Source organism: Streptomyces nitrosporeus (genome assembly GCF_008704555.1).
Lineage (GTDB): Bacteria > Actinomycetota > Actinomycetes > Streptomycetales > Streptomycetaceae > Streptomyces > Streptomyces nitrosporeus.
Window position 1 is genome coordinate 2,114,331 of record NZ_CP023702.1, and the last position, 57,671, is coordinate 2,172,001.

42 protein-coding genes (2 of these 42 cut by a window edge) are annotated in these 57,671 nt (G+C 72.3%); 8 read left to right on the top strand and 34 right to left on the bottom strand.

Translation table 11 applies throughout. The annotated features are described in order from the left end of the window. From CP967_RS09150 to CP967_RS09165, 4 genes are all read left to right on the top strand, one after another. Positions 1–584 carry the 3' portion of a chitinase gene (locus CP967_RS09150; protein WP_150487487.1) on the top strand. It extends 559 nt beyond the left edge of the window, so only the last 584 of its 1,143 coding nucleotides appear in the window; the start codon falls outside the window, past its left edge; its stop codon occupies positions 582–584. 438 nt (positions 585–1,022) lie between these two features. After that, positions 1,023–1,601, top strand: a complete 579-nt coding sequence (locus tag CP967_RS09155) for a GNAT family N-acetyltransferase (protein ID WP_150487488.1) — start codon at positions 1,023–1,025, stop codon at positions 1,599–1,601. Further along, positions 1,598–1,909, top strand: a complete 312-nt coding sequence (locus CP967_RS09160) for an NIPSNAP family protein (protein WP_150487489.1) — start codon at positions 1,598–1,600, stop codon at positions 1,907–1,909. Before CP967_RS09155 ends, CP967_RS09160 begins: the two co-directional genes overlap by 4 nt. 188 nt (positions 1,910–2,097) lie before the next feature. Then, on the top strand, positions 2,098–2,682 hold the full coding sequence (locus CP967_RS09165) for an MSMEG_1061 family FMN-dependent PPOX-type flavoprotein (RefSeq protein WP_229888196.1): 585 nt from the start codon (positions 2,098–2,100) through the stop codon (positions 2,680–2,682). Positions 2,683–2,740: 58 nt separating this feature from the next. Here CP967_RS09165 and CP967_RS09170 read toward each other — a convergent pair whose 3' ends face one another. The 18 genes from CP967_RS09170 to CP967_RS09250 all read right to left on the bottom strand — a co-directional run bounded on the left by CP967_RS09170 (position 2,741) and on the right by CP967_RS09250 (position 26,525). Next, complete coding sequence (locus CP967_RS09170) at positions 2,741–4,144, bottom strand: hypothetical protein (RefSeq protein WP_150487490.1); 1,404 nt, start codon at positions 4,142–4,144, stop codon at positions 2,741–2,743. 104 nt (positions 4,145–4,248) lie between these two features. Then, on the bottom strand, positions 4,249–5,667 hold the full coding sequence (locus CP967_RS09175; RefSeq protein WP_150487491.1) for a GH1 family beta-glucosidase: 1,419 nt from the start codon (positions 5,665–5,667) through the stop codon (positions 4,249–4,251). Next, entirely contained in the window at positions 5,664–6,689 is a 1,026-nt protein-coding gene (locus tag CP967_RS09180; RefSeq protein ID WP_150487492.1) for an ABC transporter ATP-binding protein, read from the bottom strand. The genes CP967_RS09175 and CP967_RS09180 overlap by 4 nt, the downstream gene beginning before the upstream one ends. Next, a complete protein-coding gene (locus tag CP967_RS09185; RefSeq protein ID WP_150487493.1) occupies positions 6,686–7,729 on the bottom strand; it encodes an ABC transporter permease in 1,044 nt (347 codons plus the stop codon). Before CP967_RS09185 ends, CP967_RS09180 begins: the two co-directional genes overlap by 4 nt. A gap of 5 nt (positions 7,730–7,734) precedes the next feature. Then, positions 7,735–8,715, bottom strand: a complete 981-nt coding sequence (locus tag CP967_RS09190) for an ABC transporter permease (protein WP_150487494.1) — start codon at positions 8,713–8,715, stop codon at positions 7,735–7,737. Continuing rightward, positions 8,712–9,773 carry an ABC transporter ATP-binding protein gene (locus CP967_RS09195; protein WP_150487495.1) on the bottom strand — a complete coding sequence of 354 codons (1,062 nt, stop codon included), beginning with the start codon at positions 9,771–9,773 and terminating at the stop codon, positions 8,712–8,714. The genes CP967_RS09190 and CP967_RS09195 overlap by 4 nt, the downstream gene beginning before the upstream one ends. A gap of 18 nt (positions 9,774–9,791) precedes the next feature. Further along, positions 9,792–11,477, bottom strand: a complete 1,686-nt coding sequence (locus CP967_RS09200) for an ABC transporter substrate-binding protein (RefSeq protein WP_150487496.1) — start codon at positions 11,475–11,477, stop codon at positions 9,792–9,794. A gap of 252 nt (positions 11,478–11,729) precedes the next feature. After that, positions 11,730–12,704 (bottom strand): LacI family DNA-binding transcriptional regulator, encoded by a 975-nt coding sequence (locus CP967_RS09205; RefSeq protein WP_150487497.1) that lies wholly within the window; start codon positions 12,702–12,704, stop codon positions 11,730–11,732. 526 nt (positions 12,705–13,230) lie between these two features. Next, positions 13,231–14,838, bottom strand: a complete 1,608-nt coding sequence (cimA, locus tag CP967_RS09210; protein ID WP_150487498.1) for a citramalate synthase — start codon at positions 14,836–14,838, stop codon at positions 13,231–13,233. A gap of 381 nt (positions 14,839–15,219) precedes the next feature. Further along, a complete protein-coding gene (locus CP967_RS09215; RefSeq protein ID WP_150487499.1) occupies positions 15,220–16,326 on the bottom strand; it encodes a branched-chain amino acid aminotransferase in 1,107 nt (368 codons plus the stop codon). Positions 16,327–16,595: 269 nt separating this feature from the next. Then, positions 16,596–17,639 (bottom strand): 3-isopropylmalate dehydrogenase, encoded by a 1,044-nt coding sequence (locus CP967_RS09220; protein ID WP_150487500.1) that lies wholly within the window; start codon positions 17,637–17,639, stop codon positions 16,596–16,598. A 77-nt stretch (positions 17,640–17,716) separates the two neighbouring features. After that, a complete protein-coding gene (locus CP967_RS35085; protein ID WP_268253013.1) occupies positions 17,717–17,845 on the bottom strand; it encodes a hypothetical protein in 129 nt (42 codons plus the stop codon). Between the two features lie 498 nt (positions 17,846–18,343). Then, a complete protein-coding gene (locus CP967_RS09225; RefSeq protein WP_150491763.1) occupies positions 18,344–21,106 on the bottom strand; it encodes a DUF5682 family protein in 2,763 nt (920 codons plus the stop codon). Between the two features lie 56 nt (positions 21,107–21,162). Next, on the bottom strand, positions 21,163–22,275 hold the full coding sequence (locus tag CP967_RS09230) for an ATP-binding protein (RefSeq protein WP_150487501.1): 1,113 nt from the start codon (positions 22,273–22,275) through the stop codon (positions 21,163–21,165). A gap of 19 nt (positions 22,276–22,294) precedes the next feature. Further along, positions 22,295–23,860 carry a vWA domain-containing protein gene (locus tag CP967_RS09235; protein WP_150487502.1) on the bottom strand — a complete coding sequence of 522 codons (1,566 nt, stop codon included), beginning with the start codon at positions 23,858–23,860 and terminating at the stop codon, positions 22,295–22,297. Next, positions 23,857–25,248: a hypothetical protein gene (locus CP967_RS09240; protein WP_373300319.1), complete on the bottom strand. Its 1,392-nt coding sequence runs from the start codon at positions 25,246–25,248 to the stop codon at positions 23,857–23,859. Before CP967_RS09240 ends, CP967_RS09235 begins: the two co-directional genes overlap by 4 nt. Beyond that, positions 25,248–25,718, bottom strand: coding sequence for a hypothetical protein (locus CP967_RS09245; RefSeq protein ID WP_150487504.1), 471 nt, complete (start codon positions 25,716–25,718; stop codon positions 25,248–25,250). The genes CP967_RS09240 and CP967_RS09245 overlap by 1 nt, the downstream gene beginning before the upstream one ends. 198 nt (positions 25,719–25,916) lie before the next feature. Further along, positions 25,917–26,525, bottom strand: a complete 609-nt coding sequence (locus CP967_RS09250; protein WP_150487505.1) for a TetR/AcrR family transcriptional regulator — start codon at positions 26,523–26,525, stop codon at positions 25,917–25,919. Between the two features lie 124 nt (positions 26,526–26,649). On the opposite strand from CP967_RS09250, the gene CP967_RS09255 reads away from it, so the two are divergent. Continuing rightward, on the top strand, positions 26,650–28,947 hold the full coding sequence (locus CP967_RS09255; protein WP_150487506.1) for an exo-beta-d-1,3/1,6-glucosidase: 2,298 nt from the start codon (positions 26,650–26,652) through the stop codon (positions 28,945–28,947). A 224-nt stretch (positions 28,948–29,171) separates the two neighbouring features. On the opposite strand, the gene pruA is transcribed toward CP967_RS09255, so the two are convergent. Together pruA and CP967_RS09265 are read right to left on the bottom strand one after the other, a co-directional pair. Further along, positions 29,172–30,803 (bottom strand): L-glutamate gamma-semialdehyde dehydrogenase, encoded by a 1,632-nt coding sequence (gene pruA / locus CP967_RS09260; protein WP_150487507.1) that lies wholly within the window; start codon positions 30,801–30,803, stop codon positions 29,172–29,174. 61 nt (positions 30,804–30,864) lie between these two features. Next, the gene (locus CP967_RS09265) at positions 30,865–31,791 is read right to left on the bottom strand and encodes a proline dehydrogenase family protein (RefSeq protein WP_150487508.1); all 927 of its coding nucleotides are present in this window, start codon (positions 31,789–31,791) and stop codon (positions 30,865–30,867) included. 178 nt (positions 31,792–31,969) lie between these two features. Here CP967_RS09265 and CP967_RS09270 point away from each other — a divergent pair, with 178 nt between their 5' ends. Next, entirely contained in the window at positions 31,970–33,109 is a 1,140-nt protein-coding gene (locus CP967_RS09270; protein WP_150487509.1) for a PucR family transcriptional regulator, read from the top strand. Between the two features lie 35 nt (positions 33,110–33,144). On the opposite strand, the gene serA is transcribed toward CP967_RS09270, so the two are convergent. The 6 genes from serA to CP967_RS09300 all read right to left on the bottom strand — a co-directional run bounded on the left by serA (position 33,145) and on the right by CP967_RS09300 (position 42,846). Continuing rightward, the gene (serA, locus tag CP967_RS09275) at positions 33,145–34,737 is read right to left on the bottom strand and encodes a phosphoglycerate dehydrogenase (RefSeq protein WP_150487510.1); all 1,593 of its coding nucleotides are present in this window, start codon (positions 34,735–34,737) and stop codon (positions 33,145–33,147) included. Positions 34,738–35,024: 287 nt separating this feature from the next. Continuing rightward, a complete protein-coding gene (gene ilvC / locus CP967_RS09280; protein WP_150487511.1) occupies positions 35,025–36,026 on the bottom strand; it encodes a ketol-acid reductoisomerase in 1,002 nt (333 codons plus the stop codon). 111 nt (positions 36,027–36,137) lie between these two features. Then, positions 36,138–36,665 carry an acetolactate synthase small subunit gene (ilvN, locus tag CP967_RS09285; RefSeq protein WP_150487512.1) on the bottom strand — a complete coding sequence of 176 codons (528 nt, stop codon included), beginning with the start codon at positions 36,663–36,665 and terminating at the stop codon, positions 36,138–36,140. A gap of 22 nt (positions 36,666–36,687) precedes the next feature. Continuing rightward, positions 36,688–38,544: an acetolactate synthase large subunit gene (locus CP967_RS09290; protein ID WP_150487513.1), complete on the bottom strand. Its 1,857-nt coding sequence runs from the start codon at positions 38,542–38,544 to the stop codon at positions 36,688–36,690. 216 nt (positions 38,545–38,760) lie between these two features. After that, a complete protein-coding gene (locus CP967_RS09295; RefSeq protein ID WP_150487514.1) occupies positions 38,761–41,586 on the bottom strand; it encodes a putative bifunctional diguanylate cyclase/phosphodiesterase in 2,826 nt (941 codons plus the stop codon). A gap of 285 nt (positions 41,587–41,871) precedes the next feature. Continuing rightward, positions 41,872–42,846, bottom strand: a complete 975-nt coding sequence (locus CP967_RS09300; RefSeq protein WP_150487515.1) for a 2-hydroxyacid dehydrogenase — start codon at positions 42,844–42,846, stop codon at positions 41,872–41,874. Between the two features lie 152 nt (positions 42,847–42,998). Here CP967_RS09300 and CP967_RS09305 point away from each other — a divergent pair, with 152 nt between their 5' ends. Both CP967_RS09305 and CP967_RS09310 read left to right on the top strand, forming a co-directional pair. Next, positions 42,999–43,958, top strand: coding sequence for an aldo/keto reductase (locus tag CP967_RS09305; RefSeq protein ID WP_190174997.1), 960 nt, complete (start codon positions 42,999–43,001; stop codon positions 43,956–43,958). A 183-nt stretch (positions 43,959–44,141) separates the two neighbouring features. Next, the gene (locus tag CP967_RS09310; protein ID WP_150487517.1) at positions 44,142–45,317 is read left to right on the top strand and encodes a PQQ-dependent sugar dehydrogenase; all 1,176 of its coding nucleotides are present in this window, start codon (positions 44,142–44,144) and stop codon (positions 45,315–45,317) included. Positions 45,318–45,376: 59 nt separating this feature from the next. Here CP967_RS09310 and CP967_RS09315 read toward each other — a convergent pair whose 3' ends face one another. The 8 genes from CP967_RS09315 to gatA form a co-directional block, all read right to left on the bottom strand. Then, positions 45,377–48,415: a helix-turn-helix transcriptional regulator gene (locus CP967_RS09315; RefSeq protein ID WP_150491764.1), complete on the bottom strand. Its 3,039-nt coding sequence runs from the start codon at positions 48,413–48,415 to the stop codon at positions 45,377–45,379. A gap of 137 nt (positions 48,416–48,552) precedes the next feature. Next, complete coding sequence (locus CP967_RS09320; protein ID WP_150487518.1) at positions 48,553–48,738, bottom strand: hypothetical protein; 186 nt, start codon at positions 48,736–48,738, stop codon at positions 48,553–48,555. Between the two features lie 164 nt (positions 48,739–48,902). Continuing rightward, complete coding sequence (locus CP967_RS09325) at positions 48,903–49,481, bottom strand: GNAT family N-acetyltransferase (protein WP_150487519.1); 579 nt, start codon at positions 49,479–49,481, stop codon at positions 48,903–48,905. A gap of 45 nt (positions 49,482–49,526) precedes the next feature. Next, positions 49,527–51,743 (bottom strand): MMPL family transporter, encoded by a 2,217-nt coding sequence (locus CP967_RS09330; RefSeq protein ID WP_150487520.1) that lies wholly within the window; start codon positions 51,741–51,743, stop codon positions 49,527–49,529. Positions 51,744–52,021: 278 nt separating this feature from the next. Beyond that, positions 52,022–54,124 carry a phosphocholine-specific phospholipase C gene (locus CP967_RS09335; protein WP_150487521.1) on the bottom strand — a complete coding sequence of 701 codons (2,103 nt, stop codon included), beginning with the start codon at positions 54,122–54,124 and terminating at the stop codon, positions 52,022–52,024. A 513-nt stretch (positions 54,125–54,637) separates the two neighbouring features. Beyond that, positions 54,638–56,146 carry an Asp-tRNA(Asn)/Glu-tRNA(Gln) amidotransferase subunit GatB gene (gene gatB, locus CP967_RS09340; protein ID WP_150487522.1) on the bottom strand — a complete coding sequence of 503 codons (1,509 nt, stop codon included), beginning with the start codon at positions 56,144–56,146 and terminating at the stop codon, positions 54,638–54,640. A gap of 16 nt (positions 56,147–56,162) precedes the next feature. Further along, the gene (locus tag CP967_RS09345) at positions 56,163–56,405 is read right to left on the bottom strand and encodes a hypothetical protein (protein WP_014048483.1); all 243 of its coding nucleotides are present in this window, start codon (positions 56,403–56,405) and stop codon (positions 56,163–56,165) included. Beyond that, on the bottom strand, positions 56,402–57,671 hold the 3' portion of the coding sequence (gene gatA / locus CP967_RS09350) for an Asp-tRNA(Asn)/Glu-tRNA(Gln) amidotransferase subunit GatA (protein ID WP_150487523.1). Its footprint extends 233 nt past the window's final position; 1,270 of the gene's 1,503 nt are visible here — the last part of the coding sequence; the start codon falls outside the window, past its right edge — the gene reads right to left on this strand; its stop codon occupies positions 56,402–56,404. Before gatA ends, CP967_RS09345 begins: the two co-directional genes overlap by 4 nt.

Below are 57,671 nucleotides of genomic sequence, written 5' to 3' on the forward strand. Positions count from 1 at the left end.
ACAACTTCGACGGGATCGACATCGACATCGAGACCGGCCTCGTCGGCAGCGGCAGCATCAGCCAGCTCTCCCCCTCGCAGTCCAACCTGATCCGGATCATCGACGGGGTGCTGGCCGCCATGCCGGCCGGGTTCGGGCTGACCATGGCGCCCGAGACGGCGTACGTCACCGGCGGCAGCATCGTCTACGGCTCCATCTGGGGCGCCTATCTGCCGGTCATCAAGAAGTACGCCGACAACGGCCGGCTGTGGTGGCTGAACATGCAGTACTACAACGGCAGCATGTACGGCTGCTCCGGTGACTCCTACGCGGCCGGCACCGTCCAGGGCTTCACCAAGCAGACCGACTGCCTGAACACCGGTCTCGTGATCCAGGGGACCACCATCAAGGTGCCGTACGACAAGCAGGTCCCGGGTCTGCCCGCCCAGGCGGGCGCCGGGGGCGGCTACATGTCGCCCTCGCTGGTGGCCCAGGCGTGGAACGGCCGCAGCGGGCTCAAGGGCCTGATGACCTGGTCGATCAACTGGGACGGGTCGCGCAACTGGACCTTCGGCGACAACGTCAGGGCGTTGCAGGGGCGTTGACGCCGCGCCTCCTCGCCGGTGTCCTCCCCTCCGCGGTTTCCCGCCACCGGCCTCCCGCCGGCGGCCCCTCGGCCCATGGGCCGAGGGCGTGGGACCACGAGGCGGCCGCCGGAGCCGGACGGACCGGCTCCGGCGGCCTCCGCTCACGGCCTCCCTCTCTCCGCCTTCCCCTCGCGGCCTTTCGCGCGCCGTCTTCCCCTCGCCGTCTTCTCCTCGCGGCCTTCCGCACGCCGTCTTCCCCTCGCGGCCTTCCGCGCGTCCGGCCCGTGCGTTTCCGGCCGGGCCCCGGTCCGGTGTCCCGCCGGGAAGCCCTCCCTCACCCGGCGCTGCGAACCCATCGGTCCGAGGTGCGATTATCCGTGGTTTCACCGGCGAATCCGCGTCAATGCCGGGCTAAGTCCCTGTCGTGGGGCGGAGGACGGCCGTAACGTCTTCGCCATGAGAAGCACGCCCGACGCCGCCACCGCCATCGCCACCGGTCGGCAGGACACCGGTGGCGCCGTCCGGCCGGCCACGGCCGCCGATCTGCCCTCGGTGGCCGCGCTCTGCGCCGCCCACGCGGCCTTCGAGCGGGCCGCGCCACCCGCCGCCGGTCTCGCCGTCCGGCTGGAGCACCACCTGTTCTCCCCCTCGCCACGCGCCTGGTGCCTGGTCGCGGAGGACGGAGGGGAACTGGTCGGGTACGCCACGTACGCGCTGGAGTTCTCGACCTGGTCGGGTGCCGAGTACATCCACCTGGACTGCCTGTTCGTCAGCGCACCGCACCGGGGTTCCGGCTGGGGCGGCAGGCTTTTCCGGGCGGTCCGGGAAGCGGCCGGGGCGGCCGGGGCGCCCCGGATGGAGTGGCAGACGCCGCACTGGAACGAGGACGCCATCCGGTTCTACGACCGCACCGGCGCCGTGAGCGGCCTCAAGGCCCGCTACACACTCGGGCCGGCCGCCCCCGGCGTTCCGGCCGGTCCCACGCTTCCCGGACGGCCGGGGAGCGATCAGGAAGGGAAGCGCGCACGACCATGATCACTGTCCACCTCAGATACGAGATCGACCCGGAGAAACTGGCGGACTTCGAGGAGTACGGCAGGCGCTGGGTCCGGCTCGTCGACCGCTTCGGCGGCAGCCACCACGGGTACTTCCTGCCGAGCGAGGGTGACAGCGACATCGCGTACGCCCTGTTCTCCTTCGAGAGCCTCGCCGCGTACGAGCGGTACCGCACCGACAGCGCGACAGACCCGGAATGCCAAGAAGCGTTCGAGCTCGCCCGTACCACCGGGTGCATCAGACGGTACGAACGGCGTTTCCTCAGGCCGCTGGACGGCGGGCGGTGACCGAGGGGCCGGACACGGGCGCACCGGCGAGCGGCGCCGATGGCGCTCCGGACGGGCGGACGGCCGCCGCCACCCCCGCGCGGGACGCTCCCGGGGCATAAGTAAGGTAAGCCTTACAGCGGCGGGCGGGCGTGGACCGGCCCCAGGCCGGCCACCGGCCGCCGCGCCCCTCAGGTACGGAGAACCCCTTGTCGAACGTCGTGCCCGCGCAGGCGGAAACCCTCGCACCCGCCCCCGCGCGGGACCCGCTGGCCGGGGCCGTGTTCCTGGAATCGGCCGGGCAGCTGCGGGAGATCCTGGGGGTTCCGTGGGACATCGTCATCGACAAGGTCCATGACGAGCTGACCGAGGCCGATCTCGGCCTGCTGGCGCGGGCGCCGTTCTGCGCGGTGTCCACCTCGGACGCCGACGGCAACTGCGACACCTCGCCGCGCGGCGGGGAGCCGGGCTTCACCAGGGTCCTGGACGCCCGGACCCTGGTCCTGCCCGATCTGCCGGGCAACCGGCGCGGCGACAGTTTCCACAACATCCTGGCCAACCCGCACGTCGGGCTGCTGTACCTGATACCCGGCGCGATGACGGTCCTGCGGATCAACGGCCGTGCCCGTGTCCTCACCGACGCGCCGTTCTTCGACGAGATGGCGGTCAAGGGCAGGCGCCCGCACCTCGCGCTGCTCGTGGAGATAGACGAGATCTATCTGCACTGCTCGGCGTCGTTGAAGCGGGCGGGTGTCTGGGCCCCGGAGACGTGGGAGAACGCCGCCGGGGCCTGAGGGACCGGCCGGGGAGGGGCACCCCGGAGCGGGCCCGGCCGTCCGGTCCCGCCGCCGGTCAGAACCCGCCGCCGCCGAAGTCGCCGCCCCCTCCGAAGCCTCCGCCGTCCCCGAATCCCCCGCCGTCGCCGAACCCGCCGCCCCCTCCGAAGCCGGAGGCGTCGAAGTCGGAGCCGGAGACGTCGCCGCCGCTCCAGTCGGCGCCGGAGCCGAAGTCACCGCCGCCGTACTCCGCCGCGTACACCGGGGTGGAGAGCATCGAGCCGAGCATGGTGCCGACCAGCAGGCCGGGCAGGAGGCCGCCGCCGAAGTAGCCGCCGGCCCAGGGGCCGTAGGCGGGGCCCGCCTCCCAGTAGGGGCGGCGGCTGCCGTCGCCGACGTCCACGGTGCGGCTCATGGGGGCCTCGCCCTCGCGCAGCCGGACCTCGTCCGCCGCGCAGACGGGCACCTCGCGGGCGGCGCCGCCCGCCGGTGTCCAGCGGACGTCGGCGACCGAGGGGCCGTGGCGCGGGTCGAAGAAGCAGGGCGGACGGCGGGCGGGCAGTTCGCGGTGCGCGCGCCGGGCGTCCAGGACGGCGAGCGAGAAGCGGCCGTCCTCCAGGGCCTTGGTGACCCCGCGTACGTCGGCGGGGTGCCGGGCGGCGCCCATCTTGGACTTGGCGTCCTCGTAGGCGTCGAGGGCCCGTTCGTAGTCGGCGCGCATCGCGTCGTCGGCACCCGGTTCCGCAGGGTGGAAGTCGAGGCGGTCCAGGGTCTCGCCGTAGGCGGTGATGTCCTCGTCCACGACGACCCGGAGCTTGTCCAGAGCGGCCTGTTCCTCCTCCTCGCGGCGCTTCCGGCTCCGGCGGGCGGCCGTGAGGGCGGCGGCTCCGCCGACGGCGGCGACCCCGCCCAGCACGATCAGCCCGGTCACCGGGGCGCCGCCCGTGCCCGCGCCGTCCGCGCCGGGGGACCAGGAGGTGGGGGCGCTGCCCCGGGCCTGGGTGAGGGCGCTGTCGACGAAGGCGTCGAGCTGGGTGGCGGCGTCGGCGGAGGTACCGGGGGCCTTGACCGCGGTGGTGAGGTTGTCGACCGCGCGGACCGGCATGACCTGCGGGTCCGCTCCGGCGTCGAAGCCGTCGCCGAGGCGGACGGCGTAGACGCCGGTGATACCGGTGTCGGTGCGCAGGTTCTGGAGGAGGCCGTCCGGCGGGTACGCGGAGGTCTCGGGGAGCACGGCCACGAAGACCGGTTTGTCGGCTTCCTCGATCTTGGCCTCCAGGGCGCTCTCCTGTGCTCTGGAGAGCTGGTCCCTGGCCCCCGGGTCCACGAAGACGGGGTCCTCGCGCAGGGCGCGGGCCGCTTCGGCGATCGTGGCGGGGGCGGCCGGTGCGGCCGGTGCGGCCGGTGTCATCGCCAGCACAGCCGCTGTGAGAATCAGCAGCAGGCCGGCCCACAGGGGTGCGAACAGCCTCTTCCGCATACTTCGACGGTAACCCGGACGGGTGACATATGCGTCATCCGTCCGGGTCCGTTCCTGTTTCCCTCCGAGGCGGCGGCGGACAGGAGGGGCAGGGGGCGGGCGGGTCAGCCGGTGCGGGCGTCCCGGGTGAGGCGGATGGTGTCGCGGTACCACTTGGCGCTGTCCTTGAGCGTCCGTTCCTGCGTGTCGTAGTCGACGCGGACGATGCCGAACCGCTTGTCGTAGCCGTAGGCCCACTCGAAGTTGTCCATCAGCGACCAGGCGAAGTAGCCCCGGACGTCGGCGCCCCCGGCGCGGGCGGCGGCGACGGCCGCGATGTGGTCGGCGAGGTAGGCGGTGCGGCCGGCGTCGGGGACCGAGCCGTCGGCGGCGACGGTGTCGTCGAAGGCGGCCCCGTTCTCGGTGACGACGGTCGGCAGCGCGTAGTCCCGCTGGAGCCGCACCAGCAGGCGGGTGAGTTCGCCGGGGGTGATCTCCCAGTCCATGGCGGTACGGGGCAGGTCGCGTTCCACCACGCGGACGGCGGGGAGTCCGTCGGCGTCGGTGGGCGAGCCGTCCTCGGTGACCCCGGAGAACAGCGCGCCCCGGTAGAAGTTGACGCCGAGGACGTCGAGTGGGGTGGCGATGGCCTCCAGGTCGCCGTCCTGGACGGGCAGTCCGATGCCCTGGGCCGCCAGGTCGGCGAGGGTGTCCTCGGGGTAGCGGCCGTGGACGACCGGGTCGAGGTAGAGGCGGGTGCCCATGCCGTCGGCGCGGCGGCACGCCTCGCGGTCCGCCGCGCTGTCCGTCTCCGGGGTGGCGGTGCCGAGGTTGAGGGTGATGCCGAGTTCCAGCGGGTTGCCGTGGGCCAGGGCGGCCCGGCGTATCCGCCGGGCGGCGAGCCCGTGGCCGAGGAGGAGGTGGTGGACGGCGGCCATGGCGTCGCCGAGGTCGGTGCGGCCGGGGGCGTGCGCTCCGTGGGCGTAGCCGAGCATCGCCGAGCACCAGGGCTCGTTGAGCGTGGTCCAGTGCTCGACCCGGTCGCCGAGGGCCTCGTACGCGAGCATCGCGTAGTCGGCGAAGCGCAGGGCGGTGTCGCGGACCGGCCAGCCCCCGGCGTCCTCCAGTTCCTGGGGCAGGTCCCAGTGGTAGAGGGTGATCCAGGGGGTGACCCCCTTGTCCTGGAGTTCGTCGACGAGCCGCTTGTAGAAGTCGAGGCCCTTGGGGTTGGCGGGGCCGCGGCCGCCGGGCTGGATGCGCGGCCAGGCGAGCGAGAAGCGGTAGGTGTCGACGCCGAGGCCGGCGATCAGCTCCACGTCCTGGGGCATCCGGTGGTAGTGGTCGCAGGCCACGTCGCCGTGCTCGCCGTTGTGCACGGCGCCCGGGACCCGGCAGAAGGTGTCCCAGATGGACGGGGTCCTGCCGTCCTCCCGGGCGGCTCCCTCGATCTGGTACGAGGAGGTGGCGACACCCCAGCGGAAACCGGCGGGGAGCCCCTGGACGGCGGCGGGGCGGAGGCTGCTGCGGGGCGTGGCGAAGTTCATGACACTCCAGGGGCGGGAGGGGTGGGGACGGCGGGCCGGGTGTGCAGCCAGCAGGCGACCTCGCGGCCCCGGCCTTCCTCGGGCGCGGTGAGGGCCGGGACCTGTGCCGCGCACGGTCCGAACGCCTTGGCGCAGCGCGGGTGGAAGGCGCAGCCGGCGGGCATCGCGGACAGGTGCGGGGGCGAGCCGGGGATGCCGGTGAGCTCCCGGCGCGGGCCGTGCAGCGCCGGGAAGGAGCGCAGCAGGCCGTCGCTGTAGGGGTGGCGGGGGTCGCGGTAGATCTCGGCGGCGCCCGCCTGTTCCACGATCCGGCCGCCGTACATGATCGCGATCCGGTCGGAGAACTCGACCAGCAGGGAGATGTCATGGGTGATGAACACGACGGAGAAGGACAGCTCCTCCCTCAGTTCGGCCAGCTTGCGCAGGATCTGGCGCTGCATCACGACGTCGAGGGCGGTGGTGGGTTCGTCCATGATGACGATCTCGGGTTCCAGGGCGAGCGCCATCGCGATCATCACGCGCTGGCGCATGCCTCCGGAGAGCTGGTGCGGGTAGGCGGCGAGCCGGTCGGCGGAGATGCCGACGAGGTTCAGCAGTTCCGCGGCCCGCGCGGTCCGTTCGGCGGCCCGCATGCCGGGGCGGTGGGCGGTGAGTACGTCGGTGAGCTGGCTGTGGACGGTGTGCACCGGGTTCAGCGAGTTCATCGCGCCCTGGAAGACGAGGGAGAGTTCCTGCCAGCGGAAGGCGCGCAGTTCCCGCGGTGTCATGGCGAGGAGGTCGACGCTCCCGCCGCCCGGCCGGTGGTAGTGGACGTCTCCCCCGGTGATCACCCCGGGCGGGGGGAGGAGGCGGGTGACGGCGTAGGCGAGGGTGGACTTGCCGGAGCCCGACTCGCCGGCGAGGCCGAGGACTTCGCCGCGGTGCAGGGTGAGGTCGATGTCCCGGAGCGCGCGGACCCCGCTCGCACCGGTGCCGTAGTCGACGTTCAGGCCGCTGATGGTGAGGATCGGCTCGGCGGTCATGCCTGGTGCTCCTTGCCCGGCTCTCCGGGGGCGGTGGGCGCGCCGGTACGGGCCACCGGGGTGAAGGCGGGCGGCTCGGGCCGGTCCTGTCCGCCGGTACGGGCGACGGGGGTGAAGCCGACCCGCATCCTGACCGTGCGGGAGGCGCCGGGCGCGGTGCGCAGGCGCGGGTTGACGAACTCGTCGATGCCGAAGTTGATCAGGGAGAGGGCGGTGCCCAGCAGGGCGATGCAGAGTCCGGCGGGGACGAACCACCACCAGGCGCCCTGGGCCAGGGCCTGGTTGGACTGGGCCCAGAACAGGACGGTGCCCCAGTTCCAGTGGGAGATGTCGGCGACGCCGATGAAGGCGAGGGTGATCTCCGAGAGGATCGCGAAGATGACGGTGCCGACGAAGCCGGAGGCGATGACGGCGGTGAGGTTCGGCATGACCTCGAAGAGGATGATCCGCCAGGTGGACTCGCCGGTGGCGCGGGCGGCCTCCACGTAGTCGCGGCGTCTGAGCGACAGCGTCTGGGCGCGCAGGACACGGGCTCCCCAGGCCCAGGAGGTGAGGGCGATGACGGCGGCGATCAGCAGGTCGCCGGTGTCCTCGACGAAGCTGGCGATGATGATGATCAGCGGCAGGCCGGGGATGACGAGGAAGATGTTGGAGAGCATCGAGAGGACCTCGTCGGCGGCCCCGCCGAGGAATCCGGCGCTGACCCCGATGAGTACGGACAGGGCGGTGGCGAGGACGCCGGCCAGGAATCCGACGACCAGGACCCCGCGGGTGCCGACCAGGATCTGGGAGAGGACGTCCTGCCCGGTCTGGGTCGTGCCGAGCCAGTGGCCGGCGGACGGCGGTCGCAGCAGCTGGTCGCTCATCGCGTCGGGGTCGTAGGGGGCGAGCCAGGGGCCCGCCACGGCGAGGACCACGAAGAACGCGAGGATCAGCAGTCCGGCGCGGGTCTTCCCGCCGCGCAGGAAGCGGAACCCGGCCCGGGTCGCGGCGGGCGCGGGGTCCGCGACGACCGTGTCGGTGGTGGTGGTGACGGCCATAGCTCTCAGGCCTCCTTGCGGGTGCGGGGGTCGAGGAGGGCGTAGGCCATGTCGGCCAGCAGGTTCGCGGCGAGGACGGAGAGCGTGATGATCAGGAAGACGCCCTGCATCAGCGGGTAGTCCTTGGCGCCGACGGCCTGGAAGAGCTGGTAGCCGATGCCCGGGTAGGAGAAGACCATCTCGACCAGCAGGGTGCCGCCGACGATGAAGCCCAGGGAGAGGGCGAAGCCGGAGATGTTGGGCAGGACGGCGTTGCGGGCGGCGTAGGAGAACATCACGCGCCGTTCGGACAGCCCCTTGGCGTGCGCCACCGTGACGTAGTCCTCGGAGGAGACGGTCACCATCATGTTGCGCATGCCGAGGATCCAGCCGGCGACGGCGCTCAGCACGATCGTCACGCCGGGGAGCACCCCGTGGTAGAGCGCGCTGGAGACGAACGGCCAGTCGAAGGCCGGGACCAGGGAGTTGTCGTAGCCTCCGGCGGCCGGGAAGATCTGCCACTCGACCGCGAACAGCGCGATGGCGATGAGGCCGAGCCAGAAGTAGGGGATGGCGGAGATGAAGGTGGTCACGGGCAGCAGTCCGTCGAGCCAGGAGCCGCGCCGCCAGCCGCTGTAGACGCCGATGCCGGTGCCGAGCAGGAAGCTGATCAGGGTGGTGACGCCGACCAGGGCGAGGGTCCAGGGCAGCGACTGGGAGATCACCTCGCCGACCGGTGTCGGGAAGAAGGTGAAGGACAGGCCGAGGTCGCCGTCCAGCAGATGGCACCAGTAGCCGGTGTACTGCTCCCAGAGGGACTGGTTCTCGTCGAGTCCGAACAGCGCCTTCAGGGAGGCGATGGCGCTGGTGTCCAGCTGCCCCTGGTAGCGGCTCATCAGGGCCTCGACCGGGTCGCCGGGCATCAGGCGGGGGATCAGGAAGTTGATGGTGATCGCGGCCCACGCGGTGGCGGCGTAGAAGACGGCGCGCTGGAGGACGTACTTCACTTCGTCTCCTCCTTCGCGGGGGCCGCGGCCGTGTCGTAGAGCCAGCAGGCCGCCCACCGGCCGCCCGCCAGGTCGAAGCGCGGCGGGAGTTCCGTGCGGCAGCGCTCCATGGCCTGGGGGCAGCGGGGGTGGAAGCGGCAGCCCGGGGGCGGGGCGATCAGCGAGGGCGGTTCGCCGCTCCCGGTCTCCTCCCGGGCCTCCTGGCCGGCGATCCGGCCGGGGTCGGGCGCGGAGGCGATCAGCAGCTGGGTGTAGGGGTGCGCGGGGTGCTGGGTGACGCTCTCGCTGTCCCCGCCCTCGACGATCCGGCCGGCGTACATCACCAGGGTGGTGTCGGCGAAGTAGCGGGCGGACGCGATGTCGTGGGTGATGTAGAGGATCGCGAGCCGCAGGCGTTCCTTGAGGTCGCGCAGCAGGTTGAGGACGCCGAGCCGGATCGACACGTCGAGCATCGAGACCGGTTCGTCGGCGAGGAGGACCTGCGGGCCGGCGGCGAGCGCCCGGGCGATCGCGACGCGCTGGCGCTGCCCGCCGGACAGTTCGTGCGGGAACTTCTCCAGGTACTGCCCGGGAGGGGTCAGCTGGACGCGTTCCAGCAGGGCCGCCAGGTTCGCCTCCAGTTCCGTCGCCCCGCTGCCGGCCCGGCCGTGGATCCTCAGGGCCCGGGTCAGGTGGTAGCGCACGGTGTGAACGGGGTTGAGCGAGGCGAAGGGGTCCTGGAAGATCAGCTGGACCTGTCTGACGTAGGCGCGGAAGGACCGGCCGCGTCCGGCCTTCACCGCCGTGCCGCCCAGGCGGATCTCCCCCGCGGTGAGCGGGTACAGCTGGGCGAGCAGCCGTGCGACGGTGGACTTGCCCGAGCCGGACTCCCCCACGAGCGCCGTGACGGTGCCGCGCCGCAGTTCGAGCGAGACGTCGTCGACGGCGTGGACGGTGCGCCGGCGCCGGGCGAGGAGGTCCTTGCCGGTGCGGCGTACGGGGAAGTGCTTGGTGACGGAGCGTGCTTCGAGCACCACGTCGGTGGCGGTCCGCACGTCTTTCGGCTGTTCGGTGGTCATGGCCGGTTCTTCCCGTGCTCACTTCTCGGCGGGCTTCAGGTTCAGCACGACTTCCAGCGCGTCGGGCTGGGTGTGCTGGGGGGCCGCGTAGGGGTTCTCCTCGGTCGGCCAGCCCACCCAGTTCCTGGTGGAGTACTCGGCGCCGATGGGGGCGGCGGCCGTCGGGATGACCGGCGCCTGCTCGACCATGATCTTCTGGAGGGTGTTCATGGCCTCGGTGCGTGTGGCGTCGTCCGTGGCGTCGGCGTACTCCTTGAGCGCGGCGGTGGCCTCGGGGCTCTTGAAGCGGCCGAAGTTGCCGAGCTGGGCGCTCTTGCCGACGGGCTGGAGGATCGCCCCGTCCATGATGTTCTGGTACATGTCGTACGGCGTGGCACCGCTGTTGGTCCAGTGCAGGGTGGCGTCGAAGTTGCCGGTGGCGACGTCGTTGCCCCATGCCTCGGCGGTCTGCGTCTTGACCTTGGCCCCGATGCCGAGCTGCTTGATGTTGTCCTTGATGATGGAGAGCCCGGTGATGTAGTCGTTCCAGCCGGCCGGGTCGGTGAAGGTCAGTTCGACGGGCTTGCCGTCCGGGTCCTTCAGCGTGCCGCCGTCGAGGGTGAACCCGGCGTCCTTCAGGAGCGCCTTGGCGCCGTCCACGTCGGGCTCCGTGGTGGCGCCCTTGTACTCCGGGGCGAGGAAGGGCTCACCGGCGGGCAGCGGGATGCCGGTCGGGTTGGTGATCTCCGGGTAGAGGGTCGCCTGCGCCTGGACGTGGATCGCGTTGCGGTCGACGACCATGGCCATCGCCTTGCGCAGGGCGGGGTTGTCGAGGGGCTTGCGGGCGGTGTTGAACCACAGTCCGTGGATGCCGAGCCCGGAGGGGAACCAGAGCTTGTGGTTCTCCGGGTCCTTGGCGACGTACAGCTGCTTGTAGTCGGGCATGAAGACGAACGACCACTCGACCTTGCCGTTCGCCAGGGCCGTGGTCGCCGCGCTGTTGTCGTTGTACGCGGTGTAGCGCAGCTCCTTGACCTTGGTCTCGCCCTTCCAGTAGGCGGGCGTGGCGGTCAGGGTGGTGGTCTGCGGGGTGAAGGTCTTCAGCTTGTACGGACCGGAGCCGACCGGGGTGCGGTTGGGCCAGGTCTCCGGGTTCTCGACCTTCTCCCAGATGTGCTTGGGCACGATGTACGTCGAGATGATCTTGTTCTGGTTGACGAACTGGGAGTCCTTGAAGGTCAGGACGACCTTCCCGCCCTCGACGGTGATGCCGTCGTAGGGGATGCCGTTGCCGTTGAGCGCGGGGTGCTTCTTCAGCAGCCCGAAGGTGAACGCGACGTCGGCGGCGGTCAGCGGCTTGCCGTCGGCCCACTCGGCCCGCTCGTCCAGCGTGAAGGTGACCTTGGTGAAGTTGGACTCCCAGGTCCAGTCCGTCGCCAGCCACGGGTCCGCCTTGTCGGTGGGGCGGATCTGGTTGGTCATGGCGAGCGGCTCGTAGATCATGACGCGGTAACCGAGGGTGGCGCTCGCCGAGGTGGCGAGGAACGGATTGCTGTTGTTCGTCTGCGGCCCGTCGGGCTTCCCCAGGGTCAGCACGCCGGAGGCACCGGCTCCGCCCTTGTTGCCGCCGGAGTTGGCGGACGAGCAGCCTGCGGCGAGGGCGACCACGGCGGTAGCGGCTGAGAGCGCTCTCAGAGTGTGCCGGCGACGACGGTGTACGGACATGACGGCTCCAGGAGGACTACGGGGCTGACGGGACCGATCTGGGTGGTACCGGGCGGGGCGGCGCGGCCGGGAGGCCGCGCGGGCGTTACGGCCGCGGATCGTGCGCGGATCCGCGGGGGTGCGCGGGGCGGGGGGGCGCGGGCGCCGGCGGATCGGCCGGGGTGCGGGACGGTCCGGCTACGGGGTGGGCGGGACGGGTCGGGTCGGGCTTGCGGAGGGGCGGGCGCGGGCCGTTCCGGACGGCCCCGCCCGCTACGGCGCCGAGCGGCGCACGACCAGTTCGGTGGGCAGCGTCACCGGCCGCCGCGGTGCGGGGGCGCCGCCGAGGTGTCCGAGCAGCAGCCGGGCCGCCGCCTCCCCCATCTGCCGGGTGGGCTGGCGCACGGTGGTCAGCGGCGGTTCGGTGTGTTCGGCCATCGGGATGTCGTCGAAGCCGACCACCGCGACGTCGTCGGGCACCCGGCGCCCGGCGGTGCGCAGGGCCCGCAGGACGCCGGCCGCGGTGACGTCGTTGTGGGCGAAGACCGAGTCGAACTCCACGCCTTCGGCGAGCAGCCCTTCCACGGCCAGCCGCCCGCCGAGCTCGGTGAAGTCACCGTCCACGACCGGCCCTTCGGGCAGCACGGAGCGGAATCCGGCGAGCCGGTCGCGTACGCAGCCGAAATGCCGGGGCCCCGTGACGACGAGCGGACGGGTGCGTCCCGCGGCCCGGAGGTGGCGGGCCGCCGACGCGCCCCCTTCGTGATTGGTGGTCACGACCGAGGGGAAGTCGGGGTGGTGGCCGCGGTCGTCGATGAGCACGATCGGCAGACCGGACCGGTGCAGCGCGGTGAGGCGGTGGAGCGTGTTCTCCGGTTCGATGACGACGAGGCCGTCGAAGGCGCGGGCGGAGACCTGGGTGGTGAAGCGTTCCACCGAATCGGCCCCCCGGTTGCAGGTGAAGAGCAGCAGGCCGTAGTCGGCCGCCTCGACGGTGTCGACCACCCCCTGGAGCAGTTCCCCCATCCACGGCCAGGTGAGCGAGGGCACCAGCATCCCGACCGTGCGGCTGGAGCCGCGGGCCAGTCCGACGGCCCCCGAACTGGGTACGTAACCGAGCTGTGCGATCACTTCACGAACGCGGGCGGCCGTGGAACCGTCCACTTCGCCCTTGAGGTTGACGACCCGTGACACGGTCGTCTTGCTGACGCCCGCCTCACGGGCGACATCGGCGATGGTGACGCGCAACGGGCCTCCGGAGACAGGGGACGGGCAGGGCGGACGCGACCGGCCGGACGGGCCGTCCGGTACCGGTTACGGAACCGGTTCCGTAACCGGTACCGGCGTTGCGGCTGGAGTTAACCGCTCCGGAACAGGGCCGTCAATACTTCACGTCGAGATTGGTCCGTACCCATGTCCGCAGCGGACCCTGAAGCATGCGCGGGTGCGCTTGAGTTCACTGCTTGAACTCACCAGGCTATTGACGTGAGCACGCGAAAAGGGTTCACTCACCAGTCGTGCCACGGCGCTTCCCGCGCTTCCGCCGCTCCCTCCGCGCCGGCCCGGCCCCGCGGGGGCGCGCCGGCCGTCCACGGCTCCGGCCGGTCCCGTCGCCCCGTGCGGCCTGTCCCGTCGCCCTACGCGGACGGTCCCGTCGCCCCACGCGGACGGTCCCGTCGCCCCACGCGGACGGTCCCCGCGTCGTGGGACGCGGGGACCGTCCGCGGCCAGGGGCCGTCTTCCGCACCGCCCGTTCCCGGCGGTGGCGGGCGGGTCAGTCGGTGGGCTCGACGCCGGCCCGCAGCAGGCCGTAGGTGTAGGCGTCCTCCAGGGCCTGCCAGGACGCGGCGATGACGTTCTCGGCCACGCCGACCGTCGCCCACTCACCGGCGCCGTCGCTCGTGGTGACCAGGACGCGGGTGGTGGACTCGGTACCGGTGCGGCCTTCCAGGATGCGGACCTTGTAGTCGGTCAGCTCCAGCTTGGCCAGCTGCGGGTAGATCCGCTCCAGGCCGACGCGGAGCGCCCGGTCCAGGGCGTTGACCGGGCCGTTGCCCTCGGCGGTGGCGACGATCCGCTCGCCCTTGGCCCAGAGCTTCACGGTCGCCTCGTTGGCGTGGGTGCCGTCGGGGCGGTTCTCGACGATGGCCCGCCAGGACTCCACCCGGAAGTAGCGGCGGGGCCTGCCCTCGACCTCGGCGCGCAGCAGCAGTTCGAAGGAGGCGTCGGCGGCCTCGTAGGTGTAGCCCTTGAGTTCGCGTTCCTTGACCCGCTCGACGACGCGCCCGACGAGTGCGCGGTCCCCGCCCAGGTCGATCCCGAGCTCCTTGCCCTTGAGCTCGATCGAGGCGCGGCCCGCCATGTCGGAGACCAGCATCCGCATGGTGTTGCCGACGAGTTCGGGGGCGATGTGCTGGTAGAGGTCGGGGTCGACCTTGATCGCGGAGGCGTGCAGCCCGGCCTTGTGGGCGAAGGCCGACACGCCGACGTAGGGCTGGTGGGTGGAGGGGGTGAGGTTGACGACCTCGGCGATGGCGTGCGAGGTACGCGTCATCTCGGCCAGCGCGCCCTCGGGCAGGACCTTCTTGCCGTACTTGAGTTCCAGGGCGGCGACGACGGGGAACAGGTTGGCGTTGCCGACCCGTTCGCCGTACCCGTTGGCGGTGCACTGGACATGGGTGGCACCGGCGTCCACGGCGGCCAGGGTGTTGGCGACGGCGCAGCCGGTGTCGTCCTGGGCGTGGATGCCGAGGCGGGCGCCGGTGTCGGCCAGGACGGTGGAGACGACGGCCTGCACCTGGGCGGGGAGCATCCCGCCGTTGGTGTCGCAGAGGATGACCACGTCGGCGCCGGACTCGGAGGCGGCGCGTACGACGGCCTTGGCGTATTCGGGGTTGGCGCGGTAGCCGTCGAAGAAGTGCTCGCAGTCGACGAAGACGCGGCGGCCCTGCTCACGGAGGTGGGCGACGGTGTCGCGGACCATCTCGAGGTTCTCCTCGAGGGTGGTGCGCAGGGCGAGTTCCACATGGCGGTCGTGGGACTTGGCGACCAGGGTGATCACCGGGGCACCGGAGTCCAGGAGGGCCTGCACCTGCGGGTCCTCGGCGGCCTTGCCGCCGGCCCGGCGGGTGGCGCCGAACGCGACGAGCTGGGCGTGCTCGAAGGCGATCTCCTGCTGGGCGCGGGCGAAGAACTCGGTGTCGCGGGGGTTGGCGCCGGGCCAGCCACCCTCGATGAAGCCCACGCCGAAGGCGTCCAGATGCCGGGCGATGGTCAGCTTGTCCGCCACCGTCAGGTTGATGCCTTCACGCTGCGCACCGTCGCGCAGGGTGGTGTCGAAGACGTGGAAACTGTCGTCGGTGGCCGTGGCCTTGGTGGTCATGCTGCTCTGACTCCTGTCGGTGAGCGGATCCGGACGAATCGGCTCCACTTGCCCCCATCATCCCGTGTGCCTCGCCCCGGCCGTGGTGGGGGCCGGAAAACGAAAAAACCCCTCGCGGGTGCGAGAGGTCTGCGCGCGGGTCTGGGGCACGGTGGCCGTTCCGTACGTGGTGGTACGGACGGTCACTGCGGACCGGCGCGCCTGCTGCCGATAATCATGGCGGACGAGGACACCCCCGCAGTGTCGCACAGCGGGGTGCCCGTCATCCGCCCTGTCTCAGGATTCGGGCGTGACGTCCGCCGCACCGCCCGCCCCTCCCCTTTCCGTGGCGGAGGCCGCGCCGGGCGTGCGGCGCGGCCTCCGTCACGGGTGCCGGGCGGGTCAGCCGCCGAGCGGGTGCATCCAGCCGTGGGTGTCCTCGACGGTGCCGCGCTGGATGTCGAGGAGGCGTTCGCGCAGCTTGAGGGTGACCTCGCCGGGGGTTCCGTCGCCCTGCTTCCACTCGCCGCCCGCGGACTTCACCGTGCCGACGGGGGTGATGACCGCGGCGGTGCCGCAGGCGAACACCTCGGTGAGCGTGCCGTTCTCGCTGTCGGCGCGCCACTGGTCGATGGAGACGCGGGCCTCCTCGGAGGTGTAGCCGAGGTCCTCGGCGACGGTGAGCAGGGAGTCGCGGGTGACGCCCGCGAGGAGGGAGCCGGTGAGGGAGGGGGTGACGATCTTCTTCCCGCCGTCCTCCTGGTCGTACACGAAGTAGAGGTTCATGCCGCCGAGCTCCTCGACCCACTTGTGCTCGACGGCGTCGAGGTAGGCGACCTGGTCGCAGCCCTTGGCGGCGGCCTCGGCCTGGGCGAGGAGGGAGGCGGCGTAGTTGCCGCCGGTCTTGGCGTCGCCCATGCCGCCGGGGACGGCGCGGACCCGGTCCTCGGAGAGCCAGATCGAGACGGGCTTCACGCCGCCGGGGAAGTAGGCGCCGGCCGGGGAGGCGATGACGAGGAAGAGGTACTCGTTGGCGGGCTTCACCCCCAGGCCGACCTCGGCCGCGATCATGAACGGGCGGAGGTAGAGGGACTCCTCGCCGCCGTGCGCCGGGACCCATGCCTTGTCCTGCTGGACCAGGACGTCACATGCCTCGATGAACGTCTCGACCGGGAGTTCGGGCATGGCGAGCCGGGCGGCGGACCGCTGGAAGCGGGCGGCGTTGGCCTCGGGGCGGAAGGTGGCCACGCTGCCGTCGGGCAGGCGGTATGCCTTGAGGCCCTCGAAGATCTCCTGCGCGTAGTGCAGGGTCATGTTGGCCGGGTCGATCGACAGCGGGCCGTACGGGACGAGCTGGGCGTCGTGCCAGCCCCGGCCCTCGGTCCAGCGGATGGTGACCATGTGGTCGGTGAAGTGCCGGCCGAATCCGGGACTGGCCAGGATCGCGTCACGTTCGGCGTCGGACAGCGGGCTGGAGGAGGGCTTGAGCTCGATCGTGGGCGTCGTCATGAGTGCGTGTCCTTCACCGGTCTTGTGTGTGAGGGACCGCGCTCACGCCCGCTCCCGTCCGCAGTGCGGTACAGGTTCGTAGGACGTCCGAGCTTCACCGCGAGCCACGGCCCCGCGTTCGATTATCGCGCGCGTGGGGCTGTGGACGAAATGGTGCGTTCGCGGTGGCGTGAAACGCGGTCCGGGGGTCGATGGTGGCACCCGGGGACCACGAGGTGAAGCCGCCGGGTGCGGTTGCGACCCGGCGGCTTCGAAGTGGAGGCGTCGGGTCAGCTCGCTACGCGTACCGCGAGCGCGTCGCCGATCTCGTCGGTGCTGCGCGCGGCCTGGCCCTCGCGCTCCGCGAGGTCGGCGGAGACGGCCTCCTCGATGCGCACGGCTTCGGCCTCGTAGCCGAGGTGGCGCAGCAGGAGGGCGACGGAGAGGACCGTGGCGGTCGGGTCGGCCTTGCCCTGGCCCGCGATGTCGGGGGCGGTGCCGTGGACCGGCTCGAACATCGACGGGAAGGCGCCCGTCGGGTTGATGTTGCCGGAGGCGGCCAGGCCGATGCCGCCGGTCACGGCCGCGGCGAGGTCGGTGAGGATGTCACCGAAGAGGTTGTCGGTGACGATGACGTCGAAGCGCTCGGGCTGGGTGACGAAGAAGATCGTCGCGGCGTCGACGTGCAGGTAGTCGGTGGCGACCTCGGGGTACTCGGCCGCGACCTTGTCGAAGATGTTCTTCCACAGGTGGCCCGCGTGCACGAGGACGTTGTTCTTGTGGACCAGCGTCAGCTTCTTGCGGGGGCGGCCCGCGGCACGCGCGAAGGCGTCCCGGACCACGCGCTCGACCCCGTAGGCCGTGTTGACGCTGACCTCGGTGGCGACCTCGTGCTCGGTGCCGGTGCGCAGCGAACCGCCGTTGCCCGTGTAGGGGCCCTCGGTGCCCTCACGCACGACGACGAAGTCGATCTCGGGGCGGCCGGCCAGCGGGGACGCGGTGTTCGGGAAGAGCTTCGACGGGCGGAGGTTCACGTAGTGGTCGAAGGCGAAACGCAGCTTCAGCAGCAGCCCGCGCTCCAGCACGCCCGACGGCACCGACGGGTCGCCGATGGCGCCGAGGAGGATGGCGTCGTGGCCCTTGAGGGCCTCCAGCTCCGCGTCCGGGAGGGTCTCACCGGTGCGGTGCCAGCGCTGGGCACCGAGGTCGTACTCCTTGGTCTCCAGCTTCACATCCTGCGGGAGAACAGCGTTGAGGACCTTGAGGCCCTGGGTGACGACCTCCTGGCCGATACCGTCGCCGGGGATCACTGCGAGATCGATGCTGCGAGACATGGCGTCAGCCTAGCTTCCGTCCCACCCCATGACATCCGCAGTCCATCATGTGGACACCCCGGGGTGGGCCGGCGTCGTCAGTGACCGGTCGATCCACCGTTGTCACGGCGGTCCAGGGCGCGCTGCAGGGCGGCGGCGGCGTTCTTGCGGTCCACGTCGGCGGGGCGGGAGTTGCGGCGGACGCGGCGGACGGTGGTCTGGGTCATGGCGGATCGACTCCTTGGGATCGTGGATCGCTGGATCACGGCGCCGGACCGCGCGCACCGTGATGCCGGGGCACGACGTGACGTCGGAACCGGGGCTTCTGGGGGGCCGGAAGGGCGGGGAGCGGGTGCCGCAGGGGTTACCTGCTTCGGGGCGCCGGGCTCGTTACCGCCGTCGCTGGATCACGCGAATCGTTCGGCTCCTACAAAGTTAGGACAGCGCGGCCCATCTGTCTCCACAGTTACTCGGACTTCCTACTATTTGAGACGGGGACTCCGCCGGGCCTGTACCGCACTGTGGTACGGCGGCCACGGCCGCGGGCCCCCGGGAGGGTGTTCCCGGGGGCCCGCGGGCCGGTCTCCGCACAGCAACCGCACCGCGCCGGACACGGGCCGGGGCGCGGTGCGGCGCGGTGCAGCGCGCTGTGGTGCGGTGCTGCGGTGCTGCGGTGCTGCGGTGCTGCGGTGCCATGCTGTGGTGCTGTGGTGCTGTGCGTACGGTCATCCGTCCGTCAGCAGTGCCTCCAGCGCCCGGGCCGTGTCCGGGTGCCGTCGGAGCAGGGCCGCTCCGGAAGGGCCGGCACCGGCCTGCCGCCATCCGTCCTCGCAGCCGAGGAGTCCCGCCACCGCGTCACAGGTCTCCGGGTGGGCGGCGAGCAGCGCGCAGCCGCCCGTGCCGTCCCCGCCGCCCGCCGCCGGCCGCGCGGCGGGGTCCTCCGGGCGGTCCAGCCACGGCGGCACCCAGGTGTCCAGGGCCGCGAGCCGGCCGGGGAAGATCCGCCCGGCCTCACGGATCAGCAGGGGCGCCAGGTCCCCGCCGTCCTTGCGCAGGGCGGTGATCAGGGTGGGCAGCCAGGGCAGGAGCACCGGGTCCGGGAGCCGCCCGAAGGCGTTGGACACCGCTTCGACCACGAAGTCGGTGAGCTGGGGCACGGGTTCCAGGGCGTGCACGAAGCCGCTGAGGTACTGCGGATAAGCGGCCACCGTCAAGGGGTTGCCCAGCAGTCCGTCGCACCTCGCCCGCAGCCGCTCCCGGGTCAGCCCGCCCAGGTGCGCCTGGGCGGCCCAGAGGAGGGCCTTCTTCGCCGGGTCCTCGGGGTGGGACTGGGCGACGGCCAGTTCCAGCTGGGTCCGGTCGCAGCCCAGCGAGAGGGCCAGGGCCTCCATGCCGAACAGGAAGCCCAGCATCGCCGACACATGGCGCACGGCCGCGTCGTCGTCGGTGAAGGCGGTCGGCAGCAGGGTGCAGTAGTGGGCGTACCCGGCCTTGGTGAATGCCTCGATCCAGGGGGGCAGCACCGGCTCGGCGGTGCGGAAGTACGCCAGCAGGCGGCGCACCCCGCGCAGCACCTCCGGCGCGCCGTCCACGCTGCGTTCGCCGGACAGCACCTCCAGGGCCCGCCCGCCGAGTTCGTCGGCGAGCCGGCGGCTGCCCAGGTACAGGGTGGCGTCCTCGACCGTCGTGAGGACGGTGGCGGCGGTGGCCTTCGGGTCGTAGGCGCGGCGGCGCAGCCGCTGTTCCAGCACCTGCTCGATGCTGACGCCCTCGTAGCCCAGCTCGATGAGGGCCCGCTGGTGGGTGCCGAGCGCGAGGTCCCAGGACTCCTGGATGGACCGCTCCCCCAGCTTCCGCTCCCCCATGACCGTGCGGGCCGCGCCCTCGGGCAGCAGGTGGCGCAGCATCCACAGCACGTCGGAGCAGGCTTCCAGCTCCGGCCGGGCGGCGATGTCCAGCAGGGCGCGCCGCACCCCGCGCTGCTCCAGCTTCAGGCCCAGCGGGGCGAGGCGGTCGTGGACGTCACGGGCGAGCGGCGGCAGCGCGTCGTAACCGACCTGTCCGACGCGGTCGCCGCCCATCATGCTCTCGACCAGGCGGCGTACGTCGCGCCGGCCGGGCACGGTGTCCTTCTCTATGCAGGTGACCGCCGCGTCCTGGAAGTCGTACGGCGTGGGCCTGGCCCGGTCGCGCATCCCGGCGAGCAGGATCGACGTCTCGAACACCGCGATGGCGTCGGCGGTGGAGGCCAGGTAGCCGTTGCGGCGGGCGGCGCGGACGATCTCCACGGACCAGCCGAGCAGTTCGGCCTCGTCCAGCCGGTCCAGGACGGGCGGCTGCCGGAGGAACCCGGTCAGCCTGTCCGAGGGCGGAACGGCCGGTACGGGCGCCGGGGCCGCCGTCTTCTTCGCCGTGGATCTCCGCCGGCCGCCCTGTCCCGCCAGGACGTACGGCTTCACCCCGGTGCGCTTGAGGTTCTTCGCCCACTGCGTGGCGGCGATGGAGACCGACCCGGGGGCGAGGCCGAACTGCGCCTCGATGGCGGCGTGGCTGGACGGGATCAGGCCGTGCAGCCACCTGGTCGCGGTGCGCGGGGAGATCTCGAAGGAGCCGCCGCCCGCCACGCCGAACTCCTCGACGCGGCTGACCGCGTGGAAGGCGCCGCAGACGTAGAGGCAGTCCTCCGGGTCGGTGCCGGTGGCCGCCAGGTGCTCGCGCATCCTGGTCCACATGTAGCGCTCGCGGTCCTCGTCCACCCGCAGCCGGTGCGTGTCGCCGGGGGCCAGGCGGCGGAAGAGGCTGCCGATGAGCAGCATGACCTGGCGGTAGGTGTCGTGGTCGCTGTCGCCGAGCGGCAGTTCGACGTACTGGTGCCACCACTCGGACCAGTGGCGCACCTTGCCGTGGCGCAGCAGGTGCTCCTCCAGTTCGGCGAAGCGGGGGCGCAGGTCACCGATCTCGACGCCGACCGCGTCGCCGTGCAGGGCCGCCTCCTCGTCGGCGGGCCGCGCCTCCCCGCCGGCACCGGGGGCGTCGGGGTCCGGTGCCGGGCGCGCGTCCCACTGGAAGACGTGGTCGGAGGAGCGGTCGACGAGGACCAGCTCCACACCCGGGGTGTCCAGGGCGTAGGCGATCGCCTGGTACTCGGCGGACGCCTCGGTGACCGGCGCGACCACCGACAGCGGCGCCCACTCGGCGGGGAAGCCGTCGATGCCGGTCGCGAAGGACTGCACGGCCACCGGGAGGCGGCAGTTGCGCAGCTCGGTCAGGAGCGGGGCCATGTCCTCGCACAGCTCCAGGTAGACCACCTTCGGCTGCTTCTCCCGCAGTCTGCGTGCCATCGCGATCGCCGAGGCGGGTGAGTGGTGGCAGACCGGGAAGACCTCCAGCGGCTCGGACACCGCGCGGTCGACGTCGGCGACGAGTCCCAGGAGGATCTCCTCCAGGGCGTCGGGCCCGCCGGCGAAGGCCGCGGCGGCCTCCCGCATCTGTGTGCGCAGCGCGGTGAAGGTGCCCTGCGGGGCGCCGCCCCCGGCGGGGGCGTTCACGAGAGGGTGGCGATCGCGTCGCGGCCGCCCTCCAGGAACTCCGGCCAGGAGCCGCCCTCGTCCTTGCTGCGCGGCTCGACCACACCGTGCAGGTACTTGTTGAGGATGGCCAGGTCCTCGGGTTCGCGCCGGGCCAGCGAGCCGACGAGCGAGGAGGCCAGGGTACGGGCGCTCAGGGAGCCCTCCTGGAAGAAGTTGCTGTGCAGGATGGCGTCCTCCAGCACCCCGATCTGCTCGGCGGTGGAGAGGGCGGACTCCAGCTTCTCGTCGTCGCTCGCGGCGGCGGAGGCGGAGGCGCGCAGGTCGGCGAAGCTCTGCAGGAGCACGTCGAGGAGCGTCGGCGGAACGTCCAGGTCGATGTGGTGGCGGCGCAGCAGTTCCCCGGTGCGGAAGCGGACGATCTCCGCCTCGCTCTTCTTGTCGTTCATCACCGGGATGCGGACGAAGTTGAAGCGGCGCTTGAGGGCGGAGGACAGGTCGTTGACGCCCCGGTCGCGGCTGTTGGCGGTGGCGATGACCGAGAAGCCCGGCTTGGCGAACACGATGTTGTCGCTGTCCAGCTCGGGGACCGAGATGTACTTCTCGGAGAGGATCGAGATCAGCGCGTCCTGGACGTCGCTGGTGGAGCGGGTCAGCTCCTCGAAGCGCCCTATCGCGCCGGTCTCCATCGCGGTCATGATCGGCGAGGGGATCATCGACTCCCGCGACTGGCCCTTGGCGATGACCATGGAGACGTTCCACGAGTACTTGATGTGGTCCTCGGTGGTGCCGGCCGTGCCCTGGACCACCAGGGTGGAGTTGCGGCAGATCGCCGTGGACAGCAGCTCGGCCAGCCAGGACTTGCCGGTGCCGGGGTCGCCGATGAGCAGCAGGCCGCGGTCGGAGGCCAGGGTGACGATGGAGCGCTCGACGAAGCTCCGGTCCCCGAACCACTTCTGGGAGATCTCGCGGTCCAGGCCGTCCGCCCGCTCGGAGCCCAGGATGAACAGGCGGACCATCTTCGGGGACAGGCGCCAGGAGAAGGGCTTGGGGTTGTCGTCGATCGACTCCAGCCAGTCCAGTTCCTCGGCGTACTTGATCTCGGCGGGGGCGCGCAGCAGGTCGGACATGTCGTGCCTTTCTGGTGTATCAGGTCAGGAAGTTCTTGAGCTCGTGGACCAGCTTGCGGATGTGGCCGGAGAGGACCGGTGTGCCCTGGTCCTTGAAGCGCTCGCGGAACCACGGGTTGACGACGCCGCGGCCCGAGCTGGTCACCGAGCCGACCGGGATGAACTTGGCGCCCGAGCGGTGGATGGCGGCCATGCTCTCGAAGAGGGGCTCGCTCCGCCATTCGTAGAAGTCGGAGATCCACACCACGACGGTGTTGCGGGGCTCGGCGATCTTCGGCTGGGCCAGCGCCATGGCGACGGTGCCGTCGGTGCCGCCGCCGAGGTTGGTGCGCAGCAGCGTCTCGAAGGGGTCGTGGACCCAGGGGGTGAGGTCGAGCGCCTGGGTGTCGTACGCGACGAGGTGGACGTCGACCTTGGGGAGCCCCGCGAAGATGGAGGCCAGGATGGTGCAGTTGACCATGGAGTCGACCATCGAACCGGACTGGTCCACCACGACGATCAGCCGCTGGGGCGTCGTCCTGCGGGTGGTGTGCCGGTAGTAGAGGCGGTCGACGTAGAGCCGCTCCTCCTCCGGGCTCCAGTTGGTGAGGTTCTTCCAGATCGTGCGGTCGATGTCGAGGTTGCGGAACACCCGCTTGGGCGGGACGGAGCGGTCCAGGGTGCCGGTGGTGGCCTTCTCGACCTGGGTGCGCAGGACTTCGGCGACCTCGTCGACGAAGCGGCGGATCAGCGCCTTCGCGTTGGCCAGGGCGACACCGGAGAGGTTGTTCTTGTCCCGCAGCAACTGCTCGATCAGCGACATGCTCGGGGTGAGCTGTGCGGCCAGGCCCGGGTCGGCCAGCACCTCCCGCAGGTGCATGCGCTTGACGAGATCGGCCTCCAGCGCGCCGAGTTCGGGGCCGATCGCGGGGATCAGCCGGCCGAGGCCGGGGGTGGTGCCGCCCCCGGTGCCGGTGGGGGAGACACCGCCCGGCCCGCCCGCGCGGCGGCCGCCGCGCAGGTCCCCGGGGCTGTGGCCGAGCGCGCGCTCCAGCCATCCGGCGTCGGACTGCCAGCGGGCCAGCTGTCCGGCGGTGACGGTGCCGGTGGCGGGCGCGAAGACGTTGAGCAGCACCTTCGACACGAGTGCCGCGCGCCGTACCTCGGCGGCCCGGTCGCGCGCGTCCCCGGCTCCCGGCCCCGGGGCGGCGGCGGGGTCCGCGGCGGCGGTGGTGCCGGTGCCGGCGGGAACCGTGGCGGCGGTGGCGCCGGTGTCCTGGGCAGTCGTGTCCTGGGCAGTGGTGTGCGTGGTGCCGGGCACCATCAGGCCGTCGAACTCGGTGGCCAGCTCCGGGTGGCGCTGCACGACGGAGTCGACGGACGCCTGCGGGTCCAGCAGGGCGCCCGGCAGCCCGATGTCCTCGACGACCGCCAGGCTCGCGGATTCCAGGGCGGCCTGCTCCTCGGGGTCGAAGAGGCGGGCCAGCAGCCGCCAGTAGAGGACCTGCCTGCGGCTCTCGTCCGGGTCCGGTCCGGCGGCGGGGGCCGTGGCGGCGGGTGCGGCCGGTGCCGGCACGGCGGCCGGCGGGGTGGTGGGCTCCGTCATGTGCGCAGCAGCCTTCCCGCACGTTCCCGCAGCACCGCCACGGCGTCGGTGGCGGCCTTCTCGGCCTTGGCCCCCGCCTTGTCGGTGGTGCCCGCGGCCCATCCCCCGGCGTGCAGGGCGACGGTCTTCCCGCGTACGGTGCGCTCCACGGCCAGCGGCTGCACGAAGAAGCTCCCGGCGTCCCAGCGGAGCAGTCCGACGCAGGCGCAGGACGTCCCGACGGCCTGGGGGGTGAGCGGTCCGGCGACCGGGACGCGGCCGGTGTCGACGGGCAGGGTGTGCCCGGCGACGGTGAACTCCGTCCCCTCCTCCCCGGCCTGTGCGGTGTACCCCTCCAGGAACACCGGCAGGGCGATCCGGGCGGGGTGCCGGTCCAGCGGCGCGGTGACCTGGTCCGTGGCGGCGGGCAGGGCGACCCGGGCCGTGACGAAGGGGTCGGCCGTCCCGCCGGCGCTCGCGTGCGCGTCGTCCCAGAGCAGGTCGCCCTCGGCGGTGACCGGCATCCCGGTGAGCTCCATCGAGCGCCCCTCGCCGACGGCTGTCAGCAGCGACATGTGCGGGCGCAGCAGCTGCCAGACCCCGGCCCCGACGACGCTGTCGGGCTTGGGCACGGAGACGGCCGCCCGCACCAGCCGCGGCGCGGAGCCGTCCGCGGGCTCGAACACCGCATGGACCTGGGCCTGCGCCCCGGTGGCGTACTCGTGCAGGTCGACGCCGAGCGGCAGGAGGCGGCCGGTGGCCGTGCCTTCCGCGGGGGTGTCGGCGGCGCCCGGCACGGTCAGCAGCATCGCGCGGGTCCAGAGGTCGGCCCAGCGGCGCGCCGGTACCCGGTCCAGGGAGGAACCCGGGCAGGACGCGGCGAGTTCGCCCGCGAAACCGTCCAGCAGGGAGGCCTGACGGCGCAGACCGGGCTCGCCCAGCATCGCGGAGACGACCTGCGCGGAGGCGGAGACCGCCTCGTGGTCGATGCCGCGCCAGCCGAGGAGCGCCAGGTCGCGGAGCCAGGCCCGCGCGGCGGCCAGCAGGTTGGGGGTCTGCCGCCGCTCGCCGGGCCGCGGGGCGGGGGCCTCGGCCCGGGGGCGTCCGAGCGCTTCGGCGGCCCGCTCCGCCAGGGCGTCGTGCACGGAGCCGAGGAGCGCGGTGCGGGCGGCGGCGAGGGTGACGAGGTGGTCCTCGTCGGCGGCGCCGGCCGCGGTCCTCTCCGCGGCCTCGGCGGTCCGTGCGGCCAGCGGGGTCCCGGCGACGGCGTGGGCGAGCCCGGTGACACGGGCGGCGGTCTCGGGCCGGGGGCGCAGCAGACCGTCGGTGAGGGCTTCGTCGAAGCCGTCCACGGCGCTCAGCGCCTCGTCGAGTCCGGTGATCTCCTCGGCGAACAGGCCGGCGTGCATCAGGCCACCGCCCTGCTCGGCGGGAACCACTGCATCTCGGGCGACGGCGTGGTGACGGGGGCCAGTTCCAGGTAGGCCAGGTGGCGCAGGAAGCGGCTGAAGACGGAGGCGGCGGCCTTGGCGGAGTCCGGCGCGGGGCGGGTGGCGGCCATCGCGGTGAGGACCGTCTGCGCGGTCCGCTCCCCGTCCGGGAGGTCGGCCTTCAGGTAGCGGGCGACGCGCTCGGTGCCGTACTGGAGGACCGCCTCGGTGACCAGGGCCCGTATGTGGTTGCAGAACGAGCCCCGGGCGCCGCCGCAGGGCCGGTTGTTGTTGGTGCTGCACCCGAAGGCGTACGTGCCGGCGGCGACCGACGAGACGTAGACCCGCTCGATGTCGGAGCCGCTGGACACCACTCCCTGCAGGCGCCCGTCGGCCAGTTCGACGAACGGAACCTTGGCCAGTTTGCGCGGGCGTGCGGGTGGGACCACCCGCGCCGTGCTCGACCTCTCCCAGTCTGACAACGCGCCATCTCCAATGCGCCGAAGGGGGTTTCCGCACCTGATCGGCGGAACACGGATCAACCTAGCGGCGGCCACTGACAACGCCCCGGCGCCCGCCCGGACGGCACCGGCCGGCCCGGGCGCCCGCCCTCTCGGGAGCGCTTCAGCGGGTATGGAGGGGCACGGTCAGCTGGGCCGGAGGGGCACGGTCAGCTGGGCCTGGAGGTGGGAGCGCAGGACCGCGGCCATGTCCGTGGCACCGGGCGTGAGCAGCCATTGCACCTGGAGGCCGTCCATCAGGGCGATCAGCTGCGCCCCGGCGAGGTCCGGGTCGACACCGTCCCGCAGCTCCCCGGCGTCGCGCGCCTGGGCGTAGGCCAGTTGTGCGCCGGAGACCGATTCCGCGTAACGGCGCACGAAGTACGCGTGGGCGGGGTGGTCCGCCGCGGTGGCCTCCGCCGAGACGACGGTGAAGAGTTCGACGATCCCCCGGCGCCCGGCGTTGAGTTCCGCGAGTTCGGTGTATCCGCGCAGCCGGGCGACGCCGGTGGGGCCATCGAGATCCAGCCACGCCCCGTCCACCTCGTCGCGGTGTTCGAGCACCGAGAGCAGCAGTGACTCCTTGGTGGGGAAGTGGTGCAGCAGGCCGGGGTGCGAGATGCCGCAGCGGGCCGCGATCGTCCGCAGCGAGGTCCCCCGGTAGCCGGCTTCACCGAACAGGGTCATGGCCTGGTCGAGTATCTCGCGCCGTCTCGCCCGGCCCTTGGCGTACCCGCGCTGCGCGTCGGCGGCCACTGCGCCTCCCGGTCGGTCGGACCCTCTGCTGTCACCGGCCAGATTCGCACATCGGAAGATACTTACCGGACGGTCGGCATTGACTCTATGGTGAGAGCCGAACCGCGTCGCGAAAGGACCGCCCGTGTCCCCCTCCCCGTCCGTGCCCTATCTCGACCCCGAACTGCCCGTCGCCGAGCGGGTGGAGGATCTGCTCGGCCGTATGACGACGGCCGAGAAGGCCGGTCAGATGCTCCAGTTGCACGCCCAGGGGGGTGTGCGCCATCTCATCGAGGACCTGCACGTCGGGTCGATCCTGCACGCCTCGCCGGAGCGCGTCCTGGAGGCCGCGGCCCTCACGGAGCGGACGCGGCTGCGGATCCCGCTGCTGGTGGCGGAGGACTGCATCCACGGCCACTCCTTCTGGGAGGGCGCCACGATCTACCCCACCCAGCTGGGCATGGCGGCGACCTGGGACCCGGAGCTGGTGGAGCGGATCGCCAGGGCGACGGCCGTCGAGGTCGCGGCCACCGGTGTCCACTGGACCTTCTCGCCGGTCCTGTGCATCACCCGCGACCTGCGCTGGGGGCGGGTCAGCGAGACCTTCGGCGAGGACCCGTTCCTCATCGGGGAGCTGGCCTCGGCGATGGTGCGCGGCTACCAGGGCGAGGGCCTGTCGGACCCGACGGCGATCCTGGCCTGCGCCAAGCACTTCGCGGGGTACTCCGAGACGCAGGGCGGCCGGGACGCCACCGAGGCGGACATCTCGCGGCGCAAGCTGCGGTCCTGGTTCCTGCCGCCCTTCGAGCGGGTCGCCCGTGAGGGCTGCCGCACCTTCATGCTGGGCTACCAGTCGATGGACGGGGTCCCCGTCACCGTCAACGACTGGCTGCTGAACGACGTGCTGCGCGGCGAGTGGGGCTACACCGGCACGCTGGTGACGGACTGGGACAACGTCGGCCGCATGGTGTGGGAGCAGAAGATCTACGCCGACCACACCCAGGCGTCGGCGGCGGCGGTCCGCGCGGGCAACGACATGGTGATGACCACCCCGCAGTTCTTCGAGGGCGCCCAGGACGCGATCGCCCGCGGCCTCCTGGCCGAGGAGGACCTGGACGCCGCGGTACGGCGCGTCCTGACGCTCAAGTTCGAGCTGGGCCTCTTCGAGAACCCCCGCCACCCCGATCCCGTCCGGCAGGCCGCGGTCATCGGCAGCGACGCGCACACGGCGCTGAACCTGGAGGCCGCCCGCCGCTCGCTCGTCCTGCTCACCAACGACGGCACCCTGCCGTTGGCCGGCGGCTTCCGCCCCGGCCCGGACGGCCGTGCCGCGGCCGGGGCGGACCCCGCCCCCCGTACGGTCGCCGTCGTCGGGCCCAACGCCGACGACCCGCACGCCCAGCTCGGTGACTGGGCCGGTGCCTCGGGTCAGGCGGACTGGCTGCCGGACGGGCACCCGCGCGCCCTGGTGCGCACCGTGCTGGACGGGGTGCGCGCGCACGTCCCCGAGGGCTGGGACGTCACGTACGCCCGGGGCGCCGACATCCTGACCACGGGTCCCGACCCGGAGGGGGCGTACTTCCCCGACGGGCAGCCCCGCCCGCACGTGGTCGTCCCCTCCGAGCCGTCGGCGGAGCTGATCGGTGAGGCCGTCGCCGCCGCCGAGGCCGCCGACTACGTGGTCGCGGTGGTCGGCGACCGCATCGAGCTGGTCGGTGAAGGACGTTCCACCGCGACGCTGGAACTCGTGGGCGGCCAGGTGGCCCTGCTGGACGCGCTGGCCGCGACCGGGAAGCCGCTCGTGGTGGTGGTCATCAGCTCCAAGCCGCTGGTGCTGCCGCCGTCGGCGCTCGGCGCGGCGGCGGTCGTGCACGCCTTCAACCCGGGCATGCAGGGCGGCCGGGCCGTCGCCGAACTGCTCCTCGGGCTGGTGGAGCCGTCGGGACGGCTGCCGGTCTCCTTCGCCCGGCACGCGGGCCAGCAGCCGACGTACTACAACCAGATCCGCGGCCAGCACGGCACCCGGTACGCCGATCTCACCCAGCGCCCGGCGTTCGCCTTCGGCGAGGGGCTGAGCTACACCACGGTGGCCTACAGCGGTCTGGAGGTGCTGACGGGGTCCGTCGGCAGGGACGACACGCTGCGGGCGCGCGTCACCGTGACCAACACCGGGGCCCGCCCCGCCCTGGAGACCGTCCAGGTGTACGTCAGCGACACGGTGACGTCCGTGACGTGGGCGGAGAAGGAGCTGAAGGCCTACCGCCGGGTGGAGCTGGCCCCCGGCGAGGCGCGTGAGGTGCCGCTGGAGCTGCCGGTCGCCGACTGCACGCTGGTGGACGCGGCGGGCCGCCGGATCGTGGAGCCGGGCGACTTCGAACTGCTGGTCGGCCCGTCCTCCCGCGACGAGGTGCTGCTGCGGGCGGGCTTCACGGTGAAGGGCTGAGGCCCCACCGGCGCGGACCGGGGGCCCACCGGCGCGGCGGTGCCCACCGCGCGGACCGGGCCCCGCCGCCCGGGGCCGTACCCAGCCGTACGGAGCCGGGGGTTCCTGCCGCGGGAGGCCAAAAGCCCCGGACGTGGAAACCGCCCCCCGGCCGGCTGGGGGGCCGGACGGGAGGCGGGGTACGGGTGGCGGGGCACCGCCCGCGCGGTGGTGCCCCGGGGCAGTCAGCCCTGGTGGGGGTAGGTGTAGTCGGTCGGCGGGACCAGGGTCTCCTTGATGGCCCGGGTCAGCGTCCAGCGCATCAGGTTCTGCGGGGCGCCCGCCTTGTCGTTGGTGCCGGAGCCCCGGCCGCCGCCGAAGGGCTGCTGGCCGACGACGGCGCCGGTCGACTTGTCGTTGATGTAGAAGTTGCCCGCCGCGTAGCGGAGCTTCTCCATCGTGCGGGCGGCGGCAGCGCGGTCGCCCGCGATGACCGAGCCGGTCAGCGCGTAGTCCGTGGCCGACTCCATCTGCTCCAGCATCTCGTCGTACTTCTCGTCCTCGTAGACGTGCACGGCGAGGATCGGGCCGAAGTACTCGGTGGTGAAGATCTCGTTGGCCGGGTCGTCGCAGACCACGACGGTGGGCCGGACGAAGTAGCCGACCGAGTCGTCGTACGTACCGCCGGCGACGACCGTGCAGGACGGGTCGGACTTGGCGCGGTCGATGGCGGCCTTGTTCTTCGCGAAGGACCGCGCGTCGATGACGGCGCCGATGAAGTTCGACAGGTCGGTGACGTCACCCATGGTGATCGAGTCGACCTCGGCCGCGAACTCCTCCTTGAAACCGGAGTTCCAGATGGACGCCGGGATGTAGGCGCGGGAGGAGGCCGAGCACTTCTGGCCCTGGTACTCGAAGGAGCCGCGGGTCAGCGCGGTCTTCAGCACGGCGCGGTCGGCGCTCGGGTGCGCGACGACGAAGTCCTTGCCCCCGGTCTCGCCGACGAGGCGCGGGTAGGTGCGGTACTTCTCGATGTTGTTGCCGACCGTCTTCCACAGGTGCTGGAAGGTGGGCGTGGAGCCGGTGAAGTGGATGCCCGCCAGGTCGCGGTGGTTCAGCGCCACCTCCGAGACGGCGAGACCGTCACCGGTGACCAGGTTGATGACGCCCTTGGGCAGGCCGGCCTCCTCCAGGAGGCTCATCAGCAGCACCGCGGCGTGGGTCTGCGTCGGGGACGGCTTCCACACCACCACGTTGCCCATCAGGGCCGGTGCGGTGGGCAGGTTGGCGGCGATCGCCGAGAAGTTGAACGGCGTGATCGCGTAGACGAAGCCCTCCAGCGGACGGTGGTCCATGCGGTTCCACACGCCCGGGGAGTTGGCCGGGGGCTGCTCGGCGAGGATCTGGCGCGCGTAGTGCACGTTGAAGCGCCAGAAGTCGACCAGCTCGCAGGGGCAGTCGATCTCCGCCTGCTGGGCGGTCTTGGACTGGCCGAGCATGGTGGAGGCGGCGAGCGTCTCGCGCCAGGGGCCCGAGAGCAGTTCGGCGGCGCGCAGGATGATGGCGGCGCGGTCGTCGAAGGACATCGCCCGCCAGGCCGGGGCGGCGGCGAGGGCGGCGTCGATCGCGTCCTGGGCGTCGGCCTCGGTGGCGTTGGCGTAGGTGCCGAGCCGGGCCCGGTGGTTGTGCGGCTGCACGACGTCGAAGCGCTCGCCGCCGCCCATCCGCTTCTCGCCGCCGATGGTCATCGGCAGGTCGACCGGGTTCTGGCCGAGCTCCTTGAGCTTGGCCTCCAGCCGGGCCCGCTCCGGGGAGCCGGGGGCGTAGGTGTGGACCGGCTCGTTGACCGGGGCGGGGACCTGGGTCACAGCGTCCATGGTGCGTGCCTCCTTGGTGGGGATGGGTTCGGTCGGCCGGGCGGGGGAAGGCCCGGACCGGTCAGCCCTTGGTGACGACGGAGCGGGCGAAGAAGAGGAGGTTGGCCGGCTTCTCCGCGAGGCGGCGCATGAAGTAGCCGTACCAGTCGGTGCCGTACGCCGTGTAGACGCGCATCCGGTGGCCTTCCGCCGCGAGCCGGACGTGCTCGTCGCTGCGGATGCCGTACAGCATCTGGAACTCGTACTCGTCCAGTTTGCGCCCTGCCTGGCGGGCGAGCTCCTGGCCGATGGCGATGAGCCGGGGGTCGTGGGAACCGATCATCGGGTAGCCCTCGCCCTGCATCAGGATCCTCAGGACGCGGACGTACGCCTTGTCGATCTCCGCCTTGTCCTGGTACGCGACGGAGGCGGGCTCCTTGTACGCACCCTTCACCAGGCGGACCCGGCTGCCCGCGGCGGCCAGCCGGCGGGCGTCCTCCTCCGTGCGGAAGAGGTAGGACTGGATCACGCAGCCGGTCTGCGGGAAGTCCTTCCGCAGTTCCTCGTGGATGGCGAACATCGAGTCCAGGGTCGTGTGGTCCTCGGCGTCCAGCGTGACCGTGGTGCCGATCTCCGCGGCGGCCTCGACGACCGGGCGGACGTTGGCGAGGGCGAGCTCGTGGCCGCCCTCCAGCGACTGGCCGAACATCGACAGCTTCACGGACATCTCGGCCCGGGTGCCCAGACCGAGTTCCTTCAGGCGGCCGATCAGCTCCAGGTAGGCGTCACGGGCGGCGGCGGCCTGCTCCGGGGTGGTGATGTCCTCGCCCACGACGTCGAGGGTGACCTCCAGGCCCTTGCCGGCCGCGTCCTGGATGACCGGGACGACCTGGTCGACCGTCTCCCCGGCGATGAAGCGGTCGACGACCTGCTTGGTGCCCGGCGCGGCCGAGATGAAACGACGCATCTTGTCGCTGCGTGACGCGGCGAGAATCACGGGACCCAGCACGGGGCACCTCCACGGAAGAACGAACGGCGGCCGGACCGGTACAGATGATGACGGACCGGGACAGCACGGAGAACCACCGTGAAATCTAGGGAACCATCCACCGCCGTGCCATCGACACCTGTCACGCATCTGTGGCCATGGACTCATACAGATGTCTGAAGGGTGCGAGAATGGCGGGGTGAAGGGCGATTACCAGGAGCTGGTCGACGAGATCTCCGCACTGCTCGGAGCCCCGGCGACCCTGGAGGACCGGGATTTCGGCCTGGTCGCCTTCGGGGCCCACGACAGCGACGACGACACGGCCATGGACCCGGTGCGTACACGCTCGATCCTCACCCGGCGCTCCACCCCGGCCGTCCGGGCCTGGTTCGAGGCCTTCGGCATCACCCGGGCGACCGGACCGGTCCGCATCCCGGCGGCCCCGGAGGCCGGGGTGTTCCGGGACCGCCTCTGCCTGCCCGTACGCCATCGGGGTGTCGTCCTCGGATACGTCTGGCTGCTGGACGCGGAGCCGGGGCCCACCGGCGCGCAGCTGGCCGCGGCCATGGAGGTGGCGGCGCGGATCGGGGTGCTGCTCTTCGCCGAGACACGGGCGGGCGCGGATCTGTCCCGCGAGTTCGGCGCGGTGCTCACCACGGGGGCCGGCAGGCAGCGCGAGGCGGCGGTGGCCGCACTGGCCGAGGCGCTCGGCCCGGACGCCGACGGACTGCACACTGTGGTGTGCGTGACCCCGTGGCAGGACGAGACCCCGTCGGTGCGTACGGTGCCGTCGGCGGCGGCCCTGGCCACCGTCCCCGGGACGGGCGCCCCCTCCCTGGCGGCGCTGGTCCGGCTCCGCTCCCCCGACGCCCAGGACCCGGCCACGGCGGCGGCGGACCGGCTGCGCGCCACGGCGGGGCCGGACGCGGCCGCGGGGCTCTCCGACACCCGGCGCGGCCTGTCGGAACTGGCCCGTGCCTGGCACGAGGCCCGCTCGGCCGCCCGTGCCGCGCACGCGGAGTCCCGCTTCGGTCCGCTCGCCCGCTGGTCGGCCATCGGCCCCTACCGGCTGCTGACCGCCCTGCCCGAGGCCCCCGGCACACCGCCGGACCCCACCGCGCGGACGCTGCTGTCCGGCTCGAACACGGAACTGGCCCGCACCGCCGAGGTGTTCCTCGACTGTGCGGGCCAGGCGGGCCGGACGGCGGCGCGGCTGGGCGTCCACCGTCAGACGCTGTACTACCGGCTCAACCGGATCGAGCAGCTCACCGGCCTCGACCTCGACGACGGCGAGGACCGGCTGCTGCTGCACATGACCCTGAAGGCGGCCCGGCTGTAGGGACGGCGCCGGGCGCGCCCGCGGGAGCGCGCGGGTCAGTCCGTGAGGTTGACCGAGCGGGCCGAGGCCGCGCCGATCTCCTCGGCGATCTCGTTCAGCACCGGCTGCGGGATGGTGTCGTCGACGGTCAGGACGACCAGCGCCTCACCGCCCGCGTCCTGGCGGGAGACCTGCATGCCGGCGATGTTCAGACCGGCCTCGCCGAGGATCTTGCCGACCGTGCCGACGACGCCGGGGCGGTCCTCGTAGCGCAGGACGACCATGTGGTCGGCGAGCGCGAGGTCCACGTCGTACTCGCCGATGCCGACGATCTTCTGGAGGTGCTTGGGGCCTGCCAGCGTGCCGGAGACCGCGACCTCCTCGCCGTTCGACAGGGTGCCGCGGACGGTCACCACGTTGCGGTGCTCGGCCGACTCGGAGCTGGTGGTCAGACGGACCTCGACACCGCGCTCCTGGGCGAAGAGCGGGGCGTTGACGTAGGACACGGTCTCGTCCACGACGTCCTCGAAGACGCCCTTGAGCGCGGAGAGTTCGAGCACCTTCACGTCGTGCTGGGTGATCTCGCCGTAGACCTCGACGTCGAGGCGGGCCGCGACCTCGCCGGCCAGCGCCGTGAAGATCCGGCCCAGCTTCTCGGCGAGCGGCAGTCCGGGACGGACGTCCTCGGCGATCACGCCACCCTGGACGTTGACCGCGTCCGGGACGAGTTCACCGGCGAGCGCGAGGCGCACGGACTTGGCGACGGCGATACCGGCCTTCTCCTGGGCCTCGTCGGTGGAGGCGCCCAGGTGCGGGGTGCAGACGACCTGGTCGAACTCGAACAGCGGGGAGTCCGTGCAGGGCTCCTTGGCGTAGACGTCGAGGCCGGCGCCCGCGACGCGGCCCTCCTTGAGCGCGGAGGCCAGGGCCGTCTCGTCGACGATGCCGCCGCGTGCGGCATTGACGATGCGCACCGAGGGCTTCACCTTGTGCAGCGCCTCGTCGCCGATCAGACCGATCGTCTCGGGGGTCTTGGGGAGGTGCACCGTGATGAAGTCGGAGACCTCGAGCAGTTCGTCCAGCGTCAGCAGCTTGACGCCCATCTGCGCGGCGCGCGCGGGCTGCACGAAGGGGTCGTACGCGACGATCTTCATGCCGAAGGCGGACATGCGCTGGGCGACCAGCACGCCGATGCGGCCGAGGCCGACGACGCCCAGGGTCTTCTCGCTGAGCTCGACGCCCGTGTACTTCGAACGCTTCCACTCGCCGTTCTTCAGGGCGGTGTTGGCCTGCGGGATGTGCCGCGCGGTGGCCACCAGCAGGCCGCAGGCCAGCTCGGCGGCGGTGACGATGTTGGACGTCGGGGCGTTGACGACCATCACACCGGCCTTGGTGGCGGCGGAGACGTCGACGTTGTCCAGGCCGACACCGGCGCGGGCCACGACCTTCAGCCGCTTGGCCGCGGCGATGGCCTCGGCGTCCACCTTGGTGGCGGAGCGCACCAGGATCGCGTCGACGTCGGCGATGGCCGGGAGGAGTTCGGCGCGGTCGGCGCCGTTGCAGTGCCGGATCTCGAAATCCGGGCCCAGGGCGTCGACCGTGGCGGGCGACAGCTCTTCGGCGATGAGTACGACAGGTTTCGAGCTCACGTGTGTCCTCACAAGTCCAGTGCGGACGGCCGTCCCGACGGCCGCAGGCGGTGGAGGGGCTAGCCGCGTGGAAGACGCACGACACTGTGGGCCCTGACGCGTGTATGTGTTGAGCAGTGTAGCCATGCGGCCGGGTCAGGTCGGTGCCCCGGGGCGAGGATCACCCGCACGGGGTGAGCGGTATGTACAGGCGTACGGCGCCGGTCCCCCGCCCCGTCCCTCCCGCAGTGACACGGGCGGGCGGCCGCCCGGGGGCGGACCCGTGCGGGCCCGCCCCCGGTGGGGGATCAGGCGTCCTCGTTGTCCACCCAGCTCATGAGCTTGCGCAGCTCCTTGCCGGTGGTCTCCAGCAGGTGGTCGCTGTCGGCCTTCTTGTACTCGTTGTACTTGGGCAGGCCGTTGTGGTACTCGGCCATCCAGTTCTTGGCGAAGGTGCCGTCCTGGATCTCGGCGAGGACCTTCTTCATCTCGGCCTTGGTGGCGTCCGTGATGATGCGCGGGCCGGTGATGTAGTCGCCCCACTCGGCGGTCTCGGAGATGGACCAGCGCATCTTCTCCAGGCCGCCCTCGTACATGAGGTCCACGATGAGCTTCAGCTCGTGCAGGCACTCGAAGTAGGCGATCTCCGGCTGGTAACCGGCCTCGGTCAGCGTCTCGAAGCCGGCCTTGACCAGGGCGGCGGTGCCACCGCAGAGGACGGCCTGCTCGCCGAAGAGGTCGGTCTCGGTCTCCTCGGTGAAGGTCGTCTTGATGACGCCGGCGCGGGTGCCGCCGATGCCCTTCGCGTAGCTGAGGGCGAGCTCCAGGCCCTTGCCCGTGGCGTCCTGCTCGACCGCCACGATGCACGGGACGCCGCGGCCCTCCTCGTACTGGCGGCGGACCAGGTGGCCCGGGCCCTTCGGGGCGACCATGCAGACGTCCACGTCGGCCGGCGGCTTGATGAAGTCGAAGCGGATGTTCAGGCCGTGGCCGAAGAACAGCGCGTCGCCGGCCTTGAGGTTGTCCTTGACCGACTCCTCGTAGACCTGGGCCTGGATCGGGTCCGGGACGAGGATCATGATGACGTCGGCCTCGGCTGCGGCCTCGGACGGGGTCACCACGCGCAGGCCCTGCTCCTCGGCCTTCGCCTTGGACTTGGAGCCCTCGTGCAGACCGACACGGACGTCGACACCCGAGTCACGCAGCGACAGCGCGTGGGCGTGCCCCTGGCTGCCGTAACCGATGACCGCGACCTTGCGGCCCTGGATGATGGACAGGTCGGCATCGTCGTCGTAGAACAGCTCGGCCACTGGGTTCTCTCCTTGGTGTGCGGTGTTGCGTCCCACCGTACGGCGGGGTGCGTCTGGTTCGTGCGCGGGTCTCGCCATGCGAGCGGCGGGGGACCCGTCAGGTTTTCCCGGTCACGCCGTCCGGTCGAGGGCGCGCAGGGACCGGTCGGTGATCGAGCGCGCGCCGCGCCCTATGGCGATGGTGCCGGACTGGACGAGCTCCTTGATGCCGAAGGGTTCGAGCATCTTGAGCATGGCCTCCAGCTTGTCGGCGCCCCCGGTCGCCTCGATCGTGACGGCCTCCGGGGAGACGTCCACGGTCTTGGCGCGGAACAGCTGGACGATCTCGACGATCTGGGAGCGGGTCTCGTTGTCCGCGCGGACCTTCACCAGGACGAGCTCCCGCTGGATCGCGGCGGACGGCTCGAGTTCGACGATCTTCAGGACGTTGACCAGCTTGTTGAGCTGCTTGGTCACCTGCTCCAGGGGCAGGCCCTCGACATTCACGACGATGGTGATGCGGGAGATGTCGGGGTGTTCGGTGGTGCCGACGGCGAGGGAGTCGATGTTGAATCCGCGCCGGGAGAACAGGGCCGTGATCCGGGCGAGGACACCCGGCTTGTTCTCGACCAGGACGGAGAGCGTGTGCTTGGTGGACATGGAGTCGGTCTCTCTCTGTCTCTCAGTCGTCTTCGTTGTCGCCGAAGTCGGGGCGGACACCGCGGGCCGCCATGACCTCGTCGTTGGAGGTGCCGGCGGCGACCATCGGCCAGACCATGGCGTCCTCGTGGACGATGAAGTCGATGACGACGGGGCGGTCGTTGACCGAGTTGGCCTCGGCGATGACCTTGTCCAGGTCGGCCGGGTCCTCGCAGCGGATGGCGTAGCAGCCCATGGCCTCGGACAGCTTGACGAAGTCCGGGACCCGGGTGCCCTTGGCGGGGGTGCCGTCCGCGTCCGCGCCGGAGTGCAGCACGGTGTTGGAGTAGCGCTGGTTGTAGAAGAGGGTCTGCCACTGGCGGACCATCCCGAGCGCGCCGTTGTTGATGACGGCGACCTTGATCGGGATGTTGTTCAGGGCGCAGGTGGTGAGTTCCTGGTTGGTCATCTGGAAGCAGCCGTCGCCGTCGACCGCCCAGACCGTGCGGTCGGGCATGCCGGCCTTGGCGCCCATCGCGGCCGGGACCGCGTAGCCCATCGTCCCGGCGCCGCCGGAGTTCAGCCAGGTGGCGGGCTGCTCGAACTGGATGAAGTGCGAGGCCCACATCTGGTGCTGGCCGACGCCCGCCGTGAAGATCGTCCCTTCGGGGGCGAGCCGGCCGATGCGCTCGATGACCTGCTGCGGGGAGAGGCTGCCGTCCTCGGGCAGGTCGTAACCGAGCGGGTAGGTCTCGCGCCAGCGGTTGAGGTCCTTCCACCAGGCGGTGTAGTCCCCGGTGTGGCCCTCGGTGTGCTCGGCCTGGACGGCCTGGACGAGGTCGGCGATGACTTCGCGGGCGTCACCGACGATCGGGACGTCCGCGGCGCGGTTCTTGCCGATCTCGGCCGGGTCGATGTCGGCGTGGACGATCTTGGCGTACGGGGCGAAGCTGTCCAGCTTGCCGGTGACCCGGTCGTCGAACCTGGCCCCGAGCGCGACGATCAGGTCGGCCTTCTGCAGCGCGGTGACGGCGGTGACCGAGCCGTGCATGCCGGGCATTCCCACGTGCAGCGGGTGGCTGTCGGGGAAGGAGCCGAGCGCCATCAGCGTGGTGGTGACGGGCGCTCCGGTGAGCTCCGCCAGGACCTTCAGCTCGGCGGTGGCGCCGGCCTTGAGGACGCCGCCTCCGACGTACAGCACCGGGCGCTGGGCCTGGGTGATGAGCTTGGCGGCCTCGCGGATCTGCTTGGCGTGCGGCTTGGTGACCGGGCGGTAGCCGGGCAGGTCCATCACCGGGGGCCAGCTGAAGGTGGTCTTCGCCTGGAGCGCGTCCTTGGCGATGTCCACGAGGACCGGTCCGGGGCGGCCGGTGGAGGCGATGTGGAAGGCCTCCGCGATGGTGTGCGGGATGTCCTCGGCGCGGGTGACCAGGAAGTTGTGCTTGGTGATCGGCATGGTGATGCCGCAGATGTCGGCTTCCTGGAAGGCGTCCGTGCCGATGGCGGAGGAGGCCACCTGGCCGGTGATCGCGACCATCGGGACGGAGTCCATCGCCGCGTCGGCGATCGGGGTCACCAGGTTGGTGGCGCCGGGCCCCGAGGTGACCATGCAGACCCCGACCCTGCCGGTGGCCTGCGCGTAACCGGTGGCCGCGTGGCCGGCTCCCTGCTCGTGGCGGACCAGGATGTGACGGACCCGGGTGGAGTCCATCAGCGGGTCGTACGCCGGCAGGATGCAGCCGCCCGGGAGGCCGAATACGGTGTCGGCCCCGACTTCCTCGAGAGAACGGATGAGGGACTGCGCGCCCGTGAGGTACTCGACGGAGGCGGAGGACTGTCCGCCGTTACGGGCCCGCGGCTGCGGGTGCTGGGCCCCGGTGGCCTGCTCGGTCATCGGCATTCTCTTCTCGAAGCTGGGGTTTATGCGGGGTGTTTGCGGTGTTTTGAGTGGTACCGGTGCAACAAAAAACCCCTCGTGCCGTGAGGCAAGCGAGGGGAGCGCGCCGGTGCGGTCCGCAGGATGTCCATGAGTGGTCCTGCTTCAGCCGACGCGCTTTCCAAGTACGAGAATTCGGGTGCGCATGGCAATGACCCTCTCTCCGGGGCGCCCCGGGTGTCAAGTGGGTGGGACGGGAGTCTCATCATGTGAACGGCTCTGGAGCGGGATCCAGCCGGTCGCCGGCACGGGCCGGGCGAGCTGTCCGGCGCCGGACAGGGGGAACCTACCCCGGTCCAGGACCCTCCGCAGCCGGTATTCGTCGACCGGTCCCGAGAAGGCCGCGCCCTGCCCGTGCGTGCACCCCATGGCACGCAGGGCCCGTACCTGGTCCGCCCCGTCGACCCCGTCGGCCACGGACTGCATGCCCAGGTCGCAGGCGATGCGCAGCAGCCCGCCCGTGATCTTGTGCAGCCGCGCGGACTCCACGACCCCCTCCACCAGATCGCGGTCCAGTCTGAGTACGTCGACGGGCAGCCGGCGCAGGGCGTTGACCGCCGCGTATCCGTTGCCGAAGCCGTCGAGTGCGATGCGCACGCCGAGCCTCCGCAGGGCGACCAGCCGTCTCTCCAGGTCGTCCAGGCCGGCCAGCCGCTCGTTGACGGCCACTTCGAGCACCAGGGCGCCCGAGGGCAGCCCGTGCCGGGTGAGCAGCGCCTCGACCGAACCGAAGGGCAGGGTGCGGTCCAGGAGCCGGCTCGCCGACACCCGCACGGCGACCGGGACCGGGTGGCCCGCCCTGGCCCGGTCCGCGGCCCGTTCGACGGCTTCCTCCAGCAGCCAGCCGCCGAGTTCGGCGGCCCGGCCGCTGTCCCCGGACACCCGGAGGAACTCGGCGGGGGTGAACAGGAGGCCCTGGGCGGACCGCCAGCGGGCCTGGGCGGTGACGGCCGCGACCGTGCCGGTGGCCAGATGGACGACGGGCTGGTGCAGCAGGGCGAACTCGCCCTCGCGCAGGGCGGTGCGCAGCCGCGCCGCCAGCTCGGTGCGGCGGACGACCTCGGCCTGCATCTGGGGGGCGTACAGCTCGACCCGGTCCTTGCCGCCCGCCTTGGCGCGGTACATCGCCAGGTCGGCGTTGCGCATGAGGTCCTTGGGGGTGATGCCGGGCTCGGCGAAGGCGACCCCGATGGAGGCGGCGACCCGCACCTCTCCGTCGCCGATGCGGTAGGGCTGGGACAGGGTGAGGCGCAGCCGCTCGGCGATCTCGTGGACCTGGTACTCCCTGGCGTCCTGGTCGCGGGTGCCGTCGCCGGTGATGAGCGCGGCGAACTCGTCGCCGCCCAGGCGCGCGGCGGTGTCCCCGGCGCGTACGGATTCCTGGAGGCGGCGGGCGGCCTGGACGAGGAGTTCGTCGCCCGCCTGGTGGCCGAGGCGGTCGTTGACCGCCTTGAAGCCGTCGAGGTCGATGAAGAGCACGGCGTTGCCCGGGTCCCCGGAGCGCCGGCCGCCCAGCGCCTGGCTGACCCGGGCGGTGAACAGGGCACGGTTGGGCAGGCCGGTGAGCGGGTCGTGCTCGGCGTTGTGGCGCAGCTGCTCCTGCAGCCGGACGCGTTCGGACACGTCCCGGCTGTTGAGGAGCAGGCCGCCTTGGTGGCGGTTGACGGTGGACTCGACGTGCAGCCAGTCGCCGGTGCCGGACCGGAAGCGGCACTCGATCCGGGTGGTGGGCTCCTCACCGGCCGGGACGGCGAGGAATCTGCGCACCTCGTGGAGGACCGGGCCCAGGTCCTCGGGGTGGACGATCGAGGCGAGTTCCGTGCCGACGAGGTCCTCGGCGTCGCGGTCGTAGACGCCGGCGGCGGCCGGGCTGACGTATCTCAGCACTCCGGTGGTGTCGGCGATCATGATGACGTCGCTGGATCCCTGGACCAGGGAGCGGAAGTGGTTCTCCTTCTGGGCGAGTTCCTGGGTGAGCCCGATGTTGTCCAGGAGCATGATCGCCTGCCGGACGACCAGGGCGAGCACGACGGCGCACCCCGTGACGACCACGACACGGTCGGGGCGGCGGCCCTCCACCACGCTGTACAGGATGCCCAGGGTGCAGACGGCCGCGGCCAGGTACGGGGCGAGGGCGGCCAGGGAGCCCGCGATCGGGCGGCTGGCGCCCCACGGTCCCCGGCCCGCCCTGGCGGGGGGCCGCTGTCCCCGGCTCGCCCCCCAGGGGGCGTACGCGAGGATCAGCGAGCCCGCGAACCAGCCCGCGTCCAGCAACTGCCCGGAGTGGTAGGACGAACGCAGCAGCGGCGAGGTGAACAGCGCGTCGCAGACCACGGTCAGGGCGAGTCCGGCGATGGCGGTGTTGACCGCCGAGCGGTTCACGCCGGCCCTGCGGAAGTGCAGGGCCAGCACCATGGAGACCAGCACGATGTCCAGCAGCGGGTAGGCCAGGGCGAGCGCGGCCCTGGCGACGCTGGGCCCGCCCCCGTTGGCCAGATGGGTGGTCTGGGCGAGCGCGAGGCTCCAGGAGAGTGTCAGCAACGAGCCGCCGATGAGCCAGGAGTCGAGCGCCAGGCAGACCCAGCCGGCTCTGTTCACGGGTCTCTTGGCGAGCACGAGCAGTCCGACGATGGCGGGCGGCGCGAAGCAGAGGAAGAAGAGGTCGGCCAGGGAGGGCGAGGGGACGTCGCGGTCGAGCACCACCTCGTACCACCCCCAGACCGCGTTGCCGCCGGCCGCCATCGCGGAGGAGAGCGAGAACAGCAGCCAGGCCGGCCGTAAACGGCTGTCGCTCCTGCGGGAGTAGACGAAGCAGGAGACCGCGGCGAGGGACGCCGCGAAGCTGAGGCCGAAGTCGCCCATGAACAGCGCGAGTCCGGCCGACCCCCAGCCCAGGGCCGCGCCCACCGCGTATCCGGCGCAGACCCCGGCGAGGAGGAGCTGGGAGGGCAGGCCCGACGCGCGGCCGGCCACCGGCCGGCAGAGCAGGGCCGCGAGGCCGCTCACCGGATGACTCCCGGACCCCGGGCCGTCCCCCGGGCCGGCAGGGGCGCCTCCGGCGCCGTCGACCGCCTCCGCCGCCCGTACCGCAGCGTCGGATCACCTCTCCACTGGCCGTGCATCGCCCGTCGCCCCCTCGCGTTCAGCTTCTGCCCGGCGCCGTCCCTTCCACGGCAGCCCCTTGTGGACGATACACCAGAACGGTCACACAGGGCCATAATCTCTCTACGCTCCGTCACCACGCACGGTGCCGGCCGCTCCGGAGCGCGTACGGGCTGTTCCGGGGCGTGTTCAGCCGGTGGTGCGGACGAGGTTGCCGACCGCTTCCCCCGCCGCGAACCGGGTCAGCTGTCCCGACACCAGGCGCTTGGCCCGTGGGAGGAAGGCCGAGGTGCTGCCCCCCACATGAGGGGTGATCAGGACATGGGGAGCGTGCCAGAGCGGGTGGCCCGGGGGCAGGGGTTCCGGGTCGGTGACGTCCAGGGCGGCGCGCAGCCGTCCGGATCCGAGTTCGGCCAGCAGGGCGGCGGTGTCGACGACCGGGCCGCGTGCGACGTTGACGAGCAGGGCGCCGTCCCGCATCGCGGCCAGGAACTCCGCGTCCACCAGCCCTTGTGTGGAGGGTGTCAGCGGGGTGCACAGGATGACGACGTCGGCCTCGGGCAGCAGCGCGGGCAGCTCGCCGAGCGGGTGCACGGGGCCGCGCGCGGTTGTACGGGCGGAGCGCGCGACGCGCACGACCCGCGCGCACTCGAAGGGTTCGAGCCGGTCCTCCACGGCGGCACCGATCGATCCGTAACCGACGATCAGCACGGACTTGTCCGCGAGCGCCGGGTAGAAGCCGGAGCGCCACTCCTCCTCGTCCTGGCCGCGCACGAAGCCGGGAAAGCCGCGCAGCGAGGCGAGGACGAGGGCGAGGGCGAGTTCCGCGGTCGACGCCTCGTGGACCCCCTTGGCGTTGCACAGGCGCACCCCGCCGGGGAGCAGGGGGAGGCCGGGTTCGACGTGGTCGATGCCCGCGGAGAGGGTCTGCACGACCCGGACGGAGCTCATCAGGCCGAGGGGCCGGGTCGCGATCTCGGCGCCCTTCATGTACGGGACCACGTAGAACACGCAGTCGGCGGGGTCGGCGGGGTAGTCCTGCCCGCCGTCCCAGAAGCGGTAGTCGAGGCCCTCGGGGAGTCCCTCGATCTCGTCGGCTCGGAAAGGCATCCACACATCGCCGCCGGTGGCCGGCGACGGGCTCGGAATCGGTGTCGAAGTCATGGTCAGGAGGCTATGCGAAGGGCGGGAGACGGCAGAGGTTACTTTTGGGGTGCGGTACGGGCCGCCGGCGGCGGGACCGGGGTCGTGCGGACACGGCCGGGGAAGGGTACGGGGAGTTGGAGCGCAGGACTATCGGTGCGGCGGGGCTGGCCGTGGGCGCCGTCGGGCTGGGATGCATGCCGATGAGCTGGGCCTACAGCACGTCGCAGCAGCGGGGCGACCGTTCGCTGCGTACGGTGCACGCCGCCCTGGACGCGGGCGTCCGGCTGTTCGACACGGCCGACATGTACGGGCCGTTCACCAACGAGCTGCTGGTCGGGCGGGCCCTGAAGGGGCGCCGTTCCGAGGCATTCCTCTCCACGAAGTGCGGTCTGCTGGTGGGCGATCAGCACATCGTGGCCAACGGCCGCCCGGGGTACGTGCGCCGGGCCTGTGACGCCTCGCTGCGGCGGCTGCAGACCGATGTGATCGATCTCTACCAGCTCCACCGGGCCGATCCGGAGGTGCCGGTGGAGGAGACCTGGGGCGCGATGGCGGACCTGGTGACCGCGGGCAAGGTGCGGGCGCTCGGGCTGTGCGCGGTCGGGGCGCGGGCCGGGCGCCGGCCCGGTTCGCGTACGCACGACGGAACGATCCGGCAGCTGGAGCGGGTGCAGCAGGTGTTCCCGGTGAGCGCGGTGCAGGCCGAACTGTCGGTGTGGTCGCCCGACGCGCTGGACGACCTGGTGCCGTGGTGTGCGGCGCGGGGCGTGGGGGTGCTGGCGGCGATGCCGCTGGGCAGCGGTTATCTGACGGGGACGCTGAAGCCCGGCCAGGGTTTCGAACCGGACGACCCGCGGGCCAGGCACCCGCGTTTCACCGCGGAGATGATGGCGGCGAACCAGCCGGTGGTCGTGGCTCTGCGCCGGGTCGCGGAGCGGCACGGTGCCACACCGGCGCAGGCGGCGCTGGCCTGGGTGCTCGCGCAGGGCCCCCATCTGGTGCCGGTGCCGGGGGCCAAGCAGGAGCGGTGGGCGGTGGAGAACGCGGCCGCCGCCCGGCTGTCGCTCACGGAACGGGACCTGGCGGAGCTGGCGGGCGTGCCCCGGGCCCGCGGGTCGTGGGACTGCTGACCGGACCGGAAGGCGCCGCGGCCCGTTCCGGCGGAACCGAGGCGCTGCGGCCCGTTCCGGCGGAACCGAGGCACCGCGGCCCGTTCCGGCGGAACCTCTGAGAAGCTGTTGTCGCCCGCCGTCGAAAGGATCGGTCCTGTGCGAACGCCCGTGGTACGAACTCCCCTCGTACGCAAGGGAGGCATGGCGCACAGGGGGGTGGTGGCCGTACTCGCGTCGGCCTCCCTGCTGCTGTCCGCCGCCTGTGCGTCCGAGGAGGGCGAGCCGCCCCGCGCGAGCGGTTCCCCCTCCCCCGCGGCGAGTTCCCCACCGCCCGCCTCTCCGTCGCCGGAGCCGACGGCCGATCTGCCGCCCGCCGAGGGTTCGGTGGACGTGGTGTCCACGCTGGCGGAGGGCCTTCCCTCCCCGTGGGGCCTGGCGGTCCTGCCCGGGGGCGACCTGCTGGTGGCCTCGCGCGACGAGGCGACCGTCACCCGGATCGACGGGAAGAGCGGGAAGAAGACGCACGTGGGTTCCGTGCCGGGCGTCGCCCCGTCCGGCGAGGGCGGCCTGCTGGGGCTCGCCGTCGCCCCGACCTTCGGCGCGGACCATCTGGTGTACGCCTACTTCACCACCGAGTCGGACAACCGCATCGCCCGCATGCAGTACGACGAGTCGAAGCCGGCCGGTCAGCAGCTGGGCGCCCCGGACACGATCCTGCGGGGCATCCCGAAGGGATCGGTCCACAACGGCGGGCGGATCGCCTTCGGCCCCGACCGCATGCTGTACGCGGGCACCGGGGAGACCGGTGACACGGGGCTCGCGCAGGACCGGGAGTCCCTGGCGGGCAAGATCCTGCGGATGACACCGGACGGCGAGCCGGTGCACGGCAACCCCGAGGCGGACTCGGTGGTGTACTCGTGGGGCCACCGCAATGTGCAGGGTCTGGCCTGGGACGAGCAGAAGCGGCTCTGGGCCTCGGAGTTCGGCCAGGACACCTGGGACGAACTGAATCTGGTCGAGCCCGGCAAGAACTACGGCTGGCCGGAGGCCGAGGGCGAGCAGGGCGAGCGGGGGTACATCGACCCGGTCGCCCAGTGGAAGACCTCCGAGGCGTCCCCGAGCGGCATCGCGTACGCCGGGGGCTCGGTCTGGATGGCGGGCCTGCGGGGTGAACGGCTGTGGCGGGTCCCGCTGTCGGGCGAGCCGGACGAGGAGCCCCTGGCCGCACCCCAGGCGTTCCTGGAGGGGGAGTACGGCCGGCTGCGGACCGTCGTGGCCGCGGGCGGCGACAGGCTGTGGCTGGTGACGAGCGCGACGGACGGGCGGGGGAACCCGGAGCCGGAGGACGACAGGATCCTGCTCCTGAAGGTGACGTAGCACCGCACCGGACGGACCACGCCGCCGGACGGACCCCGGAGCCGTACGGCCCCGTGGACTCATCCCCGGGCGTACAGCCGGAGGCGGTGGGCCAGTGCGGCGGCCTCGCCCCGGCTGGATACGCCCAGCTTGGCCAGGATGTGGGAGACGTGCACGCTGGCGGTCTTCGGCGCGATGTAGAGCTCCTCGGCGATCCGGCGGTTGGTGTATCCCTCCGCGACCAGCCGGTGCACCTCCTGTTCGCGGGCGGTCAGGCCGAAGGACCCGGTCGCGTCCACCCCGGCCGTGTCCTCCTCGTCCGCCGTGGGTGCCCCGGCAGGGCCGGTGGCCAGCGTGATCCGTGCCCGGCCGGCCAGCAGTTCGATGCTCTCCGTCAGAGGCCGGGCGCCGAGCCGCAGTGCCGTGCGGTGGGCCTCGCGCAGGAGGTCCGCCGCGGCGCGCCGGTCCCCGGGGGCGGTGAGGAGGCACTCCGCCCACCGGTGGCGGATCCGGGCCAGTTCGTAGGGCCGCTCCAGCGGGCCGAACGCCCCGGCGGCGCGCGCCCAGTGCTCCGGGGTGTCCGTGCCTTCCGCCCGGGCCAGTTCCGCCTCGGTCAGCACTCCGTAGGCGGCCCAGACGGGGACGAGCGCGGGGAGCCGCTTGAGGTGCCGGCGGATCCGCTCCAGCACGGCCGGCCGGCCGGGTGCGGCGGCGGGCAGGCCCCGCGCGTCGGCCTCGATCTCGGCGGCGGCGTGCAGCAGGGGCAGGGCGTAGCGCTGGGTGCCCGGCGGGAAGCCCTCCTCGGAGCGGGCCTCGAAGGCGGCCCGTGCCTCGGCGATCCTCCCCCGCCGGGCGGCCAGGACCATGGCGTGCTGGACGGGGGTGATCATGAGCTGGGGCTGCGGGTCGTGGGAGTCGACCATGCGCCTGTTCAGGGCCAGCTGCTTCCCGGCCTCGGCGAAGTCGCCCCGGGCCAGGGCCAGATCCGTACGGCGGGAGGCCACGAGTCCGTGGGACTTGTTGGACCGTGAGAGCGGGGCGGCGGCGTCGAGGGCGGCCTCGCTCTCGTCCCAGCGGCCCAGTGAGAAGTAGGACTGGGCCTGGTTGGCCCGGACCCATGCCTCGGAGTCCGGCACCCCGTGGTCGTGGCAGAGCCCGATGCCGTGGTCGGCGGCGGCCACCGCTTGGGCCGAGCGGCCGGCGGACTCCAGCGACGAGGCCAGGTTGACGGCGGCGCGGCTCATCACACCGACCGTGTGGAGCTCCTCGGCGCGGTCGCGTACCCCGTACATCTCCGCGAGGCCCTCCTCGACGGCTCCCGCGTCGATGGTGAGCCAGCCCCGGGTGAGCCGGGCGTGCAGTTCGATGGGCTCGTCCCCGACGAGACGCGCGTACTCCACGGCGCGGTCGGCGGCGACGAGGCTGTCCGGTCCGGGCAGGTGCAGCGCGCCCCAGCTGGCCACGTTCGCGAGGACGTCGGCGTGCACGGCGGAGGGTTCCAGACCGCGCACCAGTGCCCGGGCGGTGTCGAGTTCGCGGCGGCCGTCGCTCCGGGAGAGGTTCTGCACGAGCCGGGAGCGCTGGAGCCAGAACCAGGCGGCGCGCAGCGGGTCCTCCCGCTCGTCGACGACCCGCAGGGCCTTCTTCGCGATGGCCAGGGCCCGTTCGCGGTCGCCGCTGATCCGCGCGGCGACGGTCGCCTCGGCCATCAGGTCGAAGTGGCTCAGCGACGTGCTGCCCGGCGGACAGCCGCAGCCCGGGTAGGTCTCGGCGTGGTCGAAGGGGCGCAGGGTGGCCCGCACCTCCTCCGACACGTCGTCCCAGAGCTCCATCGCCCTTTCCAGCAGCCGTAGTTGCTCGGAGTAGGCGTAGCGGCGCCGGGCTTCGACGGCGGCTTCGAGTACGGCGGGCAGCGCCTTGGCGGGGTCGTGGGCGGCGTACCAGTAGCTGGCGAGGCGGGCGGCGCGTTCGTCGGCCCGGACGAGGCCGGGGTCCGCCTCCAGGCTTTCGGCGTACCGGCGGTTGAGGCGGGTGCGTTCGCCGGGCAGCAGGTCGTCGCTGACGGCCTCGCGGACCAGGGAGTGCCGGAAGCGGTAGCCGTCCGGGCCGGGGGCGGGCAGCAGGATGTTGGCTCCGACGGCGGCCCGGAGCGCCTGGTCGAGGTCGTCGTCGGGCAGCCGGGCGACGGCGGCGAGGAGCGGGTGCTCGACGGTGGAGCCGCCCTCGGCGACGATGCGCACGATCCGCTGGGACTCCTCGGGCAGGGTCTCGACGCGTACGAGCAGGAGGTCGCGCAGCGAGCCGGGGAGCCGGGAGTCGTCTCCGCAGCATTCCAGGGAGCGGGCGAGCTCCTCGACGAAGAAGGCGTTGCCGTCGGAGCGGTCGAATATCTGGTCGACCAGTTCCGCCTCGGGGGTCACGGCGAGTATCCCGGCCAGCTGGCGGGCGACCTCGGCGCGGCTGAACCGGCCGAGGCCGATCCGTCCGACCGTGCGGAGCCGGTCCAGCTCGGCCAGGAGCGGGCGCAGCGGGTGGCGGCGGTGGATGTCGTCGGCGCGGTAGGTGCCGATCATGACGAGGTGTCCGGTGCGCAGGGTGCGGAAGAGGTAGGCCAGCAGGTTGCGGGTGGAGGTGTCGGCCCAGTGGAGGTCCTCCAGGACGAGGACGACGGTGCGGCCGGCGCAGACGCGTTCCAGGAGCCGGGCGGTGAGTTCGAAGAGGCGAGCCGTGCCGTGCTCGTCGTCCGCCGTCCGCCCGGTCTCGCCGAGTTCGGGCAGCAGCCGGGCCAGTTCGCCCTCCTGGCCGGCGAGCGCCCGGTCCAGTTCTTCGGGCAGGGCGCGGCGCAGGGCGCGCAGTGCGGTGGCGAAGGGGGCGTACGGCAGGCCGTCGGCGCCGATCTCCACGCAGCCCCCGACGGCTACGACGGCCTCGCGGCGGCGTGCGACCGCGAGGAACTCCTCGACCAGCCGGGTCTTTCCGACGCCCGCCTCACCGCCGATGAGCAGCGCCTGCGGCTCGCCCGCCGAGGCGCGGCCCAGCGTCTCGGTGAGCGAGGCGAGTTCGCCGGTACGGCCGACGAAGACGGGGCTGACGGTGTTGGTCTCCACGGCGCCGAGCATCGCATACGGGTACGACATCGCGGTGCGGGCGGCCGTCCGCGGGGCCCCCTCCGGTGGGGGGTGCCCTTCGGGGCCCGGTTCCCCGGCCGGTACGGCGCCGTCCGCGCCCGGCGCCGCGGTGTCCGGCACGGGCATCCCTACGCGGCGCGCGCGAAGGAGCCGGGGTCCTGGTTCACCCGCCCTCCGGAGCCGTCCTCTCCGGTGGCGCCGGAGGTGGCACGGGCGGCCCGGCGGGCGCGTACGGCGGTGCGTGCGGTGCGTTCCCGGTCGGCGCGGAGGATCAGCTCGGTGGCGTTCAGCCGGTGCAGTTCGTAGTGGTACACGGTGTTCTCCCCGTCGGGCGGGCCCGCCGGGTCCCCTGTCGGGCCCCGGCCGGGCCACGGCTCGTCGCCGTGGTCCCCACTCTCGTCCGCGCGGGGGTGCCGCCGCATCGGGCGTGTGCCGCATCCCGGGGCGCCGGGGGCCTTGTCCCGCCGGGCCGGGTGCCTCAGGCCGGGCGGCCGGGTGCCCGGTGTCCGCGCCGGGCCGGCCACTCGGAGGCCAGTACGGCCCAGATCTCCTCGTCGTGCCGTACCCCGTGGTGGAGGTAGGCCTGGCGCAGGACGCCTTCGCGGGTCATGCCGAGCCGTTCGGCGACGGCGGTGGAGCGGGTGTTGGCCGCGGAGGCGAGCCACTCCACGCGGTGCATGCCGCGTACGTCGAAGGCCCAGTCGATCAGCTTCCGCGAGGCCCGGTCGACCAGGCCCCGGCCCTGGCCGGCCGGTTCCAGCCAGCAGCCGATCTCGCAGGTGCCGGACGCCTGGTCGAAGATCCGGAACATGACCCCGCCGACCAGGGTCCCGTCGAGCCGGATGCCGTATATCCGGCCGGTGTCGGCCGCCTGCTTGTCGGCGTACCGCTGGAGCAGGGCCCGGGCGGAGCCGAGGTCCGGTACGGCTGCCGCGAGCGGGACCCAGGGGTCGACGAGGCCGCGGGCCCGGTCCATGTGGGCCAGGAACTCCTCCGCCTGCCAGGGTTCCAGCGGGCAGAGGCACGCCCCGTCGTCCCCGAGGGATGTCGCGAACACGGCAGCTTCTCCTTGGTGTCGGTGCCACCGGGGATGCCGGTGGTGTCAGCGGACACGCTGCGCGACGCGCGGTTCCCCGTCGGTGCGGTCCCCGGGAATCCTCGCACGCGGTACCACGGCGTCGGGCGGCTCGATGCTGATGCGCGGGAGCAGCCGGTCCAGTCCGCGCGGCAGCCACCAGTTCGCCCCGCCCAGCAGGTGCATCAGGGCGGGCACCAGCAGGGTGCGCAGTACGAAGGCGTCCAGGGCGACGGCCGCGGCGAGCGCGATGCCGAACATCGCGATGACCCGGTCGCCGCTGAGCACGAAGGCGAGGAAGACGGAGATCATGATGACCGCCGCGGAGTTGATCACGCGTCCGGTCTCGGCGAGGCCCACCCGGACGGCCCGCCGGTTGTCGCCGGTCTCCCGCCACTCCTCGTACATCCGGCCGACGAGGAAGACCTGGTAGTCCATCGACAGGCCGAAGAGGACGGAGACCATGATGACCGGCAGGAAGGGTTCGACCGGGCCCGCGCTGCCGAGGCCCAGCAGTTCGCTGCCCCAGCCCCACTGGAAGACCGCGACGACGACGCCGAAGGAGGCGGCGACGGCGGCCACGTTCATCAGGGCGGCCTTGAGGGGGATGGCGAAGGAGCGGAAGGCGAGCAGCAGGAGCAGGCAGCCCAGGGCGATGACGACGCCGACGAAGAGGGGCACCTTGCCGACGACGACGTCGGCGAAGTCGTCGTAACCGGCGGTCACCCCGCCGACCCGGAGTTCGAGCGAGGTGCCGTCCCGTACCGGCGGCAGCACCTCTTCCCGCAGCCGGTCGACGAGTTCGCTGGTCTCCAGGTCCTGCGGCGCGGAGTCGGGCACCACCGTGACGAACGCGGTGTCGCCGCTGTTGTTGTACGTCACCGGGCCTGCCTGCGCGACGCCTTCGGTGGTGCGCAGTGCGGCGGGCAGGGAGTCCAGCGCGAGCCGGTCGTCGGCGCCGTCGAGCCGGGCGGCGACGGTCAGGGGCCCGTTGACGCCGGGGCCGAAGCCGTCGGCGAGCAGGTCGTACGCCTGCCGGGTGGTGGAGGAGGCGGGGTTGTTGCCCTGGTCGGAGGTGCCCAGGTGCAGGCCGAGGGCGGGCAGGGCGAGGACGGCCATCACGGCCGCGGCGACGGCGCCGAGCAGTCTGGGGTGCCGTTCGACGAAGGCCGACCAGCGTGCCGCGAAGCCGGTGGCCGTTTCGGGCCGGGGGCCGTGTTCCGCGAGCCTTCGCCTCTCGCGCCGGCCGAGCGCCCGCATGCCGATGAAGGAGAGCAGGGCGGGCAGCAGGGTCACGGCCGCCGCGACGGTCAGGAGCACGGTGACCGAGGCGGCGATCGCGACGCCGTCGAGGAAGCCGAGCCGCAGGACCAGCATGCCCAGCAGGGCGACGCAGACGGTGGCCCCGGCGAACACGACGGCGCGTCCGGTGGTGGCGACGGCGTTCCGCGCGGCGTCGTGGACGGACAGTCCGCGGCGGAGCCCCTGCCGGTGCCGGGTGACGACGAACAGCGCGTAGTCGATGCCGACGCCCAGGCCGACGAGCATGCCGAGCATCGGGGCGAAGTCGGCGACGGTCATCACATGGCCGAGCAGCACGATCCCGGCGTAGGCGGTGCCGACGGAGACGAGGGCGGTGGCGATGGGCAGCAGGCTGGCGGCGAGGGACCCGAAGGCGAGGAAGAGCACGACCGCGGCGACGGCCACGCCGATGGCCTCGCTGAGGTGGAGGGCGGGTGCCTCGGTGAGGGCGACGGCGGTGCCGCCGAGTTCGACCCGGAGCCCGTCCGTCTGCGCCGCCTTCGCGGTGTCCACGAGCGCCTGTGCCTGGTCCCGGGTGATGTCCTCGACGCGCTGGTCGAAGGTGACGGTGGCGTAGGCGGTGCGGCCGTCCGCGCTGACCAGTCCGGTGTCCGCGTCCCCGTACGGGCCGGTGACGGCGCCCACTCCGGGCAGTTCCCTGATCTCCTCCAGGGTCCGGGTCATGGTCCGTTCGACGTCCGTGGCGTACACGGAGGAACCGGTGGTGTGCCAGACGACGGTGTCGGTGTCGCCGCCGAGGCGGGTGAACCCTTCCTGGAGGATCTCCCCCGCCCGGCCCGCCTCGGTGCCCGGTACGTCGTAGTCGTCGGTGTAGGCGGAGCCCGCGAAGCCGGCCGCGGCCGCGGTGCCTCCGAGGGCGAACAGCCAGATGAGGACGGTGGCGAGGCGGTGCGCGAGGCACCAGCGTGCGATGGCTGCCAACGGACGTGCTCCCTGCGGGTTCGTGGACCCCGACGGGAGACAAGGGGAATGTCCCGTAAAAGTCGCATGACCTGAGAAGTATTACCTTCTCAGCAGATGGTGATCGTTTGCCCCTTTCGTGGTGATGGTCACAGAGATGGGCGGACCGCTTCCCCCACGGGTCCCCCGGCCGGCCCGGCCCGCCGCGGCTCCCCGGCCCGCCCCCACGCCTCGCAGGCCGGCCCCTCCCCCCGCCTCCCCACCTCCCGTCCGGCCGCGGCCCGCCCCCCGGGGCCGTGTCAGCCGGTGACGCTCGGCCTGCCGTTCTCGATGTGACCCATGAGCCGCCGCCGGAAGCGGCCTTCCTCCTCCACCGTGATGTCGAGGTCGTACCAGCCGTGCGCGTCCGCCGCCGAGTGGACGATCGTGCGGCTGCGCCCCGGCTTCACCTTGATGCGCCTGGCCCAGTCCCGCAGGTCCGCCTCGTCGACGTAGCCGAGGGGGCGTACGACGTAGGTGAGGGGACGGCCGCCGGTGTTGCGCAGGGTGAGGTGCAGGTCCCGCTCGCGGCCGTCGACGCGCGAGGCGACCTCCGCGTCGCCGTCGGCCGTCCCCGCGAACTCGCGGCGGAAGCCGTTGGGGCCGGTGATCGTGAACCGGTACGCCTCCCCGGCGAGCGGCACCGTCCACCGTTCGGTGCCCTTCACGTCCAGGTGCTGGGGGAGGCCGAACTCCGAGGCGTACGGGTAGAGGGCGAAGTGCGCCGACGAGCGCCCGGTGTTGGTGACGATCACACGTACCGCCCCGTCCACGAGCGTGCCCTGCGCGTCCGGCTGGTAGGGCAGCGGCCTCGCCGGGCGCACGCCGGGCTCCTGGACGGGCATCCGCTGGACCTTCGGCGGTACGGGCCGCCAGCGCCCGCTGAACGGCGGGACGGCCGCCGGGGGCTCGGGCTGCGGCATCCGCCCGGCCCGGATGAAGTCGAACGCCGATGTCAGGTCGCCGGTGACCGACCGCCGCCAGTCGCCGATGTTGGGTTCCCGCACGCCCGTCCACCGTTCCAGGAACCGGATGACGGAGGTGTGGTCGAAGACCTCGGAGCACACGTGACCGCCGACGGTCCACGGGGAGACGACGAGCAGGGGCACCCTGATCCCGAGGCCGGTGGGCCTGCCCTGCCACCATTCCTCCGCCTCCCCGGGCGGCGCGACCGGCGGCGGGACGTGGTCGAAGAAGCCGTCGTTCTCGTCGTAGTTGATGAACACGGCGGTGTGGCGCCACACGTCGGGATGGCTGCCGAGCGCGTCGAGGATCTTGTAGAGGACCGTCGCGCTGTGCACCGGCGACGAGACGCTCGGGTGCTCCGAGTCCACCGCGGAGGGCACCAGGTACGACACCTCGGGGAGGGTCCCCGCGGCCACGTCCCGGGCGAACTCCTCGGCCAGGGTCCCGGTCCCGACCCGGCGCAGCCCCCGTTCGAAGAGGCTGCGCTCGGCCGCGGTCAGGCCGGCCACGCCCTCCTCCAGCAGGCCCAGCAGCCGCTCGCGCTCCCCGGCGTCCCCGGTCGTGCGGACGGCTGCGTAGAAGGACTCCATGTAGGTGTGACCGCCGGTCCTCGCCAGCGCCTTGCGGGCCACGGCCTTGAAGGTGGCGAAGAACTCGATCTGGTTGTCGGTGAAGTTCTCCCACTCGGTGTACGTGCGCCAGCTGCGTCCGGCCTTCTCCAGCCGTTCCGCGTAGGTGCTCCAGCCGTACCCGGGATGGGTGTCCTCGTCGTACGCGTCGTTGCCGACGGCCCGGCCGCCCCCGGGCTCGTCACCGGTCCTGCCGCTCCACAAGTGGTTGCGGTTGGGACTGGTGGAGGTGTGGATCGAGGAGTGGTAGGCGTCGCAGACCGTGAAGGTGTCGGCCAGCTCGTAGTGCAGCGGCAGGTCGCGGCGGTCGTAGTACGCCATGGTGGCGGAGGACTTGGCGCCGATCCAGCCGTTCATCCAGCCGCCCGCCCACGCCTCGGCCCCGCCGCTCCAGGAGTGGTCGAGGGCCCCGATGTACTGGAGGTCCTTCTTCTGGGTCTCGGCGGCCCGGCGGACCGGGAAGGGCAGCACGGCGGTGCCGTCCGGCGCGGGCTGCCGGAAGACGGGGTCGCCCGAGGGGAGTTCGACGGCGTTGCGGTCGCCGAAGCCGCGCACCCCGCGCAGGGTCCCGAAGTAGTGGTCGAAGGAACGGTTCTCCTGCATCAGGATCACCACGTGCCGGATATCGGGGAGTCCGCCGCCCGGCCGGGCGGGCCGGGCGGCGACGGCGGCGCGCAGCGAGGTCGGCAGGAACGAGCCCGCCGCCGCCGCGCCCAGTGCGCCGCCGCCGAGCGCGAAGAGCCTTCGCCGTGAGATGTCCGTGGTCAAGTGAGCCTCCCGAGTTCGCGGTATGGCGGGAAGCTAGTGACCCGAGGTGGCGGGGGAAAGGCAGCCGTACGGCCCGTCGGTGAACGTCCCCGCCATCGGAGCCGGCGCCGGGGGTGCGGGGCGCGCGGGGGTGGGCTGGGGTGCGCTGGGCGCGCGGGGGTGGGCTGGGGTGCGAGGGAGGGCGCTGAGGTACGAGAGGGGGCGCCGCCGGGGCGCCGGAAGAGCACGGGGAGGCGACCGGGGGCGCACCGGGTGCGCGGGGCGGCGGTGCGCGCACCGGACGGCGGCGGAGGCACGGCGGGCATGCGGCCCTTCCAGCACCGGCACCGTCCCCGGGCCCGTTCCCGGCACCGGCACCGTTCCTGGACCCGTTCCCCACACCGTCCCCGGGCCCACCCGCTCCCCGCGCCGCCCCCGGGCCCGGGAACGGCGAAAGGGCGGTGCGCCCGGATCCCCGGGTGCGCCGCCCTCCCTCGCACGGTGGCGGTCCGGGAGCCCCGGGCCGCCGTCGGCTCAGCCCTCGACGCCGAGCTTCTCCAGGATCAGCTCGCGTACGCGTGCCGCGTCGGCCTGGCCGCGGGTGGCCTTCATGACCGCGCCGACCAGTGCGCCGGCCGCGGCGACCTTGCCGCCGCGGATCTTGTCCGCGATGGCCGCGTTGGCCGCGATGGCCTCGTCGACGGCTGCGCCCAGCGCGCCCTCGTCCGAGACGACCTTCAGGCCGCGCTTCTCGACGACGGTGTCCGGGTCGCCCTCGCCCGCGAGGACGCCCTCCAGGACCTGGCGTGCCAGCTTGTCGTTGAGGTCGCCGGCGGCGACGAGCTCCGCGACCCGGGCGACCTGCGCCGGGGTGACGGGCAGTTCGTCCAGGCTCCGGCCGGTCTCGTTGGCGTTACGGGCCAGCTCGCCCATCCACCACTTCCGGGCCTGGTCCGAGGGGGCACCGGCCTCGGTCGTCGCGACGATCAGGTCGACCGCCCCGGCGTTGAGGATGGACTGCATGTCGTGCTCGCCGACGCCCCACTCCTCCTTGAGCCGCTGACGCCGCACCCGGGGCAGCTCGGGAAGCCCCTTGCGGAGCTCCTCGACCCACTCGCGGGCCGGCGCGACCGGCACCAGGTCGGGCTCGGGGAAGTAGCGGTAGTCCTCGGCGTTGTCCTTGATGCGGCCGGCCGTGGTGGAGCCGTCCTCCTCGTGGAAGTGCCGGGTCTCCTGCACGATCATCCCGCCCGAGTTCAGCACCGCGGCGTGGCGCTGGATCTCGAAGCGGGCGGCACGCTCGACGGAGCGCAGCGAGTTGACGTTCTTCGTCTCGGAGCGCGTACCGAAGGTCTCGGTGCCGTTGGGCCGCAGCGACAGGTTCACGTCGCAGCGCATCTGGCCCATCTCCATGCGGGCCTCCGAGACGCCGAGCGCCTTGATGAGCTCGCGGAGCTCGGCGACGTACGCCTTGGCGACCTCGGGGGCGCGGGCGCCGGCCCCCTCGATCGGCTTGGTGACGATCTCGATGAGGGGGATGCCCGCGCGGTTGTAGTCCAGCAGCGAGTGGGACGCGCCGTGGATGCGGCCGGTGGCGCCGCCGACGTGCGTCGACTTGCCGGTGTCCTCCTCCATGTGGGCGCGCTCGATCTCCACCCGGAAGATCTCGCCGTCCTCCAGCTGGACGTCCAGATAGCCGTTGTAGGCGATCGGCTCGTCGTACTGGGAGGTCTGGAAGTTCTTCGGCATGTCCGGATAGAAGTAGTTCTTCCGGGCGAAACGGCACCACTCGGCGATCTCGCAGTTCAGCGCGAGCCCGATCTTGACGGCGGACTCGACACCGATCTCGTTGACGACCGGCAGCGCGCCCGGCAGCCCGAGGCAGACCGGGCAGGTCTGCGAGTTGGCGTCCTGCTTGAGCTCCGTGGAGCACCCGCAGAACATCTTCGTCTTGGTGCCGAGTTCGACATGGACCTCCAGGCCCATGACGGGGTCGTACGCCGCGAGAGCGTCCTCGTACGACTCCAGGTCGATGACAGTCACGGTGAAACTTTCCCTCTCATCCCAGCAGGACGTCGTCGTCGCCGAGACGCTTGAGTTCGCGGTAGAGGATCGCCATGCCGGTCACGATCGCGGCGGCGGACACGGCGGCGTCGATCAGCCGGAGCGTGTCGTTGTCCTGGCGGGCCATCTTCGCCTGCTTGACGACGCTGAGCGCGCCGAAGGCGGTCGTACCGAGCGACAGGTAGACGCCCGACTTGGACTTCTTGAAGTTCTTGGCCTTCTTCGCCATGGCACTCATAGGGACGGAGCCTCCTCGATCAGCGGGTGCCCCCACCTTTCCACGAAGGCGGCCTCGACGGCGGCTCCGACCTTGTAGAGCCGGTCGTCCTTCATGGCGGGGGCGATGATCTGCAGACCCACCGGCAGGCCGTCCTCCGGGGCCAGGCCGCAGGGGAGCGACATGGCGGAGTTGCCGGCGAGGTTGACGGGGATGGTGCACAGGTCCGCGAGGTACATCGCCATCGGGTCGTCGGCGCGCTCGCCGATCGGGAACGCCGTGGTCGGCGTCGTCGGCGAGACGATGACGTCCACCTGCTCGAACGCCTTCTCGAACTCCCGGGTGATGAGGGTGCGGACCTTCTGGGCCGAGCCGTAGTACGCGTCGTAGTAGCCGGAGCTGAGCGCGTAGGTACCGAGGATGATGCGGCGCTTGACCTCGTCGCCGAAACCGGCCTCACGGGTGAGCGCGGTGACGTCCTCGGCGGAGCGGGTGCCGTCGTCGCCGACCCGGAGGCCGTAGCGCATGGCGTCGAAGCGGGCCAGGTTCGAGGAGCACTCGGACGGCGCGATCAGGTAGTACGCCGAGAGCGCGAGGTCGAAGGAGGGGCAGTCCAGCTCGACGACGGTGGCGCCGAGCGACTTCAGCAGCTCGACCGACTCGTTGAAGCGCTGGACGACGCCGGCCTGGTAGCCCTCGCCGGAGAACTGCTTGACGACGCCGACGCGCATGCCCTCGACGGAGCCGTTGCGGGCGGCCTCGACGACCGGCGGGACGGGGGCGTCGATGGACGTCGAGTCCATCGGGTCGTGCCCGCCGATCGCCTCGTGCAGCAGCGCCGCGTCCAGGACCGTACGGGCGCAGGGCCCGCCCTGGTCGAGGGAGGAGGAGAAGGCGACCATGCCGTAGCGCGAGACGCCGCCGTAGGTCGGCTTGACGCCGACGGTGCCGGTGACGGCCGCGGGCTGGCGGATGGAGCCGCCGGTGTCCGTGCCGATGGCCAGCGGAGCCTCGAAGGAGGCGAGGGCCGCGGCCGAACCGCCGCCGGAGCCGCCCGGGATCCGGGTGAGGTCCCAGGGGTTGCCGGTCGGGCCGTAGGCGCTGTTCTCGGTGGAGGACCCCATGGCGAACTCGTCCATGTTGGTCTTGCCGAGGATGACGACGTCGGCGGCCCTCAGCTTCCGGGTGAGGGTCGCGTCGTACGGCGGGATCCAGCCTTCGAGGATCTTCGAGCCGACGGTGGTCGGCATGTCCTGGGTGGTGAAGATGTCCTTGAGCGCGAGCGGG

Coding starts and splice junctions, on each gene's coding strand:
- cimA (WP_150487498.1), bottom strand. CDS start 14,838: ATGACCACCAAGGCCACGGCCACCGACGACAGTTTCCACGTCTTCGAC.
- pruA (WP_150487507.1), bottom strand. CDS start 30,803: ATGGACGCTGTGACCCAGGTCCCCGCCCCGGTCAACGAGCCGGTCCAC.
- CP967_RS09300 (WP_150487515.1), bottom strand. CDS start 42,846: ATGACTTCGACACCGATTCCGAGCCCGTCGCCGGCCACCGGCGGCGAT.
- CP967_RS09230 (WP_150487501.1), bottom strand. CDS start 22,275: ATGTCCGACCTGCTGCGCGCCCCCGCCGAGATCAAGTACGCCGAGGAA.
- CP967_RS09220 (WP_150487500.1), bottom strand. CDS start 17,639: ATGTCTCGCAGCATCGATCTCGCAGTGATCCCCGGCGACGGTATCGGC.
- CP967_RS09310 (WP_150487517.1), top strand. CDS start 44,142: ATGGCGCACAGGGGGGTGGTGGCCGTACTCGCGTCGGCCTCCCTGCTG.
- CP967_RS09180 (WP_150487492.1), bottom strand. CDS start 6,689: ATGACCGCCGAGCCGATCCTCACCATCAGCGGCCTGAACGTCGACTAC.
- CP967_RS09235 (WP_150487502.1), bottom strand. CDS start 23,860: ATGACGGAGCCCACCACCCCGCCGGCCGCCGTGCCGGCACCGGCCGCA.
- CP967_RS09185 (WP_150487493.1), bottom strand. CDS start 7,729: ATGGCCGTCACCACCACCACCGACACGGTCGTCGCGGACCCCGCGCCC.
- ilvN (WP_150487512.1), bottom strand. CDS start 36,665: ATGTCCACCAAGCACACGCTCTCCGTCCTGGTCGAGAACAAGCCGGGT.
- CP967_RS09155 (WP_150487488.1), top strand. CDS start 1,023: ATGAGAAGCACGCCCGACGCCGCCACCGCCATCGCCACCGGTCGGCAG.
- CP967_RS35085 (WP_268253013.1), bottom strand. CDS start 17,845: ATGACCCAGACCACCGTCCGCCGCGTCCGCCGCAACTCCCGCCCCGCC.
- CP967_RS09215 (WP_150487499.1), bottom strand. CDS start 16,326: ATGACGACGCCCACGATCGAGCTCAAGCCCTCCTCCAGCCCGCTGTCC.
- CP967_RS09195 (WP_150487495.1), bottom strand. CDS start 9,773: ATGACCACCGAACAGCCGAAAGACGTGCGGACCGCCACCGACGTGGTG.
- CP967_RS09170 (WP_150487490.1), bottom strand. CDS start 4,144: ATGCGGAAGAGGCTGTTCGCACCCCTGTGGGCCGGCCTGCTGCTGATT.
- CP967_RS09200 (WP_150487496.1), bottom strand. CDS start 11,477: ATGTCCGTACACCGTCGTCGCCGGCACACTCTGAGAGCGCTCTCAGCC.
- CP967_RS09290 (WP_150487513.1), bottom strand. CDS start 38,544: ATGCCGATGACCGAGCAGGCCACCGGGGCCCAGCACCCGCAGCCGCGG.
- CP967_RS09175 (WP_150487491.1), bottom strand. CDS start 5,667: ATGAACTTCGCCACGCCCCGCAGCAGCCTCCGCCCCGCCGCCGTCCAG.
- CP967_RS09240 (WP_373300319.1), bottom strand. CDS start 25,248: ATGCACGCCGGCCTGTTCGCCGAGGAGATCACCGGACTCGACGAGGCG.
- CP967_RS09160 (WP_150487489.1), top strand. CDS start 1,598: ATGATCACTGTCCACCTCAGATACGAGATCGACCCGGAGAAACTGGCG.
- CP967_RS09315 (WP_150491764.1), bottom strand. CDS start 48,415: ATGCTCGGCGCCGTGGAGACCAACACCGTCAGCCCCGTCTTCGTCGGC.
- CP967_RS09345 (WP_014048483.1), bottom strand. CDS start 56,405: ATGAGTGCCATGGCGAAGAAGGCCAAGAACTTCAAGAAGTCCAAGTCG.
- CP967_RS09225 (WP_150491763.1), bottom strand. CDS start 21,106: ATGCGGGAGGCCGCCGCGGCCTTCGCCGGCGGGCCCGACGCCCTGGAG.